The sequence below is a fragment of the Bordetella tumulicola genome (assembly GCF_054779135.1).
Genome location: NZ_BAAGYU010000014.1, coordinates 1 through 55,288 on the forward strand (window position 1 = coordinate 1; position 55,288 = coordinate 55,288).

A 55,288-nucleotide genomic window follows, 5' to 3' on the forward strand; every position below is an offset into this window, starting at 1 on the left:
CCAACCAGGGTGCCCAAAATGCAGCCCAGCAAGGCGTACAGCAGGTTTTCGGGAGTGAACGCTACGGATAGTCCGAGCGTCAGGTTGTCCATCAATTCCATGATCTTGTTTTCCCCTTATGTTTTAGTTCATGCCCAGAAACGACGGCCACAACGGGAAAATCAGCCCCAGGCCTTTGATAAACGCCAGCCAGCAGAACGCGACCAGGAAGATTGCGTTAAGCAATGCGACGCGCCAGCTGAATTCAAAGCTGGCAATACTACTGAGCACGACCAGCAGGAACAGTGAGGTGTAGAGCCCCAGCGGGCGTAGCGCCACGCCGAACAGCACGACAGAACCGATGATGATGAAGAGGATCTTGAAGTCGAACTTGTCGATCACGGTTTCTGTTGCTTTGGGCGACAGTGCGCCAAGAGCGACTACCGCACCCAAGATGGCCAGGCAGACACCGAGCCAAAAGGGAAAGTAACCTGGGCCCATGCGGGCGGAGGTGCCCATCGAATACTCAGTCGCTCCATACGCAAATCCCAGGCCGATGAGAGCAAACATCACTCCCGACCAGAAATCTTGCTTGTTCCTTAGCTGCATAAAAGGTCTCCATATATTTGTGTCGTGCCAAGCCGAGCGGGCCGTGATGGCGGAGACGCTATGTCAAAAGATGCATGGGGCTTGGACAGAACAAATAAAAAACATGGCACGTCTGTGCGGGCCACATCTAGGTTCCACAAGCATCCGGACACCAAGCGCACCGCCAGCACGCAAAGTCCAAGTCGGGTGGATCGTATCACGATGCAGTTGAGAATTCTGTTGGTGAATCCTCTAACTCTGATAGGCCGCAGATGGGGTTGTAGACAGGCGCTGCCGCGCGCTGATGGGCCTGTTTATGGCCTCTGTCGCCGGTGCGTAAGGGGTCGGAAAGGCGGTTTTGATGGATGCAATGACCTGATCCGAACAAGCCTTTAATGCACTAAAAAGTGACCATCAGGTGGACATTGGCCCTGCATTATGCGCTGAGCTCGTCCTCATCGGAGGCTTGTATACGCTCATTTATCTATCTGGCGCTCGGCGCTAAAACCCCTTTATTAGGGAAAATCCTCAGCGATTTGTACTCAATTCGTTGCGAACGAGCAACGAATCGAGACGTCGGCCAATCCCTGAAGCGAGCGCCGACTTTGACTTGGGTGACGACGGATTATTCCGTGGCGCCGGTTACCGCATTCTGCGCGCGACGTTTGATTTCCGCCTGGTGCTGCTCCAGTGTCTGGCGCAGCTCTCGCCGCTCACGCGCCGCGTCGTATCGCTGCTGTTGTTCCTCAGTCAGTACGGGTAACGGCGGGACAGCGGTAGGTTGCCCGTCATCGTCGACCGCGACCATCGTGAAATAGCAACTGTTGGTGTGGCGCACGATCTGTTTGCGGATGTCTTCGGTCACCACCTTGACGCCGATTTCCATCGACGTCCGGCCGGTGTAGTTCACCGAGGCAAGAAAAGTCACCAGTTCGCCCACATGGATGGGCTGACGAAACACCACCTGGTCGACCGATAGCGTCACGACATAGTTGCCCGCATAGCGGCTGGCACAGGCATAGGCGACCTGGTCAAGGTACTTCAAAATCGTGCCACCGTGAACGTTGCCTGCGAAGTTCGCCATGTCAGGCGTCATCAGGATGGTCATCGACAATTGGTGATTAGTTTCTTGCATGACAGGGCAACAGAGTCTAAAACGTCATGGTAATCCCTAGCGAGGCCCCCAGCTTTGCAAAACTTCACTTTTGGGTGGGCTGTGTTGGAGATACGCTCTGCGAACCTTTGTCCTGGAGATCTATTATGTCGTCGCTATCGAAGCGTTGCGTGGCGGAGTTGATCGGTACCTTCTGGCTAGTATTGGGTGGTTGCGGGGCGGCGGTACTTGCCGCCGGTTTTCCTGAGTTAGGGATAGGCTTTGCCGGGGTCGCTCTGGCTTTCGGTTTGACGGTCTTGACGATGGCTTTTGCCGTCGGCCATATTTCGGGCGGACATTTCAATCCGGCGGTGACGGTGGGACTGGCGGCAGGGGGGCGTTTTCCCGTGCGCGAAATCGTGCCCTATGTGGTGGCCCAGGTTGTCGGCGCGATCGTGGCGGCGGCCGTGCTGGCGGTAATTGCCGGGGGCAAGGAAGGTTTCGACTTGGTCGCCAGCGGCTTTGCGGCGAACGGGTATGGTGAACATTCGCCGGGTGGGTACACCTTGACGGCCGCACTGATCTGCGAAGTCGTGATGACGTTTGGCTTTTTGTTTGTGATTCTGGGGGCTACTGATAAGCGGGCGCCCGCCGGCTTTGCGCCGATACCGATTGGTCTGGCCTTGACGCTGATTCACTTGATCAGCATTCCGGTCACCAACACGTCGGTGAACCCGGCACGTTCGACGGGCCCGGCGCTGTTTGTGGGGGGTTGGGCAGTCGAACAACTGTGGCTGTTCTGGCTGGCACCGATTGTGGGCGCCCTCTTGGCCGCGGTGGTTTATCGCTTCGTGGGCCGCGAAAACGTAGTCGCATGATGGGTGCCCCAAGACCGTAGCCGCGCAGGCTGCGGTCTTGATGTCGTCGGTTCTGTGCAGCGGCATGGAAATCGCGATAAGGTTGTCAGCCGCCTGTCTCATACGCGGATTATGCTGACTATTGGAGTTGTTCGATGCACCCATCGAAAAAAGTCATGATCGTTACGGGTGGCAGCCGCGGCATCGGTGCGGCTGTTGCTCGGCTGGCGTCACGTCGTGGCTATGCGGTCTGCGTCAATTACCATCGTCGCCGCGACGCGGCCGACGATGTGGTGCGGGCCATTCAGGCTGACGGCGGCCACGCGATTGCGATGGGCGCCGACGTGTCCGATGAAGCGCAGGTTGTGCAATTGTTCGAGCGCGTCGACCGCGAGTTGGGCCGTATCGATGCGTTGGTGAATAATGCGGGCGTGCTGGAAACGCAGATGCGTGTCGAGGACATGGATGCCGCGCGCATTACCCGTATTTTGCATACCAACGTCGTGGGCCCGCTACTGTGTTGTCGCGAGGCCGTGCGCCGCATGTCGCCGCGCCATGGCGGGCAGGGCGGCGCCATCGTCAATGTTTCGTCCGTGGCGGCCCGTCTGGGATCGCCGGGCGAATACGTGGATTACGCGGCATCGAAAGGCGCGTTGGATACCCTGACGATCGGCCTGTCGAAAGAAGTCGCGGCCGACGGTATCCGCGTCAATAGTGTGCGGCCCGGCACGATTTATACCGAGATGCATGCCAGCGGCGGCGAACCGGGCCGGGTCGACCGCCTGGCCAGCGCCATTCCGTTGCAACGCGGCGGCACGGTCGACGAGGTTGCCGGCGCCGTCATGTGGTTCTTCTCCGACGAGGCCGGCTACACGACCGGCTCGTTTATTGAGGTGTCGGGCGGCAAGTGATTCGTACCGTTGCGCGGCAGCGTTGCCGATACTGTGGCGGTGGCCAGCCGGAGCGTCCTAAATACCCGTGTCCGGGTAATTAGGGCCGGCATCGTGAAAGCCGCCATTGCTATAAGGATTGACGGCCCCGGGATGCGGGGGGCCGGGTTGATGGTTGCCGTGGGCACACCCTGCCAGGGCCATTGCGATGGCGATCAACGACAGTACGCGTAGAGAGTTCGGCATGGCGGTTCTCCTGAAGAGGTTTCCTGCCATGTTAATCCTGTCGTAGGCGTTGGCGGCGGCGCCGTTGCGCCGCGGGCCAAATCTGCCTCGCCTCAGTGCATCAAGCGCGCCAGTTCAACACCGGGGTCTTCCGCGCGCATAAAGGCTTCGCCCACGAGGAAAGCATCCACCTTGTGGCTGCGCATCAGCTTGACGTCTTCGGGCGTCAGGATGCCGCTTTCGGTTACGACACGCTTGCCGGCAGGGATATGCGGCAGCAGATCCAGGGTATTTTGCAGGCTGGTCTGGAATGTGCGCAGGTTGCGGTTGTTAATGCCCAGCAGAGGCGTCCGAAGGCTGAGTGCGACGTCCAGTTCTTTGGCATCGTGCACTTCGACCAATACGTCCATGCCCAGTTCGATCGCCAGGGTTTCCAGATCGCGCAATTGATTAGGAGCGAGGGCGGCCACGATGAGCAAGATGCAATCGGCGCCCATCGCGCGCGCCGAGATAACCTGGTAGGTGTCGATAACGAAATCTTTACGCAGCACGGGTAGCGGGCAGGCGGCACGGGCGCGGCGCAGGTTGTCGTGCGAGCCCTGGAAAAAGTGCACGTCGGTCAGGACCGACAGGCAGGCCGCCCCGTGGACGGCATAGGTGGCAGCAATGGTGGCGGGGTCGAAATTTTCGCGCAGCACACCCTTCGAGGGCGAAGCCTTTTTGATCTCGGCGATCACGCCGGCCTGGCCCTGGGCGATCTTGTCTTCGATAGCCTGGGCAAAGCCACGGACGTCTTGTCGAGCCTGGGCTTCGCGCAGCAGTTCTGCTTCGCTGCGCAACTGGCGCGCCGTGGCGACTTCCTCGGCCTTGATGGCCAGGATTTTCGCAAGGATGTCGTTCATTGTTGGAATTTCCGGGTGTATGCGCAGAATTCTTCTAGCTTGGCGCGGGCGGCGCCGTTAGCAATCAGTTCAAAAGCCTGCGAGAGGGCTTGTTCGATCGTGTCGGCCTTGTTGCCGGCGTAGATCGCCAGCCCCGCGTTCAGGGCGACGATGTCGCGGGCAACGCCTTCGACATTATCGAGGGCCTGCATGACAAGCTCTCGCGATTCCTCGCGGTTGCCGACTTTGATGCCCCGATTAGACACCATTGCCAGGCCGTAGTCTTCCGGGTGGATCTCGTATTCGCGGATTTTGCCGTCTTTAAGCTCCCCGACCATCGTCGAGCCGCCCAGCGAGGCCTCGTCCATTCCGTCCATGCCGTGCACGATCATGACGTGGCGTGAGCCCAGGCGTTGCAATACACGCACCTGGATGCCGACCAGGTCCGGGTGAAACACGCCCATCAACTGGTTGGCGGCGCCCGCAGGGTTGGTGAGCGGCCCCAGGATATTGAACATGGTACGCACGGCCAATTCTTTGCGAATGGCGGCGACGTTTTTCATGGCGCTATGGTGCGCGGGGGCGAACATAAAGCCTATGCCCGTGGCTTGCAGGCATTCGGCGACTTGTTCGGGGCTGAGCACCAGGTTGGCGCCCAAGGCTTCGAGGACGTCGGCGCTGCCGGACGAGGACGAGGCGCTACGCCCACCGTGTTTGGCAATCGGAACGCCAGCGGCAGCGGCGACGAACATGGCGGTTGTCGAAATATTGAACGTATGGCTGCCGTCGCCACCCGTGCCGCACATGTCCAGCAGATCATCGGGGTTCGGGGTCACGACGGGGGTCGCGAACTCGCGCATGACCTGCGCCGCGGCGGTGATTTCGCCCACGGTTTCTTTCTTGACCCGCAGGCCCATGATGAGCGCGCTGGCGATTTGCGGCGACATTTCCCCACGCATCAGCAGGCGCATCAGATGCAGCATTTCGTCATGGAAAATTTCGCGATGCTCGATACAGCGAGTCAGCGCTTCGGTGCAAGTGATCGTCATGATGATTGTCTCTAATTATTGGATGTTCAGAAAATTGCGCAGCATGTCATGTCCGTGCTCGCTCAACACCGATTCAGGATGAAACTGTACCCCGTACAGCGGCAGCGTTTTATGGCGCACGCCCATGATGTCGCCATCGGGTGCGGTGGCGGTGACTTCCAGGCAATCGGGCAGCGTGTTGGGATCGATCGTCAGCGAGTTGTAGCGGATGGCGGTATAGGGGGATGGCAAGCCCGAGAAAATATCGGTGCCACGGTGCGATATCTGTATGGTTTTGCCGTGCATGATCTGCTGGGCTCGCACAATATCGCCGCCATAGGCTGCGCCGATGGCCTGGTGTCCCAGACACACCCCAAGAATGGGGAGCTGTCCGGCAAAGCGCTGGATCAGCGGCACGGATATGCCGGCCTCGGCGGGCGAGCAAGGACCGGGCGAGACGCAGATACGATCCGGCTTCATGGCGGCGATTTCGTCCAGCGTGATCAGGTCGTTACGAACGACGGTGACGTCTTCACCCAGCTCGCCGAAGTACTGCACCAGGTTATAGGTAAATGAATCGTAGTTGTCCAGCATTAACAACTTGCTCATTGGAGCCTCTCGATTTCAAAAAAATTATTCAGTTCACAAACCCTCGGAGCCCTGCAGGGCGGCTGGGCTAAAGGGGGGGTCGATTATCAGATCGGCTCATCCAGTCCGTGCTGTACTTGCTCGGCGGCGCGCAGGACGGCGCGGGCTTTTGCTTCGGTTTCGGCCCATTCCAGCTCGGGGTCCGAGTCGGCGACGATGCCGGCTGCCGCCTGGACATACAACATGCCGTCTTTGATGAGGCCGGTGCGGATCGCAATCGCGACGTCCATTTCGCCGCCATAGCTCAGGTAGCCCGCCGCGCCGCCATAGATGCCGCGGCGCACGGGCTCGAGCTCGTCGATGATCTCCATGGCACGCACTTTGGGGGCACCCGTCAGGGTGCCCGCGGGGAAGGTGGCGCGCAGCACGTCCATGCTGCTCATGCCAGGGTTCAAGTTGCCCGTGACGTTCGACACCAGATGCATCACATGCGAATAGCGCTCGATGGTCATGGTGTCGGTGAGCTTGACGGAGCCCACTTCGGCGACGCGTCCAACGTCATTGCGGGCCAGGTCGATCAGCATGACGTGTTCGGCGATCTCTTTGGGATCGGCCTGCAACTCTGCGGCCAATGCGGCGTCTTGCTCAGGCGTGGCGCCGCGTTTGCGGGTGCCTGCCAGCGGCCGAATGGTGATTTGCGACTTGGCGACACCGTTGTCCTGGATTTGCTCTTGGCGCACCAGGATTTCCGGCGATGAGCCGACTACCTGAAAGTCCCCCATGTTCCAGTAGTACATATAGGGCGAGGGATTCAGCGAGCGCAGTGCGCGATAGAGCGAGAGTGGAGAGTCGCGGAACGGCTTGGAAATGACCTGTCCGATCTGGACTTGCATGAGATCGCCCGCGGCGATGTATTCCTTGGCCTGGTAGACGGCGGCGAGGTAGTCTTCTTTTTTGAAATCTCGCTGCTCCTCGGTCAGCATGCTGGCGTGGCTGTACGGAATATCGACGGGGCGGCGCAAGCGGGTGCGCAAGTCGCGCAGGCGTTGTTGCGCACGGCTGTAGGCCTCGGGTTGGGTGGGGTCGGCGTACACCATCAGATAGGTGCGTCCGGCCAAGTTGTCGACGATGACCAGTTCATCGACGTGCATCAGCATAATGTCGGGCGTACCCTTGTCCATGCCGGCCGGGTACGGCTTGACCGCAGGTCCCAGGCGAGGCTCGATATGACGTACGGTGTCATAGCCAAAATAGCCGGCCAGTCCACCGCAAAAGCGCGGCATGCCCGGGCGCAAGGCGACCTTAAAGCGGGCCTGGTACTGTTCGATAAAGGTCAGCGGGTCGCCTTCGTAGGTCTCGGCGACTGTGCCGCTATGCAGGAGTTCGGTCGTGGTGCCGCTGGCACGGATCACGGTGCGGGCCGGCAGGCCGATGAACGAGTAGCGGCCAAAGCGTTCGCCGCCCACGACGGACTCCATCAGGCAGCTCATGCTGCCACGTTCGGGCCCGCTATGCGCCAGTTTCAGATAAATGGCCAGCGGGGTGTCCAGATCGGCGTAGGTCTCTGAAACCAGGGGGATTCGGTTGTATCCCTGGTTGGCCAAGGCCTTGAATTCAATTTCGGTCATGTGGAGTCTCGTAGCTGTTGGGTTCTACCGACCGGGCACATAACAAAAAGCCCGGTCCAAGTGTGGGTTCCGGGCTTTTGGCGCTGTTCTATGCAGCTTCGGCGCTGGGATGCTGACGCGTCCAGGGCCGGGAAGGAACTATCGCCACCCGGAAGGCAAACGCCACCAACGCCACGAGGCGTTGCGCATTTGGTTCGAGAGACGAGCGTTCATATCAATGATCAAGACTGCGTATTTAAAGGCTGAGTACGTAAAACTGAGCGGTTAGGGCTATCCTGGGTCGCTGCTCTTTTATTCGCCGGTCTTTATCCGCGGTTCTTGCGAGCTATCCACAAAGACGCGTCGACGATGCTGCCGATTATACCATCGACATCTAGCCCATGCACGTCCTGGCCCTCGTTGTAACCGTATGGCACGGCCAGCACTTGAATGCCCGCGGCCCGGGCGGCCAGCGCGTCGTTGACGGAATCACCGATGGCAATGGCTTGGGCGGGTGTCACACCCAGGCGTTCGCACGCGTAGAACATCTGGTCGGGATCGGGTTTGCGGCGCTCGCAGGTGTCGCCGCAGACGACTTCCTGGAAAAAACCCGCCAAACCCGTGCGCTGCAATAGCGGGATCGTGAACTCGGTCGGCTTGTTGGTGACGACGGCGAGCTTGAGGCCCTGATCGCGCATGGCTTTCAGGCCGTCGATGACGCCGTTAAAAATCGTGGCTTTGTCGCCATTGACCAGATGGTAGTGGCGAAAAAACGATTCACGCGCGTGTTCGAATGCCGCGGGTTCCGGGTCGGGCGCCTGCAGCGAGCCCGCCAGCGAGCGACGCACGAGGTTGTCGACGCCTTTTCCGACAAAAGTTGCGACGATGTCTTCGTGCAGTGCGTGCATGCCCAGTTCAATGCGCATAGCGTTAGCGGCATGCGCCAGGTCCGGGATGGAGTCCAGCAGGGTGCCGTCCAGGTCAAGCAACACGGCTTGGAAAGTGGTCATAGGTGATGATCTCAGGCGATTAGGTCGGATTCCCGGGCAAGCGAACCCCGGGAGGTGGCGGCGTGCTCAGGCAGCCAGGGTCGAGGCTTTGGCGATTTCGCCGCGCAGGGTTTGAATGACCTGGGCATAGTCGGGCTTGCCAAAAATGGCGGAACCCGCGACGAACGTATCGGCCCCGGCCGCGCGAATTTGCGCGATATTGTCGATTTTGACGCCGCCATCGACCTCAAGCAGGATGGGTTGGCCGCCGGCCTGTGTCCAACGGTCGATCCGGGCGCGGGCGTCGCGCAGTTTGTCCAGCGTTGACGTGATAAAGCTCTGCCCGCCAAAGCCCGGGTTGACCGACATCAACAGCACCACGTCCAGCAGATCCATGACATGGTCCATGGCGTCGAGTGAGCTGGCCGGGTTGAATACCAGGCCGGCCTGGCAGCCGTGGTCGCGGATCAGTGACAGCGTGCGGTGCACGTGGCGCGAGGCGTCGGGGTGAAAGGTGATGATATTGGCGCCGGCCTTGGCGAACTGAGGGATCAGTTCATCCACGGGTTCGACCATCAGGTGCACGTCGATGGGCACTTGGACGTGTGGGCGGATAGCGGCGCACACCATGGGGCCGATAGTCAGGTTGGGGACATAGTGGTTGTCCATGACATCGACGTGGATCCAGTCGGCGCCGGCGGCGACGACATTGCGCACTTCTTCGCCCAGGCGGGCAAAGTCGGCAGACAGAATACTGGGGGCGATACGGGTGGTGGCCGGGGTGGGGGCGGACATGATGATGGAGGTTTCCACGGGCATAATGTGCCATTATTGTAGTTTGCCGCGCGTGACGGGTGCCTGACAGGGTGATTCGTCGTACGGCGCGTTGTTTAACCGCCTTTGTGCTCATCGGAAAAGGCCCGTGAAACCCTACGACCTGACCGTCTCCGTTGCTCCGCAGTTTGTGCCGGAGCAATCTGATCCCGCCGAACAGCAGTATGTGTTCGCCTATACCATCCGCATCACCAATACCGGCGAGCATCCGGCGCAGGTCATCAGCCGTCACTGGATCATCACCGATGGCAACCAGCGTGTCCAGGAGGTCCGGGGCCTGGGCGTCGTCGGCCAGCAGCCATTGCTGGCGCCGGGCGAAACGTTTGAATACACCAGCGGCTGTCCTCTGCAAACGCCAGTCGGTACCATGCGGGGGACATACCACTGCGTGGGCGAAAACGGCATTCCTTTCGAGGTGCCGATTGCCGAGTTTTTGCTGGCTATGCCGCGTACCCTGCATTAAAAATGGGCGGACCGCCCCACAAAGTTGCCTATGAAGCGTTTTCTCAGATTGTTATGCGTGTCGCCCTTTTTGGCGGTACTGGTTTCGTGCAGCCTGCCAAAGGTTCCGCCCGAAGGGGGCGCGCCTGGTCAGCCGGGCGCGACGCCGTCCATCACCGGACCCTTAGTGGTTCCGCCGTTGTCTTCGCTACGAGATACCCCCGCACGAAAACTGGCGGGTGGTTTCCAGCGGGCGGGTTGGGCCGAGTTGCCTGGCTGGACTAACGACGATCTGTCGCGGTTTTGGCCGCTATTCCTGCGCAACTGCCAAGGCTTGATGAGGCAGACCTCGGGTAATCTGGCGGCGTCCGCGCGGGCGACGCCGCGCGCCTGGCAGCCGGTTTGTGCGGCGGCAGTCGATTTCGCGGGTGGCTCGGATCCGGCGGCGGTTCGTCAATTTCTGCAGACCCACCTGCAGCCATGGCGCCTGAATGGCACCGACAATCGGACCGCGTCAAATACCGTGACGGGCTATTACGAGCCGCTGGTGCGGGGCTCGCGGCGTCAGGGTGGCGCGTATCAATGGCCGCTGTATGGCGTGCCCGAGGACCTGCTGACCATTGATTTGGGCGCGGTGTACCCCGATTTGGCGGGCAAGCGCGTGCGTGGCAAGCTGGTTGGCAAGCGGGTGGTGCCCTATGACACGCGCGCTACGCTCGAGACGTCCGGCACCAAGCCGCCGGTCATCGTCTGGGTGGATGACCCCGTCGATAACTTTTTCTTGCAGGTACAGGGCTCGGGCCGCGTCCTGCTCAAGGACGGCCCGGACGCTGGTACGACGATCCGTGTCGCCTACGCGGATCACAATGGTCAACCCTATGCCTCGATTGGGCGTTGGCTGATCAACAAGGGCGAGCTGCGCGCCAACGAGGCATCGATGCAAAACGTCCGGGCCTGGGCGCAACGCAATCCGTCGCGTGTGCAGGAAATGCTGAATGCGAATCCGGCAGTGGTGTTTTTTCGCGAAGAGGCGGTAGTAGACCCGGAGCAAGGTCCCAAGGGCGCCTACGGCATTCCATTGGCGCCGCGCCGTTCGATCGCCGTGGATACCAATTTCGTGCCGTTGGGCACGCCCGTGTATTTGTCGACCACGTGGCCGTCGTCTGATCGGCCGTTGCAGGGGCTGGTCTTTGCCCAGGACACCGGCGCTGCCATCAAGGGGGCCGCGCGCGCGGACTTCTATTGGGGGTATGGTGATGAGGCGGGCGCGCAGGCCGGCCGCATGAAACAGCGCGGCCAGATGTGGGTGCTGTGGCCTAAACAGGCCGGGGAGCCCTCTGCGCGATGAAACACCCGATTGTGATTTGCGGGGCGGGCATCGTCGGTTTGTCGAGCGCGCTGGCCCTGGCGCGCAGGGGACAACGAGTGACGCTGCTGGCGCCGCCCGCCACAGTGCCGGCCGCCAGTCCCGATACTTATCATCCCCGGGTGTATGCCATTTCTCCGTCCAGTCAGCGCTTTTTGGCTGAGCTGGGCGTTTGGGACGCCATGCCTGCTGCGCGTATCACGCCGGTGCAGGCGATGGAAATATACGGCGATGCCGATGGCCGGGTTGATCTGAACGCCTGGCAGGCCGCGCAGCCGCAACTGGCCTGGATTGTCGAGTCGGGTGAGATCGAACGGGTGCTCCTGCAGGCCGTACGCATGGTTGGTATTTCCTGGTTGCCTGAGCGTTGTGTCGGCTATCGGCCGGGGGCGGTGCAGACTGCCGCCGGCGAATGGATCGAGGCCGAGCTCTTTGTGGGCGCCGATGGCGCGGCGTCGCCGCTGCGTACGGCTGCCGGCATGCCGCACACGTCGGTGCCTTATGACGACACAGGGCTAGTGGTGCATCTGGATGCCGAGCGTGCGCACCACGGTACGGCGTTTCAATGGTTTCGCGATGACGGGGTGTTGGCGTTGCTGCCGCTGCCCGATACGGCCGATGGTCCGCAGGTCTCCATGGTGTGGTCGATGCATAACGCGCAGGCCCAGGCGTTGCAGACGTTGGCGCCCGAAGAGCAAAGCGCCCAGCTGGAGCAGATGCTGGCGCACGCGGCACAAGGTCGCCTGGGTCGGCTGCGGGTGCGTAGCAAATTGCATGCGTTTGCGCTGACGCTGGATCAGGCGCGCATGACCGCCCCGGGGATTGCGTTGGCGGGTGATGCGGCGCATCGCGTGCATCCCTTGGCCGGGCAGGGCCTGAATCTGGGCTTGGGCGACGTCGAGGCGTTGTCCCGTATCGTCGCCGAGCGTGAGCCTTACCGCGAGGCGGGCGACGCACGGGTATTGCGGCGCTATCAGCGCGCCCGGGCGGAATCCGTATTGGCAATGCGCATGGCGACTGACGGCTTGCATCGTTTGTTCGGCGCGCGTACTGCGCCCCTGGCCTGGCTGCGCAACGCAGGGATGCGTTGGGTGGACGCCGCACCCTTATTAAAGCGATATTTAATCGATGGCGCTTCACGTAACTGAGCAGCCCTAGGAGTTTGCATGAATTTCCGTTTTTCCTCTTGCCTGGCAAGTGTTTTGTGCGCCATGGGCCTTGGCTTGGCGAACGGCGCGTGGGCGCAACCCACGACACCGGCGACCGCGCAACCGGCCGCGGCTCAATCCGCCGCGCCGGATCAGGCGTCTGCTTCCGATCCCGCGACCAAGGCGGTAGAGAAGCGCTTTAGCGAGCTATTCAACGACTTGCCGGTGACCGCCGTACGCCGCACGCCCTATGGCATTTACGAGGTCCAAGTGGGCAGCGATTTGGTGTACACCGATGACAAGGTCAGTTGGGTCATGGAAGGACCGCTGATCGACGCTGCGTCACGTCGCGACGTGACGCGGGATCGTCTGGAAAAACTGGGTTCGGTGTCGTTTGATGAGTTGCCGCTGGATCTGGCCGTCAAGCAGGTGCGTGGCAACGGCGCGCGCAAGATGGCGGTTTTTGAGGACCCCAATTGCGGCTATTGCAAGCAGTTGCACAAGACACTGAAAGACGAAGACAACCTGACGATCTATACTTTTTTGTTCCCTATCCTGGCACCGGACTCGACCACCAAATCACGTGATGTATGGTGTGCCAAGAATCCCGCGCAAGCCTGGAGTGACTGGATGGTCGACGGCAAGACGCCCCCTACGGCGGAATGCGATGCGCCGACCCAGCAAGTGCTGGCGTTGGGCCAAAAGCTGATGGTCCGCGGTACGCCCGCGATATTCTTCCAGGATGGCAGCCGGCTCAATGGCGCCGCGCCGCTAGAGATGATTCGAAGCCGTTTGGGACAACAATAACGGGAGACTTGCCGTGAGTACCGATACGATCAGCATTGCGTTACTCGATGACTATCATGACGTGGCCGAGCGTTACGCCGATTGGACGACGCTGGGGCCGCAGGTGCGGGTACAGACGTTTCGTGATTACCTGCCCGAGGCCGAGCGGGCTGAGGCCTTGCAGCCTTTTGATGTGATCGTGGCCATGCGAGAGCGCACGCCGTTTCCGGCGACGCTGATCGAGTCGTTACCCAAGCTGCGATTATTGGTTACCACGGGGATGCGCAATCTGGCTATCGATATGGACGCCTGCACACGACGCGGTGTCGTGGTGTGTGGTGCACCGGGTGGTGCCGACGCGAATACCGCGACGGCGGAGTTGGCCTGGGCCCATATCCTGGCCCTGTTCAAGAACCTGACCACCGAGGACGCCAACATGCGTCGTGGTCTCTGGCAGACCGGAATGCCCCGGCCGTTGGCGGGCAAGTGCCTGGGTGTCGTAGGGCTGGGCAAGCTCGGCACTGCCGTGGCGCAGGTAGGCAAGGCGTTCGGCATGACAGTGCAAGCCTGGAGTCCCAACCTGACGCCCGAGCGGGCTGAAGAGGCGGGCGTCACGTACGTGCCCAAGGATGCGTTGTTTGCCGATGCTGATGTGGTGAGTGTGCATTTGATTTTGAGCGATCGCACGCGTCACGTGGTGGACGCGGATGCGCTGGCCGCCATGAAACCGTCGGCATTTCTAGTGAACACTTCTCGGGCAGGGCTGGTGGACCAGGAGGCCTTGCTGGATGCCCTGCGCAAGGGGCGCATCGCCGGGGCGGGGCTGGATGTGTTCGACGAAGAGCCCTTGCCACCCACCGATGCGCTGCGCGTGCTGGACAATGTGGTGCTGACGCCGCATTTGGGCTATGTCAGCGCCGAGAATTTCACCGCGTTTTATGGCAATGCCGTCAATGCCGTGCAGGCTTGGCTGGCGGGCAAGCCTGTGCGCGTGCTGAACGCCTGAGTGTGCTGTCATGTGGTGAGCACCGGCGTGCCGCGAGACGCGGTCGCCGGTGTGATGCATGCGGGGATGATGCACGCATCATGTGCCTGATGACCTGTGTGCGGTGGATTCAATGATCACGGTCGCATGAACATGATTTTTTGTTCCGTCATGTCGGCGCCCTCGTCACCACAGCCCTGATCGGTCGTTGCTGCGGTATTGAGCGGGTCAACAGGATCGACAGGATCAAATGCGGTATCGCCGTTGGCATCCGCGATGCCGGTGGGCCTTAATCCCACAAAATCAAACAGTTCGCGATCCATCAGGTGCGATGGTACGACGTTTGAGAGGGCATTGAATACATTCCAGGACCGGCCGGGATGCTGGCGATCCCAGTCGCGGATCATGCGACCGACTTCCTGACGCTTGAGGTTTTCCTGCGAGCCGCACAGATTGCATGGAATGATCGGGAATTGCTTGAGCTTGGCATACGCGATCAGATCGCTTTCCGGGACATAGGCCAGCGGGCGAATGACCGTATGGCGGCCGTCGTCCGAGACGAGTTTGGGCGGCATGGCCTTGGCTTTTCCGCCATAGAACAAGTTCAGGAAAAATGTGGCCAGGATGTCATCGCGATGATGGCCCAGCGCGATTTTGGTGGCGCCCAACTCATCGGCGACGCGATACAGGATCCCCCGTCGCAGGCGGGAGCACAGCGAGCACATCGTCTTGCCCTCGGGGATGACCCGGGTCACGATCGAATAAGTGTCTTGCGTTTCGATATGAAAGGGAACGCCCAGCGAGGTCAAGTAGGTCGGCAGCACATCGGGCGGAAAGCCCGGTTGTTTTTGATCCAGATTGACGGCCACGATATCGAACGGAAAGGGGGCGCGTTTGCGCAGGCTGAGCAAGATGTCCAGCATCGCATAGGAGTCCTTGCCGCCCGACAGGCACACCATGACGCGATCGCCGGCCTCGATCATGTTGTAGTCGCTGAGGGCGCGTGTCGTTTCGCGCGCCAGGCGCTTGGTCAGTTTGTTGCCTTCGTGGCGGATTTTTTCTTCTGCGCGGGTACGTATGACCACGGAGGTGTCGGAGAGAGCTTGCATAGGAGTTTCGCCGTTGCGGCAACTAACGATTGATCTGGATTTCGACACCGACTGACGCGCAGTCCGAGAATGCCATGGGCTTGCTGATGCGCAACCGCAATGCTCGCACTTCGGCAAAGTCGCGCAGCAGGCGCTCAGCGAGTTGTTCGGCCAGGGTTTCGATCAGGTTCACATGTGCCTGGGTGCATTCTTCGACGATGGCTTCGCGCAGGCGACGGTAGTCCAGTACGCTGTGGATGTCCTGGTCGTCGACATCGCGGGTGATATCGACATCGAACTCAGCGTCGACGTGTAGAGGCTGGGTAGCCCGGCGCTCATGCTCCAGAATGCCGATGCGGGCATCCAGGGCCAGCCCGGAAAGGAAAATGCGACGTGTAGGCATGGTGTCTACCTGGGAAAGAGAACCGGAATTGTAAGGCGGGACGCGCCTCTGGCTACAATTTGCCTGTGCGTCGTTCGGGCGCGCGATGGCTATACACGGAATATATCGGACATGCAGCACTACGACGCGGTCATTGTGGGTGGCGGCCCGGCCGGCGCTTCTTGCGCTATCTGGTTGGCGCGATTGGGTTTGGTGCCATTGCTGATCGAGGGCAGTGATCGCTTGGGTGGGCTGGGCAATGACAATCCGTTTGTCGATGATTGGATCGCGGCTTTACCCGGGGTAACGGGCCAGCAGGTCGCGGCCAATATCGCTCAGAGCGTGCAGGCGGCCAAAGTGCCGGTGCATTTGGGCGCCCGCGCGCAGCAAGTTCGACGGATCGCCGACGGGTTTCACGTCGATATCCGACAGGCCGATGGTGCCGACAACACCGTATCGGGCCGGACCTTGGTGATCGCCTCGGGTGTACGTGCGCGCGGTTTGCCGGGGCATCCGGCGGGTGCGGCGTGGCCGGGCGTCTTTATCGGTCCGGGCTCATCCATCATGGCACAAGACTATGCCGGTCTGACGGTGGCCGTGCTTGGCGGAGGAGACAACGCCTACGAGAACTTTGTTTATGTGCGCAATCGCGGCGCCCGTGACGTGCACTTGTATGCCCGCAGCGTGCGTGCACAGCAGCAATGGGTGACTCGTGCCGGCAGTGAAAACGTCCACGTTGGGCCGTATCAGGTGGACCCGGTCGCGCGCACGGTAGATGGGCGCGCCTACGATCTGATCCTGGTGTTTTATGGCTGGGAGCCACAGGCGGCGTTCGCGGATAGTCTGGCGCTGCTGCGCGGCGAGCGTGGCTATATTCACACCGATCACGCGACTGCCGAAACCAGTGCGCGGGACGCCTACGCCATTGGCGAGGTTGCCAATCGTATGCATCCCTGCGTAGTGACGTCGATGGCCGACGGCGTGGTGGCCGCCAAGGCGATTCAGCGGCGTCGGGAGCGCGACGCCGCGTTGTAATGCAACGTTGGGTGTTTCGCGGGCAGGCTAGTATTTGCCCGTCAGTAGTTCACCGGCGTCCGGGACGCGAGTTTCCAGGTTCAGGACTTGCAGCATGCGGTACACGGTCGCGGCGGCGGCCGTCACGACCGGCAGCCCGAGGCGATCCTGCACCGGCTGGATCGATGCCAGGGAAGGCATCTGCACGCAGGCCGACAAGACCACCGCATCCACGCCGCGCGTGTCCAGGCGGCCGACGTGCTCGGCCGGCGCCAGAGGGTTTTGCGCGCCCACCTTGAGGTTATCGGCGATTTCCAGCGACACGCTGTCGTGTACATCGATCCCTTCGTGTTCGATGTAGTCCACCACCAGTTTCGTCAACGGCTTCATGTAGGGCGTCAGGATCGCGACCTTGCGCGCGCCGATTGCGTGCAGGCCCTCGACCAGCGCGCCTGCGCTGGAGATGACGGGGGCGGGCCCGCCATTGTCGACCGTGGCTTGATGCAGACGCTCTTGGGATACGCGGTGATAGCCCAGCCCCTGGCTCATGATGGCAACCAGGCAGGCGTAGCCGAGCACATCCACGCGAGCATCCGAGAGCTCCTGCGCGCAGCGATCCGATTCACTGTCCATCGACGCCAGCTCGGCGGCGGTGACTTGTTTCATGCGCATACGGCTGGAGTGGAACGTGTAGCGTTCGGGGGAGAAGGCCTCGCGCCGCCGCAGCATGGCGGGGATTTCCGTCTCCATGGTCGTATTGGAGCTCGGAACGATCTGGCCGATGCGTATCGTGCGGGGGGACGAAGTCATAGGGAAATTCCTCAAAAAAAAGTGGGGGCAAGGCCCAAGCCTCCTGGCAGGGCAGGTTATCGGGATGCCTATTTAGGCAACGACCAGTGGGCCCAATGTGGTGATAGGGGGCGATTCTTCCGATTGGCTGATCATTCCGTCGTGATGCCCGCATCTTCTACGGTACGTTTCCAGTAGGCCAATTCGGTATCGACACGTTCTTGCAATGCGGCAGGGCCTTCGAATCGGGCTTCGATGCCTGCGGCTTGGGCGTTTTGCACGGTCGACGGCTGCTTGAGCGCGGCCTCGACGCTGTCAGCCAGTTTGTCGAGGACGGCTTGTGGTGTACCTGCCGGAGCAAACAGCCCGACCCAGGATTCAAGCTCGTAGCCAGGCAAGCCTGCTTCTGCGGTGGTGGGTACGTCAGGCAGCATGGGGTGACGCTTGGTGCTGGTCACAGCCAGCGCGCGCAGTTTGCCAGTCTGTACGTGGCCCATGACAGACGGCGGTGTGGTAATGAACACTTGTACATTGCCGGCAAGCACGTCTTTGATGGCCGCACCCGAACCTCTGTAAGGCACGTGGGTCATGTCGGCTCCTGTTTGTTGTTTGAAGACTTCGGTGCCTAGATGAGATAGCGAGCCCACTCCTTGCGATGCGTAGTTGATGCTGCCCGGGGACTGCTTGGTCTCGGCGATGAAGTCCGTCAGGTTGGTGGCTTTGACGGAAGGATGCACCGCAATCACATTGCTGGATATCGTGACAAGGCCGACCGGCACAAAATCTTTGGGCGCCCACGGTAGGTTCTTGCTCAAGTTAGGGTTGCCCACGTGGTACGCAGAATACGAGACAAGCAACGTGTAGCCGTCGGGCTGCGACCGAGCAACGGCCTGATAGGCGATATTGCCGCTGCCGCCATCTTTGTTCTCCACGACGACAGTTTTGCCCAAGGCGCCGGCCAGGGGCTCGGCAATGATACGGGCTGATGTATCAACCAGGCCGCCGGGCGGATTGGGGACGACCAGAGTGACTGTACGACTGGGAAATTCGTCGGCGGCGTGCGCGGCGCAGGCTGTCGCCGCAATAAGTGTGGCAGCGAGCAATTTGTGCATCAGTGTCTCCTGGGAACATACCCTGCGTCTTTGCGCTTAAGGGTAAAAAGCTATTCTGCTCGCACCAAACGATACTTTCCAATATAGTTTTTATCTTGTTTGATAGCTTTGGCAAATAACTCACCGCGATTACTGATCTGATGGAACTGCGCCAACTCCGTTACTTTGCCGTTCTGGCCGAAGAGTTGAACTTCACTCGGGCGGCGGCGCGTCTGCATATATCCCAGCCTCCCTTGAGCCTGCAGATTGCGCAACTGGAGCGGGAATTGGGTGTCCGCTTGTTTGACCGCAACAACCGGCGGGTCGCCTTGACCGAGGCGGGAGAAGCCTTTTTGAATGACGTTCGGCTGACGCTCGGTCGCCTGTCCGATGCCACGCTACGCGTGCGCGATGTGGATCAGGGGGCGGCGGGCCGCATCGAGATCGGCCTGTCAGGCTCGCATTTCCTGGGACCTGTGCCCACGCTGATTGCGCGCTATACGAAACGATATCCGCAGGTGTCGGTGTTGTTGAATGAGATGAATCCGGCCGCGCAACTTGAGGCCCTGCGTGGTCACCGGCTGGACGTCAGCATTTCGCGGACGAAAGTCGATGATGACGTGCTGCAATCCATGCCCTTGTGGCCCGATCCGGTGGTCGTGGCGCTACCGCGGGATCACGCTCTGACCGACCGTAAACGCCTGGCGCTGCAGGATCTGATGGATGAGGCGTTTGTGGTGTTGCGCCAGGAAACATCCGGATTCGCCCGGGCGTTGGGTCAGGCGTGCGCGCAGGCAGGCGTGGCACTCAAGATTGTGCAGACCGTTGCCGAGGTACCTGCACAAGTGGCGCTCGTCGAGGCGGGTTTGGGCGTGGCGTTGATCCCGCGTTCGGCGTGTCGATATGTGGGCGAGCGCATTGCCGTGCGCCCCTTGTCCGTGAAGGTAGGTGATGGCATGGTGTATGCGGTCACCCATCGTCAGAATAGTCGACGGGCGTTGGATTCATTCTTGCGCGCTGCGCTGGAAATCGGCCAAGAGCAGGGTCAGTCACCCGCCGGGGATTGAGCGCGAACGGTGGCTTAACCTGCCGCCGTCAAGACACAGTCCAGCGGCGGGGGCGCCGATAGCCTGACCTGGAAAGCCCGCAATTCATCTCGCCGAAATACATGAACGGTGATGCGTTCTCCTGACCGGTACTGAGACAGCAGTTCCTCCAGGCCCGAGGGCGCATCGACGCGCAAACCGTCGATCGCGACCAGGACATCGCCTGCCGACAGGCCACCCTTGTGGCCCGCGCCGCCCTCGAACACCGACGCGAGCGCCAGTGTGTCGCCTTGCTTGCGCGTGCGTACGTCCAGCGACGGGATATTGAGCGCCGCTTTCCAGCTCAGTGCAATGCCATGCGGTTCGAGTAGCTCTGCCAGCGGTACGTCGGCGGTGCCGTAGGCATAGCGCGCAATAAAGCGGCGTGTGTCCACGCCCGTGGCTTCACGAATGAGTGCGGGTAATTCGTCTTCGGCCATGCCGTGGGGTTTGCCCTGGTAAAACGCACGGCCATAACGCTGCCATAGCAGTCGCATCACGTCGTCCAGCGAGCGCGTGCCCGCGCTGTCGCGTCGGATCAGCAGGTCAAGCCCCAGCGCCACCAGTGAGCCTTTGGTGTAGTAGCTGACCAGCGCATTGACTGAGTTTTCATCCTGCTTGTAATAGCGGGTCCAGGCATCGAAGGAACTCTCAGCAACCGATTGCTTGTGTCGTCCAGGCGATCGGGCGACGCCGGTGATGGTTTTGGCCAGCAGACGCAGATACGCGGGGCGTTCGATGACGCCCGAGCGCAGCAGCATCAGGTCGTCGTAGTACGACGTGAATCCCTCGAATACCCAGAGCAACCGGGTCAATCCGGGCTCTTGCAAGTCGTAGGGCGCAAAGGCGGCGGGTTTGATCCGCTTGACGTTCCAGGTATGAAAATACTCGTGGCTGACCAGCCCCAGGAACGTGCGATAACCCTCGCCCTGGCCTTGTTGGCCGAGCACGGGTAGATCCTTGCGCGAGGCCATCAGGGCCGTGCTGGCGCGGTGTTCCAGACCGCCATAACCATCGCCCACCACCATCGTCATGAACACGTAGCGATCGCTGCTGTCCAGAAACGGAGCGCGTTTGCCGCGGGGTTCGAAAAACGCAATCTGCGCCTCGCAAATACGGCGCGCGTCTTCCGTGATGCGCGCCAGATCCAGCTTCGGGATCACGCCGGTAAAGACGAGTTCGTGTTCGGCGCCATGAGCCGTGAAACGGGCCACCTGAGGGGTGCCCATTTCGACGGGATGGTCGATCAATGCGTCGTAATCGGGCGCGCGGTACAGGCCGAAACCGTGGCGTCGCGCCGCGCCGGCATGGCCGCGCGCTTCGGGCAGGCTGGTGTAGACCTTCCAGTTGGGGATGCCGCGCGGCGGTACCAGATCCAACAAGCAGGGCAGGTGATCCTGGCCTTGCACACGCAAGAAAACGCTGGTGCCGTTGAAAAAGCCATGGGTTTCGTCCACATGGGCGCCACGCACCGACAAGTCCCAGGCATAAACGGTGTAGTCCACCTGCAGGGGCCCCGCGCACGGCGCGGCTTGCCACGTATGGTTGTCGAGTTTGGCAACAGCTACGGATCGGCCGCCCGCGCGGGCGTGCAGGGTTTCGATCTGGCGCGAGAAATCGCGGATCAAATAGCTGCCCGGAATCCAGGCTGGCAGGGTGAGTCGCTGACCTGCCGGGTCGGGTTCCGGTATCGTCAGGGTAATCCGGTAGCGATGGCCGGCCGGGTCGTGAGGTTCCAGGCGGTAAATTACGGGTGTGTCCATTGCGTTATCTTACTTGTCTACGTTCATTTATCCAGGAGACATTCCATGAGCGAGTCGTTTGTATTGGTGGAGACCCGTGGCCGGGTCGGGTTGTTGACGTTGAACCGTCCCAAGGCGCTCAACGCGCTCAATGATCAACTGATGGATGAGTTGGGCGCGGCCCTGTTGGCCTTCGAGGCCGATGAGGGCATCGGCGCGATCGTGATCACCGGCAGCGAAAAGGCGTTTGCCGCGGGGGCGGACATCGGCGCCATGAAAGACTGGTCGTATATGGATGTCTACCGCAGCGACTACATCACGCGCAACTGGGAAACCCTCAAACGCATCCGCAAGCCCGTCATTGCCGCGGTCTCGGGCTATGCCCTGGGCGGCGGCTGCGAGTTGGCCATGATGTGCGACATCCTGATTGCGGCCGATACGGCCAAATTCGGTCAGCCGGAAATCAAACTGGGCGTCATTCCTGGCGCCGGCGGGACGCAACGCCTGCCGCGTGCCGTGGGCAAGGCCAAGGCCATGGATCTGGCGCTGACCGCCCGCATGATGGGCGCCGAGGAGGCCGAGCGCGCCGGGCTGGTGTCTCGTGTCGTACCCGCAGACAAACTGCTGGACGAGGCCATTGAGGCGGCGACGGTGATCGCGTCCATGTCGCTGCCTTCGGTGATGATGGCCAAAGAATGCGTGAACCGTGCATTCGAATCTTCATTGAACGAGGGCCTCTTGTTCGAGCGTCGCGTGTTCCATTCGCTGTTTGGCACCGAAGACCAGAAAGAGGGCATGGTTGCTTTCGTGGAAAAACGCCCGCCGGCCTTTAAGCATCGTTGATCATGCAGGACGCGGTTGCGGCCTGTAACGCTTGTGTTGCACATAGTTGCGGTGTCCGGGCCTATCCTGTTGAGGCGTGACGCCGAAGAGGTCATCCTCTGCCGAGGGTGACCGGCTCGTTTTCCAAGAACGAACAAGGAGCCCTCCCATGCCTGATCATTTCGTTTCCCTGCCCAAGTATTGGTCCAAAGCCATATTGGCCGGTGCGTTGAGCGCCGGTTTCGCCTGCGCTGCGCTGGCTCAGTCTCCGCAATCCTCATTGCGAATGGTGTCTCAATCACCGACCGCAGTCGCCGGCCCTGCCATTTCGGCAGTGGAGCTGCAAGACATTGCGGTTGATGCGTATCTCTATGCCTATCCTATGGTGTTGATGGAGGCCACGCGCCGTGCGTCGACTCAGGTGCAGACCTCGTTGGCGGGTCGCGCGCCGATGAATCAATTCGGCCATCGCACGGTCTTTCCCGAGCCGGGCGCGACGGATGTCGGCTGGCCTAGCGTGGATATGCTGTATTCCAGCCTTTGGTATGACGTGTCCCGCCAGCCGTTATTGGTCCGGGTGCCGGCTTCGGGCGGACGATACTATTCGCTGTCGTTGCTGGATATGTGGTCAGACGAATACGCCGCGCGCGGCACGCGCGTGACCGGCAATGGTGAGCAATCCTTCATGATTGTGGGTCCAAACTGGCAAGGTAACGCGCCATACGGAACGGACGTCGTGCGCAGTCCCACCGGTGTGGGATGGTTGCTGGCGCGCATCCAGACGGGCGGCGCGGCGGAGTATGGGGCGGTAAACACCTTTCAGGCCAGCATGACGGCTTCGCCCATGACGGCTCCCGCGCCCGCGCCGGCCTTAGTGACGCCGCCGCGCCGAGGCGCGGCCAAGCCCGCCACCTGGCCGCAGCAGCAAGCCCCAGGAATGGCCAATACGATGGGCGGCTCGTCGTCCATGCCCTATCGCTCGTCCATCACCTGGGACACGCAGGGCTCGCCGGGGCAGCAGGTGGCGGCCATGGATCCCGCCACGTTCTTCTCCGTGTTTGCAGAGTTGCTCCAGGTTAATCCGCCCCACGATAACGACAATGCCATTCTGTACCAGATGCGACGCATCGGTTTGGTCGGGCCGCAGCCCTTTTTCTATGATCGGCTCGATCCAGCCGTGCGGCAGGCATTGACCGATGCCCGACCCATCGCTGGGCGGCGCATTGCCGACACGGTGCATCGTTTGGGCACGCCCATGAATGGGTGGCGTTCGGTGCTGTCCGGTATTGGTACTTATGGCACCGACTACACGCGTCGCGCCGCCATCGCCTATGCGGGCCTGGGAGCCACCACGCCAAACGAAGCCATCTATCCGGTGACCGCGGTTGATGAGGATGGCCGACGTCTGGATAGCGGCAAAGACTACGTCTTGCACTTCGATAAAGCGCAATTGCCACCGGTCAACGCATCGTGGTCGCTGACCCTCTATAACGCCGACAATAACCTCGCCCCCAATGCCATGGGCCGGTATGGGCTGCGCAGCACCGATTCGCTGAAATACAACACCGATGGTTCGCTGGATATCTACATCCAGCGTGACAATCCGGGCTCCAACAAAACCGCCAACTGGCTGCCGACTCCCAACCAAGGTAATTACACTCTGAATATGCGTCTGTATTCACCGAAAGACCTGGCGCTGGACGGCGACTGGGCGCCGCCCCCAGTCGAAAGAGACTAACCCCTCGCCACCGCCGGTTTGTCGACGGCGGTGGTCGAACCCACTTGCTCTGTGATGATTTTCGATTTGCTAGGCTAGGGAAAAACCCGCTATACTCTACGGGTTTGACGCTTGCGGGATAACACGTGTGGTGAACCCACCGCGCACGTCTATACTTGCAAGAGCGGGGAAGTCTGATGCAACAAAGCCTGGGAAGTCTGGTAGACGAAAATCCGGTGCTTACTGATGCCGATCGCGCGGCATTGAATGCTCAGGCCTGCCGGGGGCTCTTGAGGGTATTGGTAGCGCAGGGGGCCATGGGGCTCGCGGCAGCGGCAATTGCGGGGATCATTGCAGGGACAGCGGCTGGTTGGTCAGCGTTGGCGGGGGCAGGGGCGTATTTCGTACCCAACGCATTATTTGCGTTGCGTCTGCTTGTCGGCGTGCTCAAATCCGGTCAGGCGAACCCTGTTGCGTTTTTCCTCGGCGAGATGGTCAAGCTGCTCATAACGGCATTGCTGTTGTGGCTGCTGGCGCATGTGGCACAGGGCTGGCTCGTGTGGCCTGCGGTGCTGCTGGGCCTGGTCTTCACGCTCAAGGGCTATCTCCTGCTGTTGATGTTCCGCAAGTTGTCGTAGTTGCTTAGAAATCATGCAAACGATCGGTTCGCAAGACCCGGTCACACAGCAAACAGGGTAGGGTTCAAATGGCAGCCGCCAGCGACATATCGCCTCAGTCCGCGTATATACAGCACCACTTGGTGCATCTGAACAATATTGGCGAGAAACAATCCGCCATTGCCCAATTCGAAGTCATCAACTATGACTCGATGTTCTGGTCCATCATGATGGGCCTGTGCACTATTCTCTTCCTGTGGATGGCTGCTCGTCGTGCGACGGCGGGTGTGCCGGGCCGGTTCCAGGCCTTTGTTGAAATGATCGTCGATATGGTCGACGAACAAGCCAAGGGCATCGTCCACAACGCCAAGAGCCGTGAATTCATCGCGCCGTTGGCACTCACCATATTTGTCTGGATTATCCTGATGAACGCGCTCGACCTGCTGCCGGTCGATCTGTTGCCGTCCATCTGGCGCTGGACGGGCCTGGGCGCCCACCACGGCGATATGATGTATTACCACCGCGTGCTTCCCACGGCCGACCTCAACGTGCCCATGGGCATGGCGGCGGGCGTGCTGCTGCTGATGTTTTACTACGGCATCAAGATCAAGCACCCAGGCGGTTTCGTCAAAGAACTCTTCACCGCGCCCTTTCACGCGCATGGTATCGGCGCGATCCTGCTGGCGCCTGCCAACCTGTTGCTCAACCTGATCGAGTACGCCGCCAAAGCGGTGTCGCTGGGCATGCGGTTGTTCGGCAACATGTTCGCCGGCGAACTGATATTCATGTTGATCGCCTTGCTGGGCGGTGCATGGACCGGTCTGAACGCCGCCAGCATCGGTTTTGGTATTGGTCACATACTGGCCGGTTCGGTGTGGGCCATCTTCCACATCCTGATCGTGTTGTTGCAGGCCTTCATCTTCATGATGCTGACGCTGGTTTACCTCGGCCAGGCACACGAAGGGCATTGACCCCGTTTTCCTGGCACGGGTGATTTGCCCGGGCCGGGGCGCAAGATCTTCTTGCATTTCAAGCAGTATCCGTTTTCTTACAATTTGACTTCAGATTTCTAACCAAGGAGTTGTCATGACCAACGTCGCTTTCGTTGCTCTCGCTTGCGGTCTTATCATCGGTTTGGGTGCTATCGGCGCTTGCATCGGCATCGCATTGATGGGCGGCAAATACCTGGAAGCTTCGGCTCGTCAGCCTGAACTGATGAACGCGCTGCAAACCAAGATGTTCCTGTTGGCTGGCCTGATCGACGCGGCGTTCCTGATCGGTGTGGGTATCGCCATGCTGTTCGCTTTCGCCAACCCGTTCGTCGGCTAAGTCCCGCGAATCATGGCAACGCCCGCTGCTACGGTATGCGGGCCTGACGCCGGCGGTAGTGGAATCCCTCCGCTGCAGGTCGGCAAAGTATCGAGTGCTCCGCGACGCCAACAGTGCGCCCGGAGCCGCAAGGTGTTAAAGGAACGACCGTGAATCTGAACGCGACGATCTTTTTCCAGATGCTCGTGTTCTTCGTTCTGGGTTGGTTCACGATGAAATTCGTGTGGCCCCCCCTGACGAAGGCGATGGACGAGCGCCGCCAAAAAATCGCCGACGGCCTAGCCGCCGCCGAGAAGGGCAAGGCCGATTTGGCCCAAGCCCAAGCGCGCGTCAGTCTGATCGAGGCTTCTGCCAAGTCCGAAAACCATGCCCGCATCATCGAGGCCGAAAAACAAGCCGCCTCCCTGATCGAGCAAGCCCGCCGCGAAGCTGAAGCTGAGCGCGCGCGCATTGTCGCCCAGGCGGCGCAAGATGCCGCGCAGGAAGTCCAGCGTGCCCGTGACGAGTTGCGCGATGATGTCGCCGCGCTGGCAGTCAAGGGTGCTGAACAGATCCTCAAGCGCGAGGTTGACGCCCGCGCCCACGCCGAGCTGCTGACCCAGCTCAAGGCGCAGCTTTAATCCGGGAACGCCATGGCTGAACTTTCCACTGTCGCCAGGCCCTACGCGGAAGCGCTTTTTAGCGCCGCACGCGATGACAAGGCCGGCTTGCCGGTCTGGGCCGACCTGATCGGCGAGCTGGCCCAGGTGGCCGACAACACCGACGTGCGCGAAGCAATGTCCGATCCTCGATTGGGCGATGCACAGCGTGTCGAGTTGTTTACTGGCTTGATCAAAACGCCGTTGCCTCAGGCGGTTCGCAATTTTGTCGAACTGCTGGTGGCTAACGACCGACTGCTGTTGCTGCCCATCATTGCCAAGCAATTCGTGACGCTGAAAAATCGCCACGAAGGCACGGCACAGGCGGAAATTACCAGTGCGTTCGAACTCAGCGATGCCCAGATCAAAGAACTGGTCGATGCGCTCGAAATCAAGTTTGGTCTCAAGCTAAGTCCCACCGTCATCGTCGACAAGTCGCTTATCGGCGGCGTGCGCGTGGCGGTCGGTGACCAAGTGCTCGATACTTCCGTACAAGCCCAATTGGCCCGCTTGCGGGATACGCTGGCCGCCTGACGCGCGCACGGCCAGATAAACAGGATTCCAGGAGTCAATATGCAACTCAATCCCTCCGAGATCAGCGAACTGCTCAAGAGCCGCATCGAGGGCCTGGGCGCTTCGGCTGACATTCGTACCCAGGGCACCGTGGTGTCCGTGACCGACGGTATTACCCGTGTTCACGGTCTGTCCGACGTGATGCAGGGCGAAATGCTCGAGTTTCCCAACAACGTCTTCGGCGTGGCGCTCAACCTCGAGCGCGACTCTGTCGGCGCCGTGATTCTGGGCGACTACACCGGTGTGTCCGAAGGTGACCAGGTCAAGACGACCGGCCGCATTCTCGAAGTCCCCGTCGGTCCCGAACTGAAAGGCCGTGTGGTCAACACCTTGGGTGTACCCATCGACGGCAAGGGCCCGATCGACGCCAAAGAAACCGACATCATCGAAAAAGTGGCGCCCGGCGTGATCGCCCGCCGCTCGGTGTCGCAACCGCTGCAAACCGGTATCAAGGCTATCGATTCCATGGTGCCTATCGGTCGCGGCCAGCGCGAACTGATCATCGGTGACCGTCAAACCGGCAAGACCGCGGTTGCGGTCGACACCATCATCAGCCAAAAGGGCAAGGGCGTTACCTGCGTATACGTCGCCATTGGCCAAAAGGCATCGACCATCAACAACGTGGTGCGCAAGCTCGAAGAGCACGGCGCCATGGAATACACGATCGTTGTGGTGGCGACGGCTTCTGACTCGGCCGCTATGCAGTACCTGGCCGCGTACGCCGGTTGCACCATGGGCGAATACTTCCGCGATCGTGGCGAAGACGCGCTGATCGTTTATGACGATCTGACCAAGCAAGCCTGGGCCTATCGCCAAGTCTCGCTGTTGCTGCGTCGCCCTCCCGGCCGTGAAGCCTACCCGGGTGATGTGTTCTACCTGCACTCGCGCCTGCTCGAACGCGCCGCGCGTGTGAACGAAGACTACGTCGAAAAATTCACCAACGGCGCCGTCAAGGGCAAGACCGGCTCGCTCACCGCGCTGCCGATCATCGAAACCCAGGCAGGCGACGTATCGGCTTTCGTGCCGACCAACGTGATCTCGATTACCGACGGCCAGATCTTCCTGGAAACCGACCTGTTCAACGCTGGTGTGCGTCCCGCTATCAACGCAGGTATCTCGGTGTCGCGTGTGGGTGGTGCTGCTCAGACCAAGGTCATCAAGAAGCTCTCCGGCGGTATTCGTACCGACTTGGCTCAGTACCGTGAATTGGCCGCCTTCGCGCAGTTCGCTTCCGACCTCGACGACGCAACCCGTCGCCAGCTCGAACGCGGCAAGCGCGTGGTCGAACTGCTCAAGCAGCCGCAATACCAGCCGCTGCAAGTGTGGGAATTGGCCGTCACGCTGTACACGGTCAACAATGGCTACCTGGACGAGGTGGACGTGGCTCAGGTTCTGGCCTTCGAAAAATCGCTCAAGGATCAACTCAAGTCCAAGCATGCCAGCCTGATCCAGCGCATCGAAGACACCAAAGAACTGTCCAAGGACGACGAAGCCGAATTGGCCGCCGCCATCCAGGATTTCAAGAAGCACGGTGCTTTTTAAGGCAATGTCTGGCGTAGTGGCGGGGTTCATCCCCGCCCTACGGTAGGGCGGGGACGAGCCCCGGCCGCATCCCGCCAAGCCGTTACAACAGGAAAGCGCAATGCCCGGAATCAAGGAAATCCGAACCAAGATCAAGAGCGTGCAAAACACGCGCAAGATCACCAAGGCCATGGAAATGGTCGCTGCATCCAAAATGCGCAAGGCGCAGGAACGGATGCGCGCGGGCCGTCCGTACGCTACCAAGGTGCGTGAAATTGCTGCGCACTTGATGCAGGCCAATCCCGAATATAGCCACCCGTACCTGGTCGAACGCGAAGTCAAAGCGGTCGGTGTGGTGCTGGTGACGACCGACAAAGGGCTGTGCGGTGGTTTGAACACCAACATCAGCCGTGTCACGCTGGCCAAGCTCAAAGAATTCGAGCAGAACGGTATCTCCGTGCAAACCACTGCCTTTGGCAACAAGGGTCTGGGTTTGTTGACGCGTATCGGCGCCAAGCTGGTCTCCAACGAAGTGCAGTTGGGTGACAAGCCCGATCTCGACCGTCTGTTGGGCGCGATCAAGGTGCAGTTGGATGCCTATCTGAATGGTCAGATCGATGCTCTATACGTGGCATCCACCCGTTTCGTGAACACCATGAGGCAAGAGCCGGTGTTCCTGCGTTTGTTGCCGTTGGCCAGTGGCCTGGATGATCCCTTCCAGTCGGGCGCTGAAACCTTGGGAGCTCTTTCCGAGGTCAAATCGAACTACAGCTGGGACTACATCTACGAACCCGATGCCAAGGGCGTGATTGACGATCTGCTGCAGCGTTACGTCGAAGGTCTGTTGTACCAGGCCGTAGCTGAAAACATGGCTTCGGAGCAGTCGGCCCGGATGGTGGCCATGAAGTCCGCTTCGGACAACGCGAAAAAGGTTATTGGCGAATTGCAACTGGTCTACAACAAGACCCGTCAGGCGGCGATCACCAAGGAAATTTCGGAAATCGTAGGGGGCGCGGCTGCCGTTTAAGCAGCTTGTATCCCGTCAAAAAGCTATCAAGCAAGGAATCGACATGAGCAACGGAACCATCGTTCAGTGCATCGGCGCCGTGGTGGATATTCAGTTCCCCCGCGATAAGATGCCCAAGATTTACGAAGCGCTTACTCTGGACGACGATACGTCGAAGTTCGCCGAAAAGGGTTTGACGCTGGAAGTGCAGCAACAGTTGGGCGACGGCGTGGTGCGTACCATCGCCATGGGCTCCAGCGATGGCCTGCGCCGCGGGATGAAAGTCGTAGGTACCGGCGGGCCCATCTCGGTGCCTGTGGGTCACGGCACACTGGGTCGCATCATGGACGTGCTGGGTCGTCCCATCGACGAAGCCGGTCCCATCCAATCCGAAGAAAAACGCGCGATTCACCAGGCGGCTCCTCGTTTCGACGAGCTGTCGCCTTCGGTCGAACTGCTCGAAACCGGCATCAAGGTGATTGACTTGGTCTGCCCGTTCGCCAAGGGCGGTAAGGTCGGTCTGTTCGGCGGCGCCGGTGTGGGCAAGACCGTCAACATGATGGAACTCATCAACAACATCGCCAAGCAGCACAGCGGTTTGTCGGTGTTTGCCGGTGTGGGCGAGCGTACCCGCGAAGGCAACGACTTCTACCACGAAATGGAAGAGTCGAACGTTCTGGACAAGGTCGCCATGGTGTTCGGTCAGATGAACGAGCCCCCGGGCAACCGTCTGCGCGTGGCACTGACCGGTCTGACCATGGCCGAGAAATTTCGCGACGAAGGCCGCGACATTCTGTTCTTCGTCGACAACATCTACCGTTACACCCTGGCCGGTACCGAAGTGTCGGCACTGCTGGGTCGTATGCCGTCGGCCGTGGGTTACCAACCGACGCTGGCCGAAGAAATGGGCGTGCTGCAAGAGCGCATCACCTCGACCAAGACCGGTTCGATCACCTCGATCCAGGCCGTGTACGTGCCTGCGGATGACTTGACCGATCCGTCGCCTGCCACGACCTTCCAGCATTTGGACTCCACCGTGGTGTTGTCGCGCGACATCGCTGCACTGGGGATCTACCCCGCCGTGGACCCGCTGGATTCGTCCAGCCGTCAGCTCGATCCGCAAGTCGTGGGTGAAGAGCACTACAGCGTGGCCCGTGGCGTGCAACAAACGCTGCAGCGCTACAAAGAATTGCGCGACATTATCGCGATTCTGGGTATGGACGAACTGTCGCCCGATGACAAGCAGGCCGTGGCGCGCGCGCGTAAGATTCAGCGCTTCTTGTCACAGCCTTTCCACGTGGCCGAAGTGTTTACCGGTTCGCCTGGCAAGTACGTGCCGCTGGCCGAAACCATCCGTGGTTTCAAGATGATCGTCGAAGGTGGCTGCGATGCGCTGCCCGAGCAGGCTTTCTACATGGTCGGCACCATCGACGAAGCCTTCGAGAAGGCCAAGAAACTGCAATAAGGATCTGATATGGCTACCCTGCAAGTGGATGTCGTCAGTGCAGAAGAAGCGATCTTCGCCGGTGAGGCGAAGTTCGTGGCCTTGCCTGGCGAAGCGGGTGAACTGGGCATTCTGCCCGGCCACACCCCGCTGATTTCGCGCATACGCCCTGGTACGGTCAAAATCGTCCGTCCCGATGGTGCCGAGGAAAACATCTTCGTCGCTGGGGGCATTTTGGAAGTGCAGCCGGGCATGGTGACGGTGTTGGCCGATACGGCCATCCGCGCTGCCGACCTGGACGAAGCCCGCGCCCTGGCTGCGCGCGAAAAGGCCGAAGAGGCCCTGCGCAACGCCAAGGACAAGGCCGATATCGCCGTCGTCGAAGCCGAGCTCGCCATGTTGGCAGCCCAGGCGGTGGCGGCGCGTCGACTACGCCAGACCCGCGGTACGCATTAAGCACGCCTTCAGTATCGAGGTGCACGCTCAAGCACAAAGGCAGCTACGGCTGCCTTTGTGCTTTGTGCCTTTTGTAAAAGCATTCCCGCCGAGCAAGTAACGGCCCTTGAGATTCGTCTGATTCAGAGACAACATTTCACATCAAAATCCCTCACCCCTTTGGATAGCGGTCTACGGATGTCATGTCTATCATTAACCTTTGGATAGACACGGGTGGGCGTTGCACGTGGATGCTTGTACATCGCGCAGTACCATAACCTACTCAACCAACAAGACGCAGAGAGCGAGACAGCCGATGCCTGACGCCATATTGCCGCCGACCGCGTTGCAGCAAACTCCCGAGGTGCGCCGGCGTTTGTTGGCTTCGCTCAGCAAAATCGCAGGGCCATCGCATTTGATCACCGACGAGCGTGCGATGCGTCGTTATTGCACAGGCTTTCGTTTTGGCAGGGGCAGGGCGCTGGCCGTCGTGCGTCCTGGCTCGTTGGTCGAGCAATGGAAGGCCCTGGCCGAATGTGTCGCGGCCGGCGTGGCGGTGATCGCACAGGCATCCAACACCGGCCTGACTGGCGGATCTACCCCTCATGGCGACGACTATGACCGCGACATCGTCATCATCAGCACCAACCGGATCAAAGCGGTGCACGTGATCGACGACGGTCGACAAGTCGTTTGCTTGCCGGGTTCGACACTGGATCAGCTCGAACGTCTGCTCAAGCCGCTCGGGCGCGAGCCGCACTCGGTCATCGGGTCGTCGTGTATCGGGGCGTCGGTGATTGGGGGTGTTTGCAATAACTCGGGCGGCTCTCTCGTCAATCGCGGACCGGCATATACCGAAATGGCGCTTTATGGCGCGGTCGATGCGGCGGGAAAGCTGCACTTGGTGAATCATCTCGGTATCGAGTTAGGCGACGATCCCGAGGCCATACTGGCCAAGCTTGAGCGCCGAGATTTCGCGGATCAGGATATTGTCCGTGATGCTGGGGCCGCCTCGGATCATGGCTATGCCCGACACGTGCGTGATATCGATGCATCCACGCCCGCTCGATACAATGCGGATCCCTTGCGGTTGCGCGAGGCATCCGGCTCTGCCGGCAAGGTCATGGTCTTTGCCGTCAGGCTCGACACCTTTCCCGCCGCATCCGGCGCCAAGGTGTTCTATATCGGTACCAACGATACGAGCGTGCTGACGGACATTCGTCGTCACGCGCTCGGCAGTTTCGAGCATCTGCCTATCGCCGGGGAATACCTGCATCGCGATGCCTTTGATGTCGCTGCGCGCTATGGCAAGGATCTGTTCTGGATCATCGAACATTTCGGCACGGATCGTCTGCCCGCATTTTTCAATCTGAAAAATCGCTGCGACGCATTTTTTGAGCGTGCGGGATTTTTACCGGCGAACGTGAGCGATCGCTTGATGCAGGTCGCAAGCCGACTGTTGCCCAATCACCTGCCGGCGCGTCTGATGTCGTATCGCAATGAGTACGAGCATCACTTGATGTTGAAAATCCCGGCCGAGGGCGTAGCGCAAGCCCGCGCGTATTTGGCCGAGTATTTTGCACAAGGCCGTGGCGGCTACTTCGAGTGCACCGAAGAAGAAGGCAAGAAAGCATTCCTGCACCGCTTTGCCGCGGCCAGCGCGGCGGTTCGCTATCGTGCGGTACACGGCGCCACCGTCGAGGACATCGTGGCACTCGACATTGCGTTGCGACGCGATGATCGCGATTGGTTCGAGCAACTGCCAGCCAAGTTCGATGATGCCATCGAGATGAAGCTGTACTACGGCCATTTTCTGTGCCACGTTTTTCATCAGGACTACATCATCCGCAAAGGCCACGATTGCATGGCAATCGAGCATGAAATGCTGGAACTGCTGGACACTCGGGGCGCCGAATACCCAGCCGAGCACAACGTCGGTCATTTGTATCAGGCCAAGCCGCAGCTACAGGATTTTTATAAGAAGCTGGATCCGTGCAACTGCTTTAACCCGGGGATTGGCTTTATGTCCAAGTTTGCCGGGTATCGGGAGCAGGGCGAATAATCCGCACAGTGCGGCAATGCGCGATTGTGATTGTGCCCGGAGAGGCGATCGATGGGTGAGCTACCAGCGTCCGCCGGCGCCACCGCCGCCACTGGAGCCGCCGCCAAAACTCCCACTAGAGGAGCTGCTTCCGCCCCCGCTGCTGCTGCTTCCCCCACTCGAGCCTCCTCCACTGGAGTGGCTCCTTCTCAACATGGCGAGCGTAATCATGCCAAGCGATGTTTTATAGTCGCAGAACGCGCAGCTTTGAATGCGTTCCCCCTTTCCAGTTGCCAAGTACGTGGGGCGCTTCACGACTTTGATTTCCGGTTTTCTCAGGGTTTGTCCACGACATTCCGGGCAGACACTGAATGCCTTGGCTCTTCTGCCCACGAAGCTACTTAGGTGTATGGCGCCTGTTTCTGTGTTGCGCCATATCTCATAGGACTTGGACCCGAGCTTTTCCTCCTGACGCTGTAGCGTGGTCAGACGGGCCTTTAATTCTTTCAATTTGAGCGCATCCCGATTCAGGCGTGACCAGTGACCGGTGGTATCGGGCGGGATCCCTCGCAAGCGGGCGAGTCGGATTTTTTTCACAAATCCGATGTACGCGAAGTACGATAACGGCGACAGGAGCAAGGGCAAGAAGCATAGGATGACGAGTGATACTCGCATATCCAGTGCCGTCTTTTTGTCTTGGGTACTGCGATCAAGGAGCGCGGCGCTTTCGTAATAGTGAAAGAACAGTATCAGAGAGCCAAGCGCCGCGACAAAATACGGCAGGTTTCTGAACTGGTAGGCCTGCTCGAGGATGTCAAAAATAAGAAAGATGAATAGGCTAACAAAGAGCAGAAATAAAAAGCCGAAGTAGGCATACCAGAAGGGGCGTCCCCGGTATTGGCTTCCTTTGATGTTAAATCTCTTCAGCACGCGTTTACGCGCGAGGGTGATCCATATGAATGCGATGGCAAACAGGATCACCACAAAGCCGATTTGCTCGATCGTCTCGGCATGCCGGTTCCAGAAGGTTGGCTCGTAGGCCTGTAGCCCCGATAGTTCCAGTTTGTGCTCAGGGGACAGGAATACGCTCTCGACGACTTTGGCCGTCGCTAATACGGCCATATCCGTGTTGCCGACCCGCATATAGGGGACGAGATAGGTCTCGCCGATACGTTTCAACAAGGCGTCGGGAAATATCCCCTCTACGCCATAGCCGGTAATAAATCGGTATTCGTGCCGGTCCATCGCCAGAAACAGCAGCAGGCCATTGTTGGCGCCCTGTTTACCGATACCCCAATGATTAAAGAGATCCAGCGCAAACGTGAAATCGCTATCACCTTGGTAGGTATCGACCACGACGATGGCGAACTCACTACCGTTGTTCTGCTCAATCGCTGCGCTGATCGCATCCAGCTGCGCCACGGTATCGCTGCGTAAGATGCCGTTCGGGTTGCTGACGTAATGGGCCTCTCCCCCATCCTTTGGGTTCGGAACCGATTCGACCGTATATTGCGCCCAGGCGTTGATACTCAGCACCATGCCGATGAGCGCGGACACCAGAAGAAGGAGGTTTCTAGGCATGAGGCGGCGGGGCGCGGTCTGTCATGACAGGGTGATCATATCGCGACGACTGATGAGAAATTGTGTAAGTTAAAACTGACGATTTATGCAAAAAATGGCTGATTTGCAAGTTATAACTGACAAATTTTCCTGATTAATCTGGTAGCTGACTCGCCGCGGCAGCAGCCGTGGGCGTTGGCGCCGCGCTGCGGGTGACCAGTACCTGATCCACTCGGTAGGTGTCCACGTCCATCACCTCGAACTGGTAGCCTCCCAGGGTGACGATGTCGGTGCGGCGTGGCACCCGGCGTAGCGCATCCATCAGAAAACCCGCGAGCGTTTCGTATTCTTCGCCGTCCAGGTGTTCTTCGATTCCCAGCACGCGGCCCACGTCCTGGATGGGCGTGGCGCCGTCGATCAGCCAAGAGTTATCATCGCGTTGAATGATGAAGTCTTCATCGCCCGGTGATACCAACTCGCCCATCACCGTGCTCATGACGTCGTTGAGCGTGACGAGTCCGACCATCAGGCTGTATTCGTTGACGATCATGGCGAAGTCTTCGCCTACCTGCCGGAACTGTTCCAGCACTTCGGCCAGGGTGAGGCGGTCGGGTACCACCAGGGCTTTGTGAATGAGCTTGGTGTCGGTCAACGCGATCGATTGGCCATTGAGCAGCCGCTGGTATAGGTCGCGGGTGTTGACATAGCCCACGACATGATCGATATCGCCCTGGCAGACGGGATAGGTGGAAAAGGGTTCTTCGGCGATACGCGCGCGGATGATGTCTTCGGGATCATCCTGCAGGAACCAGGCGATGCGGTCGCGCTGCGTCATCGCACTGGACACCGTGCGTGTATTCAGTTCGAAGATGTTCTCGATGATGCGCTGCTCGCCGCGCGCCAGCACACCCGAGCGTGTGCCGGCCTCGGCCAGGGCAAGAATATCGTCCGAGGTAATGCGCTCGTCGCGCCGTGTCGGCAGCCGCAGCAGACGCATGAGTTGATCGGCGCTGCGCGAATACACCCAGACCAGCGGCGAAAAAATTCGCACCAGCACGCGCATGGGTCCGATCACGCGCAAGGCGAACTTTTCGGGCTCAGCCATGCCTGCCTGTTTGGGAATGAGATCCGTCAGGATGATGAACAGCGAGGTCACCAGCACGAACGAACCGACAAAGCCCAGCGACGCGGACAAATCAGGGGACAGCCACTTGCCCAGGAAACGCGTAAAGGTGGGGCTGAAGATGCCTTCGCCCACGATCCCGCCCAGGATGGCCAGCGCGTTGACGCCAATCTGGATGGCGGTGAAGTAATGGCCGGGCTGCTGCTGTACGCGCAAGACTTCCTCTGCCCGCGCATCGCCGTCCTCGGCGAGCTGCCGCAGGCGCAGGCGGCGCGACGCGGCGATGGAAATCTCGGCAATAGAGAAGAACGCCGCCGCGATCAGCAGCGCCAGTAGCAACAATAAATTTTGGCCAAGTGTCATCAATGAGGACGCCGGTGGTTTGAACCAGCAGAGTGGAGCATTTATTGATTCTACTCTGTGGCTTTGCTTGGGAACTGGGAAGCCTCTTTCGTGGCAACGATGCCATATACTGCAGACGCTGCCGGCATACCACTCATATACGCAAGAAGCGTCGTTCACTACGCCTAAAGGAGGACACTTAACGTTATGCAGACTCGTCTTGCCTCCAGGCATATGCTACGTAACGCCTAGCTTGTAATGATGATGTTTTGGCTCAGCGCCAGCACCCGTGCTGCGGCTACGGGCGACGTATAATTACAAGATGACTGGAAAAGGTAGCCATCCCGAGTTTGTGACCGCGCTTGCTCGCGGACTGGATGTCATTCAGGCGTTTTCCAGCGCAATGCCCGAAATGACGCTCAGCGAAATCGCTGGGCGCACCGGGCTCAGCCCGGCCACCGTTCGGCGCTCGCTGCTTACCCTGGCCGAGCTGGGTTATGTACGTCAGCATGGCCGCCGTTTCGTCCTGACGGCCAAAGTATTGCAGCTGGGTTCTGCCTTCGTCGAGTCAATGAATCTGAATGAGGTCGCGCAAATTTATTTGCAAGAACTCGTCGACACCTTCCACGATGCTTCGTCGCTGACGACGCTGGATGGCAACGATGTGGTCTACATCGTACACATTCCGAGCAACCGCCCGGCGCGGCTGCGGCAGTATGTAGGTGCACGTATGCCGGCGCACGCCGCATCCACGGGCTATGTGCTGCTGGCTCACCAGAGCGAACATCAGCGCGCCGCTTATCTATCGCAAGCACCATTTCCCGCCTTCACGCCAAGCACGCCGATAACGGCCGAAGCACTGCAAGCGCGTTTCGACGAGGTCTTGAAAAGCGGCTATGGCATTGCTCAGGATGCAATAGCGTTCGGTTCGATCGCTATTGCCGTACCTGTGCGAGACCATCATGGGCGCGTGGTGGCGGCTATAAATTGCTCTGCCGATTCCACGCGTACTGACAGGGAAACCCTGATACGCACCCGGCTGCCGGCGCTGCTGCGGGCCTCCGATCAGATCAGCCACCAGCTTGCACGCTACCCCGCCCTGACGCTGTCAGTACAAGCCTGACGGCGTGAAGGCGAGATGGCAGAAGGCATCTTAGTCTATAGAAATATTGGCCATTTCGGCGATCTTCTTGGTGCGTTCAATCTCGACTGACATTCTTTGCTTGAACTGGTCGGGCGTCAGCTTCAAGGGAATTGTGCCCTGCGCGATCAGGTCTTTCCTGAAATCTGGTTTGTCCAGCACTTCGGACAGAGACCTATTGAGCTTGTCGACCACCGCGTCAGGGGTCCCTGCGGGAGCCAGAAAACCATACCAAGCACCGATATTCAGCTCGGGGTAGCCGGCTTCGGTGAACGTGGGCACATCGGGTAGCAGAGGCGAACGCTCTTCTCCCGACAGAGCCAACACTTTGACCTTGCCAGCCTTGAGGTGGCCCTGTATCGTGGCCATGGCCGGAAAGGTGAACAAGACTTGGCCGCCGATCACGTCGATCACGGCGGGCGATGAACCTCGATACGGCGCGTGCGTCACTTTGGAATCGGTCACCTGGTTATACATTTCGCCCATCAGGTGCGCCTGACTGCCTACGCCGAATGAGCCGTAAGCTGGCTTGTCAGTGTCAGCCTTGATATAGGCGGCCAGTTCCTTTATGGAATTGGCTGGTGTGGCGGACGATACTACCAGGCCTAGTGTCAAGTCGCATACCGTACCGACGGGCCTGAATTCCTTGTCGATGTCGTAGCTCAACGACTTGAACAGCGCGGGGTTCAAGACGAACGTGGTGTCGTTCGTAAAGAGCAGCGTATAGCCGTCCGCGTCCGCGTGAGCCACCTGGGTCGCGGCAATACTCGTGTTGCCACCTGTCTTGTTTTCTATGACCACCGGTTGGCCCAGATTTTCAGACAACTGCTTGCCTATCATGCGGGCGAGGATGTCTGTTGCGCCGCCAGGCGCGTAGGGCACCACCACGCGGATGGGTTTGTCGGGGTAAGTGGTGGTGGCCATCGCCGCGCCGCATAGTGCAGCGGTGAACGTGCCCACAATCAATGCTTTGTTCAAGCTACGTAGTCGAGTCATGATGAGTCTCCGTGGTTGGCACGGCGGGTTTCACCCTGCCGCGCCTCTTTTGTTGGACGGCAAACTGACTATTTATGTGGCCGTAGCGCGTGCCAGCAATTCGCGATTGGCTTTAATTTTGTATTTCTCCACCCGATGTGTGGCAGTCTTGGGTAGGCCATCCGAGAACACGACGTACTTCGGAATTTTGATAGCGGCTAACTGGCTGCCCACCCAGCGCGCGATGTCCTTCGCATCTAATTGAGCGTCTCGACGGACTACTACGACCGCCAGAATATCTTCCTCACCCAGTTCTGACGGCACACCTATGGTTGCGGCTTCCAGGACATCCGGGTGGCTCGCAATGACGCGGTCCAACTCGGACCCCGATATGTTTTCGCCGCGGCAGCGGATGATGTCTTTCTGGCGCGCCACAAACCAATAGAACCCGTCGGCATCGCGCCAGGCAATGTCCCCAGTAATGAACCAGCCCTCGTGAAACGCCGCCTGGGTGCGCTGCGGGTCGTCGTAATAGCCTTGCATGACGGTCGGCGTACTGACCAGTAGTTGTCCTTGTTGCCCGTCTGGCAAGTCGACGAACGATTCATCCACGATGCGCAATTGCGGCTGCGGCAGCCCCGGGGCTAAATGCGGCGACACCTGGCCCATGCTGCCCAATTTGCGCGGTCCCTTGAAGGCGTTGGACAGCACACCGGGAATTTCCGTCATGCCATAGCATTCGATCAGCGTGGGTACATTGAAATCATCGCGAAAAACCTCTACCAGCGTCTTGTCCAGCGGTGCGACAAAGGCCTTGGTCATGGCATGCCCCGCTACATATTCGGTACGGTCGCGCTTGGTCAAGATGGTAGCGGCCGCGCCGATCAGATTGACGGTGGTGCATCGCGTTTCTGAAATTGTCTTCCAGAAGCCGCTGGCCGAAAATCGACGCGCTAGGACAAGTGTGGCCCCTGCGGCCAGCGTGCCACCCAGTGAATAGAAGAGCGCGTTGATATGGAACAAGGGCAGTATGCAGCAGATACGATCCTCGGGTTGAAGATACAGGCGCACCACGAAGCTTTCAGCGGTAATGACATAGCCGCGCTGGGCATGCATGGCCCCTTTAGGCGAACCTGTGGTGCCGGATGAGTAGATGAGCACACAGGTCGAATCGGGCGTTCCGGTTGACGGCGGCGAATTGTGTGGCGCGTCCGCGATTTCGTCGTCCAGTACGTTCACACCCTCGAGCCCTGCTTCGTTCAGAACGATCCAGGGCGCTGGTTCCAGGGTGGCGCAAGCCTGAATCGTCCGGTCGTAGGCTTGCGGCGAGCAAACCACGCCTTGCACCTTGGCATTGTTCAGCGCATAAGCCGCCTCGGGGATGCCAAACTCCGGATTGATCGGCACCATGATGCCTTTTATGCGAGCCAGGGCCAGGAAGAGTATTACGGTGGATGGATGATTGGTCGAGAACACGCCCACGCGGTCTCCGCCCCGCATGCCTTTTTTCCGCAGCCATGATGCAGTGCGCTCGACATCGCGCGCCAACTCGCTATAGGTCCACGCGCGGTTTTCGAATATTAGGCAGACCTTGTCCGGTAATACCTGAGCGCGGCTGGCCAGCAAGCCTGTCACCGTATAGTCGTGCTCCGGATAACGGTGTACGACCTCATCCGGCTCCAACAAGGCGGCATCTATTTTGCCTGTGTTCGCCATCAGGTGCCCCGTCGCTTTCCAGCAAGCTGCCCATCATAGGCAATTCCTTGCTCGGCACGCGTTGCTATCTTGAAGCCCAACGGATTGCGCTGCTCTTCGAGAAGATGTGCGACCAGCGAACCGGTGCGTGCCACCAGGGGCACGCCGCGCAAGGATTCCAGGGGGAAATCGGCATCCAGCAATACGGCGGGAATTGCTGCGGACACGTTCAGAGGCAGGAAACGGCCATAGGCTGTTTCGATATGCCGCTCCACAGCCTGCAGCGCCTCTACATGCTTGCCCGCGACACCCAATTCGTTGGCTACCTTCAACAGACGGGTAGCGCGCGGATCCTCGGCTTTGTGTACGGGGTGGCCGAAACCTGGAACCGGAAGCCTGGCCTCCCGCAGGTCACGCAAGACAGCGATGGCCGCAGTATCGATATCGGTAGCATCGGTCTCTTGCCGCTTGAGAATATCCGCCAACAAAATGCCAGCGGTTTCGGAGGCGCCCAGAATTACCGTACCGCAGCCCAGCAATCCTGCCGATACTGCGCCCTGCAAGGCATCGGGGGCGGCGGCGTAGGTCATGCGCGCTGCTTGTATGGAAGGCACAAAGCCGTGTTCGGCAATTGCCACCAGACAGGCGTCCGTTATGGCGACCAGTTCCCGGGTCGGCTCCTGTCCCGTCAAGAGGAACAGAAAATAATGTGTGAAGGAGATTTTCCCGATTAACTCGTCGCACAGGTCGCGGCCGCGAATCGTAATACGGTCGGGTTCGACCTTGGCGATAGAGCTTGTTCCGAACGTCAACGTGTTGTCCGCCACCTGCTTCTCCTATTGAAGAACGTGTTCAATCACCACAGGCATGTCAAGGAACTGATAGCTATCTGTCTTAAATTTGCGCATACCGAAATAATATTCGGTATGCGCAACAAGTATCACCTTGCTTTCCTCATTCTGTCAAGCAGCAGTCTTTTTCACACTTCACGATTTTTTGTCGACCGCGTACCAAAGATCTTGTTGGTAGCGGGCACAAAGAAAATGCTCAGCTACAAGAGCTGGGCGGTTGAATCGCGATGGTCTTCGTTAAGGCTTCAAGGCGTATGCCGGGCCAATATTTCGTCACGCGGCCCCGCATCCACCACGCGCCCCGCTTCCATCACGACGATCGTGTCAAAGCGGCTAAGCAAGCTGGGCCGGTGCACCGAGGCCACGATGCAAGCCTGCGGAAATGCGGCATACATGCGATCGAACACCCGGCCTTCTGCCTGTGGGTCCAGCGCGCTGGTGGGCTCATCCAGTAGCAACAAGGAGCTCCCCTGCGCAGCTAACGCGCCGCGCGACAGGGCCAGGCGTTGCCGTTGTCCGCCCGACAGATTGCTGCCGCGTTCGTTGACCGGGCTGGCCAGGCCGTCAGGCATGCCTTGCAGCACTTCGTCGAACACGCCGGTATGTACGGCGGATTGCAGTGCCGCGGCACTGGCGGGTTCGCCAAAGGTCAGGTTCTCTTCTACGCTGGCTTCAAATACTTCGGCTTCTTGCGGGATCAGCGTGGCCAGTGTGCGCAGTTCCGCCCAGTCCACTGACTTGCCGTCGCGCAGTAGCTCACCTTGCTGTGGTAGATAGAGGCCGGCCAGCGTGCGCAGCAGTGTGCTCTTGCCACCACCGCTGGGCCCGATCAGCGCGATGCGTGCCCCCCGGCGCAAGACCAGGTCGACGTCATGCAAGCCGCCGCGCCCCTCAGAGGAATAGCTCCAGGTGAGGCTGCGCAGCGCCAAGGTTTGCCACGGCGCGTCGGGTACCACGGAGGGTACGGTGGCCTGTGGGTCGCCCGGGGCCTGCCAGATAGGCCCGGCGCTACTGAAGTCGGTGTGGATACGCGAGAAGCTCTGGAAGTTCGACGCGATGGCGCTGACTACCGAGGCGACCTGCTGGGCATATTGATAAATCATGAAGATGGTGCCTAGCAGCACCGCCTGTCCGGGCTCGCGGTGTTGCAGCACGTAGTGGACCACGAGTATCCAGGTCAGGCCCATGCCCATCAGGTCCACCACGCACCACTTGACTTCGTTGATCCAGAGGGCTCGGCGCAGCGGTATCATCATTGTTGCCAGGCGACGGCCAAGAATTTTGCGCGAGGCAGCTTGCAGCCGCAGGCCAATCACCGTGCCGGCATTGCTGACAAAGTCGAGCAGCGCCGCGACATAACGGCGTTCCTCGTCGTTTTCGGAGCGGGCCAGTCGCATCAGTACGAGGTCGAAACGCAAGGTGATGAGCGCGATGACCAGGTAGCCGCCTACGGCAATGCTGCCGCTGGCTCGGGATAGCAAAAACAACGCTACCAGCGGGCCAATGAAGTTCAGTGCACTGTGCAAGTAGCCATACATGTTCCGTGCGAAGGTTGCCAAGGCGCGGCTGGACTGCAGCACGCGGTGTTGCAAGTCGCCGGAATGGCGGCCGTCGCGCCAAGTCAGCGGTGCGGCAGCGATGCGGGCATAGAGATCGTCGGCCAGTTGTTCGCGCGCGCGCACGCCCACTTGGCCTTCCAGCACGCGTCCGGGACCGTGAAACACCCAATGCATCGCGTAGCAGCCGACCAAGAACATGATCCACAGGCCGGCCGTTGGCATATCGTTTTGCTGCAAGGCATTGATGGCGTGACCGGCCAGCCAGGGCAAAGTCAGCTTGATGAGCTGAGCGCCGGAAAGTAGGGTGATTGCGCCAATCAGGTGTCGCCGCTTGCCTTCGGCATAGCGCCAGAGCGCGAGAAATAGCTCGAGCGCTGCACGGCTCATGCTGATGGAGGGAGATGGGGAGGAGGAATCCGGCTTCATTGTGCAGAGGTGAAAAACACGTCGCCTTACTTGGGCTTGTCCTCCAGGCCCAGTCCGAGATTAGAACGGCAGGCAAGGGGGCGGCAAAGTATCGAAGATAGCATTGAAGGACGTGAGCGTTACCCAGCCAGTTTGTCCTCTGCATGCTTTGTACTTTAAAAAAACGAATCCTGAGCTGTATTGTTCGAAGGGTAGAGGCTGTGACTGCGCGCTTGCGCATCATCCGTTATTACACGCGGGTAGCGCATTTGGATTCAGTGGTTTCGGCGTTTATATATGTCATGCGGGTTTTGCAGCACCCTTGGGCACGCACTGTCAATCAGGTCATATCCTGATCCCAACTACCCGGGCGCCGGGTATATGTAGTCGTCCCAACAGAAACAATCCGGGAGACAGTGATGAAGAAACTACCATTTTTGATCGCAGGAGTGATGGCCATGACGGCACAGGCGTATGCGCAGGACAAGCCCACGGTCCCATTGATCGCCACGGGCGGCACGATCGCGATGAAGATCGATCCGGTCAAGAAGGCGCCGGTGCCCGCGATTTCCGGCGATGACTTGATGGCTACCGTGCCCGACGTTGCCAAGTACGCCAAAGTCGAAGTCAATAATCTTTCCAATGTCCCGTCCGACTACATGGACCCGGTGCGTTGGACAGCCTTGACCAAGGCGGTCGAAGAGACGCTGAAACGGCCTGAGGTGGCGGGTGTGGTGGTGTCGCACGGCACGGACACGCTCGAGGAAACCGCGTTTTGGCTGGATACGACCATCAAGTCGGACAAGCCCGTGATCTTGATCGGAGCCCAGCGCAATGCGTCGTCATCGGACTTCGACGGCCCACGTAACTTGCTCAACGCGGTGCGCATTGCGGTCGATGAACAAGCCAAGGGCAAGGGCGTCATGTTGGCCATGAATAACCAGATCAACGCCGCACGTTATGTCACGAAGACGCATACGGCCAATGTGGAAACCTTTCAGTCGGGCAGCTATGGCTTGATCGGCGAAGTCTACGCGGACAAGGTCGTCATCGACCGTGCGCCGCTACGCCACCAGCACATTCCGATTGTCGCCTCGGAAATGCCTCGGGTGGACATCGTCGCCATGTACGGGGGGGCCGATGACCGCATGCTGCGCAGCGCGGTCGACCAAGGCAGCAAGGGTATCGTGGTGCAGGCCCTGGGCATGGGCAACGTCAACATGCCCATGTTCGAAGGCATCAAGTACGCGCTGTCCAAAGGAGTACCGGTCGTTATCTCGACCCGGGTACATAACGGGCGGGTCATGGCGAATTATGGTTTCGAGGGCGGCGGCAAGACGCTGGCCGATGCAGGCGCCGTCATGGCGGGCGACCTGACCCCGCAGAAATCGCGCATTCTATTGATGTTGCTGCTGCAGCAAGGCAAGGCAGGCAAGGAAGATATCCAAGCAGCGTTCGATTTGTAAAGGGATCGGCTAGCGGCATCGCAATAGATTTCGATAGCGCAGGAACCTACACTATGGCAAACAACCTCCTGCGTTAAGGAACCATCATGTCGACGTTGAACGATATTTGGCTAACGGTGGTGAGCGAATTCTCCGATATCGCAGATATTAAAGAAGCGACGGTGATAGTGCTTCGGCTTGGCCTGGCCGTAATTTTGGGTGCAGCGATCGGTTACGAGCGCGAGATGAAAGGAAAGGACGCCGGTTTGCGAACCCATATGCTGGTGTCACTGGGCGCGGCCATTTTCGTTCTGGTTCCTGCCGCTAGTGGGATGCAGATTTCCGATATGAGCCGGGTCATGCAGGGCGTGATTGCAGGGGTGGGCTTTCTCGGCGCAGGCGCCATCCTCAAGCAGGAAAATGATCGCGTCGTCAAAGGTTTGACAACGGCAGCCAGCATCTGGATTGTCGCAGCAATTGGTGTTGCCGCGGGCTATGGCCGGGAAGCGACCGCCGTTGCCAGTACTCTGATTGCCTTATTTGTCTTGGCGGTCGTCAATCGGTTTGAGAAAAACATACCCAAGGACGGCACCCCTTCGCCTCGCTCTGAGGATCATCGGTCGTCTTCTGCCCCTTAATTCAGTTGATCGAGACACGCGTTATCCCCGTTTGTGAGGTAGAGCCCGTCCATTCCGTTGTTTGCGGGGTAGCGGCACAAAAGAAAATGCCCAGCTACAAGAGCTGGGCATCGAATTCGTGGTGGCCTGGGGCGGAATCGAACCACCGACACGCGGATTTTCAATCCGCTGCTCTACCGACTGAGCTACCAGGCCAACGAAGTCCGCAACTATACACAAATTTTTGGAACCTTGCAGGAAATCTCCGGTAATCCCTCAAAACATGGCACTATCAAGGGATAACCCTTAGCTGTATAATTTCATTGATCTAATGTTACAAATGCGCCGTGCTATGTCTGCCGGTGCCTTGCCTCTCCCATGTCCGTAGCTGTTCTTGCGTTCGGTCTGAATCACACGTCTGCGCCCGTTTCGGTGCGCGAACGGGTGTCTATGCCCGTCGATTTGGTTCGACCCGCATTAGAGGGCCTGCGGTCCGCCTTTGGCGGCTCTGTGCGCGAGGCGGCGATTTTGTCGACCTGTAATCGCACCGAGGTCTATTGTGCCGCCGATGCGCATGTGGCGGAGCAACTGCCGGTCTGGTTGGCGGATCACAATCGCCTGGAGGCCGGGGCGTTGAGCCCGCACCTGTATCGGCACCACCAGGACGATGCGGTACGCCACGCGTTTCGCGTCGCGAGCGGACTCGACTCCATGGTGTTGGGCGAGCCGCAGATCCTGGGGCAAATGAAAGACGCGGTACGCGCCGCGGGCGAGGCTGGCTCGTTGGGCACGCTGCTGCATCAGTTGTTCCAGCGCACGTTCTCTGTCGCCAAAGAGGTCCGTTCACAGACGGCCATCGGCGCGAATTCGGTATCGATGGCGGCCGCTGCCGTGCGCTTGGCCGAACGCGTGTTTGGCAATCTGGATCAGGCCCACACGTTGTTTATTGGTGCGGGCGAAATGATTGAGCTCTGTGCGACGCACTTTGCGGCGCGGCGTCCGCGCAGCATGATGGTCGCCAATCGTACGGCCGAGCGCGCGGAAACGCTGGCCGGACGATTTGCCGCGAGCACCATGAAGCTCGCGGATCTGCCCGAGCGCCTGGCGGATTTCGACGTCATTGTGTCCTGTACGGCCAGTTCCCTGCCCATCGTGGGTCTGGGGCTCGTCGAGCGGGCGACGCGTCAACGTCGCCACCGTCCGATGGTGATGATCGATTTGGCGGTGCCGCGCGATATCGAGCCCGAGGTCGGCCGGCTGGATGATGTCTATTTATATTCCGTTGATGACCTGGGCAGACTGGTGCAAAGCGGCACCGATGCACGCCGCGCGGCTGTGGTGCAGGCCGAGGCCATCATCGAAACGCGTGTCCAGGGCTTTATGCACTGGATGCAATCCCGCGAAGTCGTGCCGGTGATCCGCGATATGCATCAGGCCGCCGAAGACGTGCGCGCCGCAGAGCTCGAGCGCGCCCGCCGCATGCTGGCGCGCGGCGAGTCACCCGAAGCCGTGCTGGAACAATTGGCGCACGGCCTCACTCAAAAGTACTTACACGGCCCCCTCGCCGCGTTGAACCGCACCGAGGGCGACGAGCGCAAGCAGCTGCTTGCCTGGATGCCGCGTTTGTTTCCGGGTCGCGATACGCGTCGTTAGCGCTGCTATTGCAATGCCCGCCTGTCGGCGGGCGTTCGCTTTTTTTCGGGCGCCCGCATTTCGCTAATCCGCAATTGTCTCTTTGGACCTTCCTTCATATGAAATCTTCCATGCGCAGTCGGCTGGAGCAACTGTCTCACCGCCTCGTCGAGGTGGATGCATTGCTCGCTCAGCCCGAAACGGCTGCCGACATGGAGCGCTTTCGCAAGCTGTCGCGCGAGCGCGCCGAACTGGAACCGGTTGCGCAGGCATTCGGGCAGTTTGTGCGTACCGAAGAGGATCTTGCCACCGCGCAGGAAATGCTGAGTGATCCCGATCTCAAGGCGATGGCCGAAGACGAGTTCAAACTCGCGAAAGAGCGTCTGGAAACGCTGGAGACGGAATTACAGCTTTTGCTGCTGCCGCGTGATCCCAACGATGGTCGCAGCCTGTTCCTGGAAATCCGCGCAGGGACTGGCGGAGACGAAAGCGCGCTGTTTTCTGGCGATTTGTTGCGCATGTATTCGCGCTATGCGGAGCAGCGCGGCTGGCGTGTTGAGCTGATGTCCGAGAGCGCTTCGGAGCTGGGCGGCTACAAGGAAGTCATTGCCCGTATCGATGGTGACGGGGCCTATGGGCGCCTGAAATTCGAGTCGGGCGCGCATCGCGTGCAACGCGTCCCGGCGACCGAAGCGCAGGGTCGTATTCATACGTCGGCATGTACGGTGGCGGTGATGCCCGAGGCGGACGAAATGAGCGACATCGTGATCAACGCGTCGGATCTGCGTATTGATACGTTCCGTGCCAGTGGCGCGGGTGGCCAGCACATCAACAAGACAGATTCCGCGGTGCGTATTACGCACTTGCCGACGGGGCTGGTGGTGGAGTGCCAGGACGACCGTTCACAGCACCGCAACAAGGACAAGGCCATGCAGGTATTGGCCGCCCGTCTGAAAGACCGCGAAGTCCGCGAGCGCCAAAGCAAAGAGGCCGCCGAACGCAAAAGCCTGGTGGGCTCGGGCGATCGTTCGGAACGCATTCGTACCTATAATTTTCCGCAAGGCCGGGTGACAGATCATCGTATTAACCTGACCTTGTACAAGCTGCAGCAGATCATGGAAGGCGATATGGAAGAGCTAACCGGGGCCTTGGTTGCGGAACACCAGGCCGAGTTGTTGGCGGCGCTGGGAGACGGGGTTTAACGTGAGTCATCCGATCCTGCAAACCCTTTTGCGGGACACGCGCCTGCCGCGTCTGGAGGTGCGTATGCTGCTAGAGCATGTGCTGGACAAGCCGCGCGCCTGGTTGCTGGCGCATGATATGGATCCAATCGAGCCCTGGCAGGCGCAGCAATTTCAGGTGTTGGTGACGCGCCGATTGGCGGGTGAACCCATGGCGTATTTGGTGGGGCATCGCGAATTCATGGGGCGTGATTTTGCGGTGACGCCCGAGGTGTTGATTCCCCGGCCCGATACCGAGCTGTTGGTAGAGACCGCGTTGGCGTGGCTTGCTAGGCATCCCGAGGCGGCGGTACTGGACTTGGGCACGGGCAGCGGCGTGATCGCGGTGTCGATCGCGCTGGCGATGCCAAATGCCACGGTGACCGCGACGGACGCCAGCGCGACCGCGCTGCAGATGGCGGTGCGTAATGCGTCGAGATTGGGTGCACGCGTGGATTTTGCGCAGGGTAGCTGGTATGGCGCGCTGCCGTCCCTGGCTCGCTATGACCTGATCGTGTCCAATCCACCGTATATTGCCCGTGATGACGAACATCTGGGTCAGGGTGATCTGCGCTTTGAGCCGCGCGGGGCCTTGACCGACGGCGCGGATGGTCTGCGAGACTTGTCCGTGGTTGTCGCGGGGGCGGTCGACAGACTGCGGCCCGGCGGTGCCCTATGGGTGGAACATGGTTGGGATCAGGCGGCCGCGGTGCGGGCGTTGTTCAACGATGCCGGGTTTAATCAAGTTTCGAGTTTGCGTGATTTGTCGGGAATCGAGCGGATTTCTGGCGGGTCCCTATAATGGATTCATTCGTTAATTACTGCTTTTCCTGTTTGTGAGATCACCATGAGCGACGTACAAGAATTTCTCCGCGATACCGTGACCCAGCACCCTGTGGTGTTGTTCATGAAAGGTACGGCCCAGTTTCCCCAATGTGGATTTTCGGGGCGTGCCATTCAGATTTTGAAGGGCTGTGGTGTCAAGAAACTGATCACCGTCAATGTGCTCGAGGACGACGAAGTCCGCCAGGGCATCAAGGAATTTTCCAACTGGCCGACTATTCCGCAGCTCTACGTCAGCGGCGAGTTCATCGGCGGTTCGGACATCATGAATGAGATGAACGAAAGCGGCGAGCTCAAGTCTTTGCTGGATGGATCGGGCGCTACGGCCTAAGGCTGTCGCCCTGTCCGTAGATTCTGCATGATGGGGTGTGCATTGCGTGGCAGGCACACCCGATAGGCCCGATAGGCCGCGCTGAGCTAGGCCGCCAGTTGTTCTGGTGGCTTGGGGTACGTTTGTTGGTAGTGCACCGTAAACGTCTTAAAGGCCGCCAGCGCTTTTTCGGGGTCGTGGCCCGGTTTGACCAGAAAACTGTCAAAGCCCACCCGCGCCTGATAGTGGATGGTGTCGATCATGACATCGCCGAGGGCGCGCAGTTCACCTTGCCAGTGGTGACGAGTGCGTAGCAATTGCGCCAGTGAATAGCCGCGCCCATCGGTATAGATAGGGAAATCGATCGCGATGAATGCCAGGCCCGTGGCGTCGACACGGCCATCCGTACCGACCAAGTCTTGCAACTTGGCGTCGGACGCCAAGAGGACGGCGACGGGATGCTGACGTTGGCGCAGCGCGTCTTGTGCCACCCTCCAGAGGGTCAGCGGCACGATCCAGCCCGGTTCATCCGCGGGTAATACCGGCGGTGCGCCAGCCACAGATGACGTTTCGTCGTCTTTGGCGCCGGCGGCCTCGGGCTCAAAGACGTGCCAATCGTTCACTTGCAGTTGGCCGTGACGGATGAGGCGGGCAGTGTGGTCGTCCACCGCTGAGGTTACGCTGGTTTCAGGCATGTGCCACCTCGCGAGTGGGGGCCGGTGCGGATTTGGCGACGGCGGGGTCGGAATAAACGTCTTCTTTAAAGGGCGCGATACCCACGCGGTCGACGACATCGATGAAGCGTTCGACGTCGCTGTCGCGCAGGCGCAGGTACGTCTGGATGAGCCGATCGACGACATCGGCGACTTGGGCTCGTGCAAAGGATGGCCCGATGATGCGGCCAATGGCGGCGCCACCGCCACGTGTCGATTGCAGGTCCAGCAGAGGCTTGGCGGCGCCATTTTGGCGCCCCCCCAACGTTACCTGATACCACTCTTCGCCGTTCTTATCGACGCCCAGAATGCCGATGTGGCCCACGTGATGGTGTCCACAGGCATTGATGCAGCCGGAGATATTCAGATCCAGTTCACCGATCTCGAACAAGTAGTCCAGATCGTCGAAACGGCGCTGAATGGCCTCGGCGACGGGGATGGAGACGGCATTGGCCAGGGAACAGAAATCGCCGCCCGGGCAGGCGATGATGTTGGTCAGCAGGCCGATGTTCGGCGTGACCATGTTCAGCGCGCGGAGTTCTTCCCAGAGCGCGAATAGCTGGCTGCGACGCACGTCGGCCAGCACGAGGTTTTGCTCGTGCGAGACGCGGACTTCGCCAAAGCCATAACGCTCAGATAAATCGGCGACGGCGTCCATCTGGTCGGCCGTAATATCGCCGGGGGGCACACCCGTGGGCTTGAGCGACAGGGTGACCGCGGTGTAACCCGGGACCTTATGGGCCCGTACGTTTTTCTGCAGCCAACGGGCAAACGCCGGATGCGCGGCGGCATGCATTTCGGTGGGATCGGGCTCGCCCGCCACGGCGTCGTCGTATTCAGGCCAGGTAAAGCGGTTGGCGATGGTATCAACATGGGATTGCGTGAGTGTGTCGGGGCCGTCTTTGATGAGCTGCCATTGTTCGTCGACTTGCTGTGCGTAGACCTCGGGCGTCAGGTCCTTGACCAGGATTTTGATGCGCGCCTTGAATTTATTGTCGCGCCGACCATGCATGTTGTAGACGCGCAGGACGGCTTGCAGATAGGTCAGCAGATGCTGCCATGGGACAAAGGGGTTGATCAGGTGGCCGACCATGGGGGTACGGCCCAGGCCGCCGCCGACCCACACGCGAAAGCCCAACTCGCCATCTTGCTCGACAGCCTGCAGGCCGACATCGTGCACGCCAACGGCGGCGCGGTCTTCTTCGGCGCCGCTGACGGCGATTTTGAATTTACGCGGCAGGAAGGCGAATTCCGGGTGCAAGGTGGACCATTGGCGAATGATTTCGCACCAGACGAGCGGGTTGACCAATTCGTCGGGAGCAACGCCTGCAAAGTGATCAGAGGTCGTGTTGCGTATGCAGTTGCCGCTGGTCTGGATGGAGTGCATTTGCACCTTGGCCAACTCCGCCAGAATGGTCGGCACGTCTTCGAGCCTGGGCCAGTTGAATTGCATGTTCTGGCGCGTGCTGAAGTGACCGTAGCCACGATCCCAGGTGCGGGCAATATGGGCCAGGGTGCGCAGTTGTCGCGCCGCCAGCAGGCCGTATGGGATGGCAATGCGCAGCATGGGCGCATGACGCTGGATATACAGACCGTTTTGCAGGCGCAGGGTGCGGAAGTCGTCTTCGGTCAGTTGACCGTCCAGAAAGCGCTGCGTCTGATCGGTGAACTGCGCAACGCGTTGTTCTACAAGTTGTTGATCGACAGGGTCGTACACGTACATAGCAAGTTGCCTATTGGGGGCGCTCGAAGGCGCCTGAAGGAACCACTGGCGACAAGGCGGGCAAAAGATGCCACAGACGCAAAAAAACGCCGCCGTTTGGCGTCGCCAGGTTCTATGTACATAACCGTAACAGCCGATATATTGGGTTGTCTAAGTCATTCTGGTAATAAGGATAGAAGCACGAAGAGGCCGTGTTCGCGGGGTGGTGGCGTGACAAAGACTTTGCATGTCACCCCCGGCAAATGCCCGCGCCCACTCGCGCCGAAATGGCACGGCACGTGATGATGGAGTGGATCCACGCCGCACTGCTTTAGCCCGCGTTGCGGGTGTATCAGGCACCCGCAACGCGGGTGGGGTATCAGGCGGTCTCTTCGAGGCGCTCGAGCGACGTCCGTGCCGCCTCGGGGGGCGTGCCATTTTCCCATGGCAGGTCCACGACGTAGTCCTGTTGCAGGCAGTCGTCGGGTAGGCATTCGATGGGGCTGAAGTCCCGATGCGCGATCCATTCCACACGTTTGAAGCGCCGGATGTGGTTCGACACCGCGCACAGGCTCAGGTACACGCTGACGCGGTTCCAGGGGCTGAGGTTGGATGATGATGCATGCACCAGGCAGGAGTGGAACAACAGCATGGAGCCCACTGGCCCCTTGGGCGCGACGATGCCGCCATCGCGGCCTCCCGCTTTTTCCACCATCGTACGGATGTTGTCGTTGTTGATTGTCCAGAGCGGATAGCTCGTGGTCGTTGTGTCGTGTCCCGCTTCGAGCACGCCCAGACGGTGGCTGCCAGGAATGAACATCAGCGGCCCGTTGTGCTCGTTGACCTCGTCCAGGAAGATGGCCACGTTCATGGCCCGTGGCGTGGGCATCAGGTCGTCGTTGAGCCAAGTGCCGTAGTCCTGGTGCCATTGCCACACGTCGCCGTCAAACGCGTTCTTGCCGTTGATCTTGAACTGGTGCATGTATACGGATTCGCCGAACAATTGCTCGACGGGGAGCACCATGCGGGGATGCCGGGCCAGACGCGCGAACGGCGCGCTGTACAAATGGGCCGCGAAGTTGGTGCGCACCGCGCCGCCTTGCTTTTCGCGCACGTTTTCGGGCCGGTCTTGTGCGTACAAGTGTGGCACTTCGTCAGTCAGCGTGGCGATTTCCTGCGGGGAAAACAGGGCGGGGAAGAACAGATACCCGTCCCGGTCGAATTGTTCGCGTTGCGCTTTGGTAAGTTGCATCGTCGTCTCCGGGAGTGGGGCCGGCCGCAGTTGGCGCTGTTGCTTCCGGCGCCGCGCGCCGACATCCGTCAGGCCGCTGCCGGCGGGCAGTGTTCTGAATGACAGGAAGTTCGGTGAGTCTTTGTATTCAGAATACAGAAATTCACCACCGTGTCACGCTGCAGCGCCGCATTGCCGGGTGCGAGCCTGTCGATCGCCGTGATCGATCAGTCGGCAGCGGCAGGTTCTTGCGGTTTGCAGGGGGCGAAAGTCCCGGTCTCGGGGTCGAGCAGGAACAACAGGCCAGTGGCGACACCGAAATAGGTGCCGTGGAGTTCGAGGTCACCCTTGTGGACCCGACGACGGATGGACGGGAAGGTCATCAGGTTTTTCAGGCTGTGTTCCACCACGGCCCATTCCAGTTGCTTGATATCGACGGCGTGGTCGCCCGTGCGGGGCAGGGCATCCGCCACCGGGGTGATCTGCGACATCCATTTTCCGATGAAGTCGATCTTGGTGAGCGGTTTCGCGTCGTTGAACACGGCCGCAACGCCACCGCACGAGGCATGCCCCAGCACGACGATATGTTTGACGTTTAGCGCATTGACGGCGAATTCGATGGCGGCGCTGGTGCCGTGGTACGACGAGGACTCGGCTTCGCCCTCGTACGGCGGGACCAGATTGGCGACGTTACGGATGACGAACATCTCTCCGGGACCCGCGTCGAAGATGACCTCGGGCGATACCCGGGAGTCGCAACAGCCAATCAACAGGATTTGGGGGTGTTGGCCAAGCTCTGCCAAGTGTTCATAGCGTTTGCGTTCGTTATGAAAGCGGCCATCCAGAAAAGCCTGGTAGCCGTCAGAAAGTCGTTTGGGGAACATGGGGGACATCCTTATTGTGGTGCGAGCGCAAGTCGCTATTTTTTCACAGTCCCCTGACAAGTGGCCGACAAAATGTCGAGCCCACTATTGAACCCGGATGTCCTTGGCGCTAAAGCGCACAAAATCCTGCGTGGTGGTGGTTTGTGCCTGCCACGTGTCGCCAGGAGCCAGGGGAGACGCGCGCTGATCTGTGACTTGACCAATTTTATTGCCCTGTGCGTCATATAGCGCGTAGGTGACGGACAACCCGTTGACGGGTTGGTCACGGTGGTTGGAGACGGCGCTGGTAATGACCCACACGCCATCAGCCTGACGGGTAGCAGCCAGATTGTTGATCGAGACACCGTGGGGCAGGCTGCTTTGCGCCAGCGCAGGCGTGGCGATCATGGGTAGCGCCAATAGCAGGGCGGCGAGGATTCTTTTCATTTCGAAGGCTCCAATATCGGGCCGCGCTGAGGGCGGAAAAACTAGATATAGCATTTTCATCAGCGGCTTAAGTAAATCCAGTACATGGAATTCTTTCCGGAGATTTCAATGTGCATGCGCATACAAATAAATTGACAACTATTTCTTTCCTATTTAATATGCATGCACATGCAAATAAATTAAGGGACTTAATCATGCATTGGCTATATCTGGGAGTTGCCGTGATTTTCGAGATCGTGGTCGCCATTTCGGCAGGCAAAGCGATGGGATTTACCCAAATCGGGTGGACGGTTGCGACGCTGGTCAGCGGCGGTATCGCGACTTTTTTCCTCAGCCTTGCATTGCTTACTTTCGATGTGGGCGTGGGCTACGCGATCTGGACGTCCGTCGCGGGTGTGGGAATTGTTGTTCTGGGCGCGCTGTTCTTCGGGCAGCGGCTGAACGTCAAGAAATTGATCGGGATCACGCTCGTGATCGGGGGCGTCGTGGGCCTGCGGCTTAGCGGTGCGGCGTGACGGTGCAGGCAGGTTCGCACTTTATTCAACTTCTATTGAATCTCTAAAAGGAAACAGACATGACGACGACAGACGGAATGAACCGGCACAACGGACGGGCGTGGACGATGTTGCTGCTGGCTAGTGCATTCGAGATTGGCTATGCATTGAGCGTCGCGGGCAGCAAGGCGTTCACGGTGCTGGGTTGGTCAGTTTCGGCCGTGGTGTTTTTCTTGCTGACGTTATATGCCCTTAGCGTTGCGCTGCGAACGATCGATGTGGGTATTGGCTACGCCGTTTGGGCAGGCATTGGTTCGGTCGGTGCAGCGGCGTTGGGTAGTGTCCTGCTCGATCAGCCGCTCACAATGACCCAGACATTCTGGCTGGGGGTCATCATCGCGGGAGTTGTCTGGCTGAAGCTCGCCGATAGCGCGAAGGGTCAACTCAACGAGGGTCACGTGCTTGGTTGAGCCGCGACGGGCTTGGATGTGGCGTTTCTCC

The 55,288-nt window shown here is 59.8% G+C and carries 55 protein-coding genes and 1 tRNA gene; 30 read left to right on the plus strand and 26 right to left on the minus strand.

The genetic code is table 11. The features are described 5' to 3' along the window. Positions 1-123 precede the first annotated feature (123 nt). Both ACYVDM_RS25115 and ACYVDM_RS25120 read right to left on the minus strand, forming a co-directional pair. Positions 124-588, minus strand: coding sequence for a tripartite tricarboxylate transporter TctB family protein (locus tag ACYVDM_RS25115; protein ID WP_415793062.1), 465 nt, complete (start codon positions 586-588; stop codon positions 124-126). Between the two features lie 604 nt (positions 589-1,192). After that, positions 1,193-1,702, minus strand: a complete 510-nt coding sequence (locus ACYVDM_RS25120; protein ID WP_415793061.1) for an acyl-CoA thioesterase — start codon at positions 1,700-1,702, stop codon at positions 1,193-1,195. A gap of 125 nt (positions 1,703-1,827) precedes the next feature. On the opposite strand from ACYVDM_RS25120, the gene aqpZ reads away from it, so the two are divergent. Beyond that, positions 1,828-2,538 carry an aquaporin Z gene (gene aqpZ / locus ACYVDM_RS25125; RefSeq protein WP_415793060.1) on the plus strand — a complete coding sequence of 237 codons (711 nt, stop codon included), beginning with the start codon at positions 1,828-1,830 and terminating at the stop codon, positions 2,536-2,538. Between the two features lie 134 nt (positions 2,539-2,672). Then, the gene (locus ACYVDM_RS25130; protein ID WP_415793059.1) at positions 2,673-3,428 is read left to right on the plus strand and encodes an SDR family oxidoreductase; all 756 of its coding nucleotides are present in this window, start codon (positions 2,673-2,675) and stop codon (positions 3,426-3,428) included. Positions 3,429-3,485: 57 nt separating this feature from the next. Here the strand turns inward: ACYVDM_RS25130 and ACYVDM_RS25135 are convergent, their stop codons facing one another. The 7 genes from ACYVDM_RS25135 to rpe form a co-directional block, all read right to left on the minus strand. Continuing rightward, positions 3,486-3,653, minus strand: coding sequence for a hypothetical protein (locus ACYVDM_RS25135; protein ID WP_415793058.1), 168 nt, complete (start codon positions 3,651-3,653; stop codon positions 3,486-3,488). Between the two features lie 92 nt (positions 3,654-3,745). Further along, positions 3,746-4,534 (minus strand): indole-3-glycerol phosphate synthase TrpC, encoded by a 789-nt coding sequence (gene trpC / locus ACYVDM_RS25140; protein ID WP_415793057.1) that lies wholly within the window; start codon positions 4,532-4,534, stop codon positions 3,746-3,748. Further along, entirely contained in the window at positions 4,531-5,562 is a 1,032-nt protein-coding gene (gene trpD, locus ACYVDM_RS25145) for an anthranilate phosphoribosyltransferase (protein ID WP_415793056.1), read from the minus strand. Before trpD ends, trpC begins: the two co-directional genes overlap by 4 nt. 15 nt (positions 5,563-5,577) lie before the next feature. Continuing rightward, positions 5,578-6,150 (minus strand): aminodeoxychorismate/anthranilate synthase component II, encoded by a 573-nt coding sequence (locus ACYVDM_RS25150; RefSeq protein ID WP_415793055.1) that lies wholly within the window; start codon positions 6,148-6,150, stop codon positions 5,578-5,580. A gap of 86 nt (positions 6,151-6,236) precedes the next feature. Next, positions 6,237-7,757, minus strand: a complete 1,521-nt coding sequence (gene trpE, locus ACYVDM_RS25155; protein WP_415793054.1) for an anthranilate synthase component I — start codon at positions 7,755-7,757, stop codon at positions 6,237-6,239. A 305-nt stretch (positions 7,758-8,062) separates the two neighbouring features. Next, positions 8,063-8,746: a phosphoglycolate phosphatase gene (locus ACYVDM_RS25160; RefSeq protein ID WP_415793053.1), complete on the minus strand. Its 684-nt coding sequence runs from the start codon at positions 8,744-8,746 to the stop codon at positions 8,063-8,065. A gap of 66 nt (positions 8,747-8,812) precedes the next feature. Next, on the minus strand, positions 8,813-9,544 hold the full coding sequence (gene rpe / locus ACYVDM_RS25165; RefSeq protein ID WP_415793052.1) for a ribulose-phosphate 3-epimerase: 732 nt from the start codon (positions 9,542-9,544) through the stop codon (positions 8,813-8,815). A gap of 103 nt (positions 9,545-9,647) precedes the next feature. Here rpe and apaG point away from each other — a divergent pair, with 103 nt between their 5' ends. The 5 genes from apaG to ACYVDM_RS25190 are packed head-to-tail and all read left to right on the plus strand — an operon-like array spanning position 9,648 to position 14,306. Then, positions 9,648-10,022, plus strand: coding sequence for a Co2+/Mg2+ efflux protein ApaG (apaG, locus tag ACYVDM_RS25170; protein ID WP_415793051.1), 375 nt, complete (start codon positions 9,648-9,650; stop codon positions 10,020-10,022). A gap of 30 nt (positions 10,023-10,052) precedes the next feature. Next, entirely contained in the window at positions 10,053-11,348 is a 1,296-nt protein-coding gene (mltA, locus tag ACYVDM_RS25175; RefSeq protein WP_460475491.1) for a murein transglycosylase A, read from the plus strand. Beyond that, a complete protein-coding gene (locus ACYVDM_RS25180) occupies positions 11,345-12,514 on the plus strand; it encodes a UbiH/UbiF family hydroxylase (protein WP_415793049.1) in 1,170 nt (389 codons plus the stop codon). Before mltA ends, ACYVDM_RS25180 begins: the two co-directional genes overlap by 4 nt. 18 nt (positions 12,515-12,532) lie before the next feature. Continuing rightward, complete coding sequence (locus tag ACYVDM_RS25185) at positions 12,533-13,321, plus strand: DsbC family protein (RefSeq protein WP_415793048.1); 789 nt, start codon at positions 12,533-12,535, stop codon at positions 13,319-13,321. A gap of 28 nt (positions 13,322-13,349) precedes the next feature. Then, entirely contained in the window at positions 13,350-14,306 is a 957-nt protein-coding gene (locus ACYVDM_RS25190; protein WP_415793138.1) for a D-2-hydroxyacid dehydrogenase family protein, read from the plus strand. Positions 14,307-14,422: 116 nt separating this feature from the next. Here the strand turns inward: ACYVDM_RS25190 and ttcA are convergent, their stop codons facing one another. Both ttcA and folB read right to left on the minus strand, forming a co-directional pair. Beyond that, positions 14,423-15,394: a tRNA 2-thiocytidine(32) synthetase TtcA gene (gene ttcA / locus ACYVDM_RS25195; protein ID WP_415793047.1), complete on the minus strand. Its 972-nt coding sequence runs from the start codon at positions 15,392-15,394 to the stop codon at positions 14,423-14,425. A 22-nt stretch (positions 15,395-15,416) separates the two neighbouring features. Continuing rightward, positions 15,417-15,776, minus strand: coding sequence for a dihydroneopterin aldolase (gene folB / locus ACYVDM_RS25200; protein WP_415793046.1), 360 nt, complete (start codon positions 15,774-15,776; stop codon positions 15,417-15,419). A gap of 111 nt (positions 15,777-15,887) precedes the next feature. Here folB and ACYVDM_RS25205 point away from each other — a divergent pair, with 111 nt between their 5' ends. Beyond that, a complete protein-coding gene (locus tag ACYVDM_RS25205) occupies positions 15,888-16,790 on the plus strand; it encodes an NAD(P)/FAD-dependent oxidoreductase (RefSeq protein WP_415793045.1) in 903 nt (300 codons plus the stop codon). A 27-nt stretch (positions 16,791-16,817) separates the two neighbouring features. Here the strand turns inward: ACYVDM_RS25205 and ACYVDM_RS25210 are convergent, their stop codons facing one another. Both ACYVDM_RS25210 and ACYVDM_RS25215 read right to left on the minus strand, forming a co-directional pair. Then, the gene (locus ACYVDM_RS25210; RefSeq protein WP_415793044.1) at positions 16,818-17,579 is read right to left on the minus strand and encodes a maleate cis-trans isomerase family protein; all 762 of its coding nucleotides are present in this window, start codon (positions 17,577-17,579) and stop codon (positions 16,818-16,820) included. A 131-nt stretch (positions 17,580-17,710) separates the two neighbouring features. Then, entirely contained in the window at positions 17,711-18,670 is a 960-nt protein-coding gene (locus ACYVDM_RS25215; protein ID WP_415793043.1) for a Bug family tripartite tricarboxylate transporter substrate binding protein, read from the minus strand. Between the two features lie 140 nt (positions 18,671-18,810). Between ACYVDM_RS25215 and ACYVDM_RS25220 the strand changes: the two genes are divergently transcribed. After that, positions 18,811-19,716, plus strand: a complete 906-nt coding sequence (locus tag ACYVDM_RS25220) for a LysR substrate-binding domain-containing protein (RefSeq protein WP_415793042.1) — start codon at positions 18,811-18,813, stop codon at positions 19,714-19,716. Positions 19,717-19,730: 14 nt separating this feature from the next. On the opposite strand, the gene ACYVDM_RS25225 is transcribed toward ACYVDM_RS25220, so the two are convergent. Continuing rightward, positions 19,731-21,497, minus strand: a complete 1,767-nt coding sequence (locus ACYVDM_RS25225) for a M61 family metallopeptidase (RefSeq protein ID WP_415793041.1) — start codon at positions 21,495-21,497, stop codon at positions 19,731-19,733. A 45-nt stretch (positions 21,498-21,542) separates the two neighbouring features. Between ACYVDM_RS25225 and ACYVDM_RS25230 the strand changes: the two genes are divergently transcribed. From ACYVDM_RS25230 to dld, 12 genes are all read left to right on the plus strand, one after another. Further along, complete coding sequence (locus ACYVDM_RS25230) at positions 21,543-22,319, plus strand: enoyl-CoA hydratase (RefSeq protein WP_415793040.1); 777 nt, start codon at positions 21,543-21,545, stop codon at positions 22,317-22,319. A 148-nt stretch (positions 22,320-22,467) separates the two neighbouring features. Beyond that, positions 22,468-24,036 carry a DUF1254 domain-containing protein gene (locus ACYVDM_RS25235; protein WP_415793039.1) on the plus strand — a complete coding sequence of 523 codons (1,569 nt, stop codon included), beginning with the start codon at positions 22,468-22,470 and terminating at the stop codon, positions 24,034-24,036. Between the two features lie 176 nt (positions 24,037-24,212). Then, positions 24,213-24,653: an ATP synthase subunit I gene (locus ACYVDM_RS25240; protein WP_415793038.1), complete on the plus strand. Its 441-nt coding sequence runs from the start codon at positions 24,213-24,215 to the stop codon at positions 24,651-24,653. A gap of 68 nt (positions 24,654-24,721) precedes the next feature. Beyond that, positions 24,722-25,603 carry a F0F1 ATP synthase subunit A gene (atpB, locus tag ACYVDM_RS25245; protein ID WP_415793037.1) on the plus strand — a complete coding sequence of 294 codons (882 nt, stop codon included), beginning with the start codon at positions 24,722-24,724 and terminating at the stop codon, positions 25,601-25,603. A 115-nt stretch (positions 25,604-25,718) separates the two neighbouring features. Next, the gene (gene atpE, locus ACYVDM_RS25250; RefSeq protein ID WP_003815363.1) at positions 25,719-25,961 is read left to right on the plus strand and encodes a F0F1 ATP synthase subunit C; all 243 of its coding nucleotides are present in this window, start codon (positions 25,719-25,721) and stop codon (positions 25,959-25,961) included. A 149-nt stretch (positions 25,962-26,110) separates the two neighbouring features. Next, entirely contained in the window at positions 26,111-26,581 is a 471-nt protein-coding gene (locus ACYVDM_RS25255) for a F0F1 ATP synthase subunit B (RefSeq protein WP_415793036.1), read from the plus strand. 12 nt (positions 26,582-26,593) lie between these two features. Next, complete coding sequence (locus tag ACYVDM_RS25260) at positions 26,594-27,133, plus strand: F0F1 ATP synthase subunit delta (RefSeq protein ID WP_415793035.1); 540 nt, start codon at positions 26,594-26,596, stop codon at positions 27,131-27,133. A gap of 39 nt (positions 27,134-27,172) precedes the next feature. Continuing rightward, entirely contained in the window at positions 27,173-28,714 is a 1,542-nt protein-coding gene (atpA, locus tag ACYVDM_RS25265; protein WP_415793034.1) for a F0F1 ATP synthase subunit alpha, read from the plus strand. A 100-nt stretch (positions 28,715-28,814) separates the two neighbouring features. Next, on the plus strand, positions 28,815-29,720 hold the full coding sequence (gene atpG / locus ACYVDM_RS25270) for a F0F1 ATP synthase subunit gamma (protein ID WP_415793033.1): 906 nt from the start codon (positions 28,815-28,817) through the stop codon (positions 29,718-29,720). Between the two features lie 43 nt (positions 29,721-29,763). After that, positions 29,764-31,164, plus strand: coding sequence for a F0F1 ATP synthase subunit beta (gene atpD / locus ACYVDM_RS25275; RefSeq protein WP_415793032.1), 1,401 nt, complete (start codon positions 29,764-29,766; stop codon positions 31,162-31,164). A gap of 9 nt (positions 31,165-31,173) precedes the next feature. After that, on the plus strand, positions 31,174-31,599 hold the full coding sequence (locus ACYVDM_RS25280) for a F0F1 ATP synthase subunit epsilon (RefSeq protein WP_415793031.1): 426 nt from the start codon (positions 31,174-31,176) through the stop codon (positions 31,597-31,599). A 295-nt stretch (positions 31,600-31,894) separates the two neighbouring features. Next, positions 31,895-33,640, plus strand: a complete 1,746-nt coding sequence (dld, locus tag ACYVDM_RS25285; protein WP_415793030.1) for a D-lactate dehydrogenase — start codon at positions 31,895-31,897, stop codon at positions 33,638-33,640. A gap of 60 nt (positions 33,641-33,700) precedes the next feature. Here the strand turns inward: dld and ACYVDM_RS25290 are convergent, their stop codons facing one another. Next, positions 33,701-35,176: a TPM domain-containing protein gene (locus ACYVDM_RS25290; protein ID WP_415793029.1), complete on the minus strand. Its 1,476-nt coding sequence runs from the start codon at positions 35,174-35,176 to the stop codon at positions 33,701-33,703. 157 nt (positions 35,177-35,333) lie between these two features. Continuing rightward, a complete protein-coding gene (paeA, locus tag ACYVDM_RS25295) occupies positions 35,334-36,665 on the minus strand; it encodes a polyamine export protein PaeA (RefSeq protein ID WP_415793028.1) in 1,332 nt (443 codons plus the stop codon). Between the two features lie 301 nt (positions 36,666-36,966). Between paeA and ACYVDM_RS25300 the strand changes: the two genes are divergently transcribed. Next, complete coding sequence (locus ACYVDM_RS25300) at positions 36,967-37,767, plus strand: IclR family transcriptional regulator (RefSeq protein ID WP_415793027.1); 801 nt, start codon at positions 36,967-36,969, stop codon at positions 37,765-37,767. A gap of 30 nt (positions 37,768-37,797) precedes the next feature. On the opposite strand, the gene ACYVDM_RS25305 is transcribed toward ACYVDM_RS25300, so the two are convergent. The 4 genes from ACYVDM_RS25305 to ACYVDM_RS25320 all read right to left on the minus strand — a co-directional run bounded on the left by ACYVDM_RS25305 (position 37,798) and on the right by ACYVDM_RS25320 (position 43,252). Further along, positions 37,798-38,781, minus strand: a complete 984-nt coding sequence (locus ACYVDM_RS25305) for a Bug family tripartite tricarboxylate transporter substrate binding protein (RefSeq protein ID WP_415793026.1) — start codon at positions 38,779-38,781, stop codon at positions 37,798-37,800. 72 nt (positions 38,782-38,853) lie between these two features. Next, positions 38,854-40,476, minus strand: coding sequence for a class I adenylate-forming enzyme family protein (locus tag ACYVDM_RS25310; protein WP_415793025.1), 1,623 nt, complete (start codon positions 40,474-40,476; stop codon positions 38,854-38,856). After that, positions 40,476-41,282: a citryl-CoA lyase gene (locus ACYVDM_RS25315; RefSeq protein WP_415793024.1), complete on the minus strand. Its 807-nt coding sequence runs from the start codon at positions 41,280-41,282 to the stop codon at positions 40,476-40,478. The genes ACYVDM_RS25310 and ACYVDM_RS25315 overlap by 1 nt, the downstream gene beginning before the upstream one ends. Positions 41,283-41,551: 269 nt before the next feature. After that, complete coding sequence (locus tag ACYVDM_RS25320) at positions 41,552-43,252, minus strand: ABC transporter ATP-binding protein (RefSeq protein WP_415793023.1); 1,701 nt, start codon at positions 43,250-43,252, stop codon at positions 41,552-41,554. Between the two features lie 437 nt (positions 43,253-43,689). Here ACYVDM_RS25320 and ACYVDM_RS25325 point away from each other — a divergent pair, with 437 nt between their 5' ends. Both ACYVDM_RS25325 and ACYVDM_RS25330 read left to right on the plus strand, forming a co-directional pair. Beyond that, positions 43,690-44,736 (plus strand): asparaginase, encoded by a 1,047-nt coding sequence (locus ACYVDM_RS25325; RefSeq protein ID WP_415793022.1) that lies wholly within the window; start codon positions 43,690-43,692, stop codon positions 44,734-44,736. A gap of 86 nt (positions 44,737-44,822) precedes the next feature. Beyond that, complete coding sequence (locus ACYVDM_RS25330; RefSeq protein ID WP_415793021.1) at positions 44,823-45,353, plus strand: MgtC/SapB family protein; 531 nt, start codon at positions 44,823-44,825, stop codon at positions 45,351-45,353. 119 nt (positions 45,354-45,472) lie between these two features. Here the strand turns inward: ACYVDM_RS25330 and ACYVDM_RS25335 are convergent. Further along, positions 45,473-45,548 (minus strand) — tRNA-Phe (locus ACYVDM_RS25335). A gap of 162 nt (positions 45,549-45,710) precedes the next feature. Here ACYVDM_RS25335 and hemA point away from each other — a divergent pair. From hemA to grxD, 4 genes are all read left to right on the plus strand, one after another. Further along, positions 45,711-46,985 carry a glutamyl-tRNA reductase gene (hemA, locus tag ACYVDM_RS25340; protein ID WP_415793020.1) on the plus strand — a complete coding sequence of 425 codons (1,275 nt, stop codon included), beginning with the start codon at positions 45,711-45,713 and terminating at the stop codon, positions 46,983-46,985. Between the two features lie 98 nt (positions 46,986-47,083). Continuing rightward, positions 47,084-48,166, plus strand: a complete 1,083-nt coding sequence (gene prfA / locus ACYVDM_RS25345; RefSeq protein ID WP_415793019.1) for a peptide chain release factor 1 — start codon at positions 47,084-47,086, stop codon at positions 48,164-48,166. A 1-nt stretch (position 48,167) separates the two neighbouring features. Then, the gene (gene prmC, locus ACYVDM_RS25350; protein ID WP_415793018.1) at positions 48,168-48,986 is read left to right on the plus strand and encodes a peptide chain release factor N(5)-glutamine methyltransferase; all 819 of its coding nucleotides are present in this window, start codon (positions 48,168-48,170) and stop codon (positions 48,984-48,986) included. 45 nt (positions 48,987-49,031) lie between these two features. Beyond that, positions 49,032-49,358 (plus strand): Grx4 family monothiol glutaredoxin, encoded by a 327-nt coding sequence (grxD, locus tag ACYVDM_RS25355; protein WP_415793017.1) that lies wholly within the window; start codon positions 49,032-49,034, stop codon positions 49,356-49,358. 86 nt (positions 49,359-49,444) lie between these two features. Here grxD and ACYVDM_RS25360 read toward each other — a convergent pair whose 3' ends face one another. The 5 genes from ACYVDM_RS25360 to ACYVDM_RS25380 form a co-directional block, all read right to left on the minus strand. After that, positions 49,445-50,032, minus strand: a complete 588-nt coding sequence (locus ACYVDM_RS25360; protein WP_415793016.1) for a DUF934 domain-containing protein — start codon at positions 50,030-50,032, stop codon at positions 49,445-49,447. After that, positions 50,025-51,773: a nitrite/sulfite reductase gene (locus tag ACYVDM_RS25365; protein ID WP_415793015.1), complete on the minus strand. Its 1,749-nt coding sequence runs from the start codon at positions 51,771-51,773 to the stop codon at positions 50,025-50,027. Before ACYVDM_RS25365 ends, ACYVDM_RS25360 begins: the two co-directional genes overlap by 8 nt. A gap of 358 nt (positions 51,774-52,131) precedes the next feature. After that, positions 52,132-53,004, minus strand: coding sequence for a phytanoyl-CoA dioxygenase family protein (locus tag ACYVDM_RS25370; RefSeq protein WP_415793014.1), 873 nt, complete (start codon positions 53,002-53,004; stop codon positions 52,132-52,134). A gap of 206 nt (positions 53,005-53,210) precedes the next feature. Further along, entirely contained in the window at positions 53,211-53,867 is a 657-nt protein-coding gene (locus ACYVDM_RS25375) for a carbonic anhydrase (RefSeq protein WP_415793013.1), read from the minus strand. 84 nt (positions 53,868-53,951) lie between these two features. Then, positions 53,952-54,293, minus strand: coding sequence for an FxLYD domain-containing protein (locus ACYVDM_RS25380; RefSeq protein WP_415793012.1), 342 nt, complete (start codon positions 54,291-54,293; stop codon positions 53,952-53,954). Between the two features lie 194 nt (positions 54,294-54,487). Here ACYVDM_RS25380 and ACYVDM_RS25385 point away from each other — a divergent pair, with 194 nt between their 5' ends. Continuing rightward, complete coding sequence (locus ACYVDM_RS25385) at positions 54,488-54,808, plus strand: DMT family transporter (RefSeq protein ID WP_415793011.1); 321 nt, start codon at positions 54,488-54,490, stop codon at positions 54,806-54,808. A gap of 59 nt (positions 54,809-54,867) precedes the next feature. Next, the gene (locus ACYVDM_RS25390; RefSeq protein ID WP_415793010.1) at positions 54,868-55,257 is read left to right on the plus strand and encodes a DMT family transporter; all 390 of its coding nucleotides are present in this window, start codon (positions 54,868-54,870) and stop codon (positions 55,255-55,257) included. Positions 55,258-55,288: the final 31 nt, after the last annotated feature.

What these genes read in the sequence shown, in the direction of transcription:
- ACYVDM_RS25210 (WP_415793044.1), bottom strand. Translation starts at nt 17,579, where the DNA reads ATGACTTCGTCCCCCCGCACGATACGCATCGGCCAGATCGTTCCGAGC.
- ACYVDM_RS25280 (WP_415793031.1), top strand. Translation starts at nt 31,174, where the DNA reads ATGGCTACCCTGCAAGTGGATGTCGTCAGTGCAGAAGAAGCGATCTTC.
- ACYVDM_RS25180 (WP_415793049.1), top strand. Translation starts at nt 11,345, where the DNA reads ATGAAACACCCGATTGTGATTTGCGGGGCGGGCATCGTCGGTTTGTCG.
- atpB (WP_415793037.1), top strand. Translation starts at nt 24,722, where the DNA reads ATGGCAGCCGCCAGCGACATATCGCCTCAGTCCGCGTATATACAGCAC.
- ACYVDM_RS25325 (WP_415793022.1), top strand. Translation starts at nt 43,690, where the DNA reads ATGAAGAAACTACCATTTTTGATCGCAGGAGTGATGGCCATGACGGCA.
- ACYVDM_RS25240 (WP_415793038.1), top strand. Translation starts at nt 24,213, where the DNA reads ATGCAACAAAGCCTGGGAAGTCTGGTAGACGAAAATCCGGTGCTTACT.
- ACYVDM_RS25130 (WP_415793059.1), top strand. Translation starts at nt 2,673, where the DNA reads ATGCACCCATCGAAAAAAGTCATGATCGTTACGGGTGGCAGCCGCGGC.
- hemA (WP_415793020.1), top strand. Translation starts at nt 45,711, where the DNA reads ATGTCCGTAGCTGTTCTTGCGTTCGGTCTGAATCACACGTCTGCGCCC.
- ACYVDM_RS25115 (WP_415793062.1), bottom strand. Translation starts at nt 588, where the DNA reads ATGCAGCTAAGGAACAAGCAAGATTTCTGGTCGGGAGTGATGTTTGCT.
- rpe (WP_415793052.1), bottom strand. Translation starts at nt 9,544, where the DNA reads ATGCCCGTGGAAACCTCCATCATCATGTCCGCCCCCACCCCGGCCACC.
- ACYVDM_RS25360 (WP_415793016.1), bottom strand. Translation starts at nt 50,032, where the DNA reads ATGCCTGAAACCAGCGTAACCTCAGCGGTGGACGACCACACTGCCCGC.
- ACYVDM_RS25390 (WP_415793010.1), top strand. Translation starts at nt 54,868, where the DNA reads ATGACGACGACAGACGGAATGAACCGGCACAACGGACGGGCGTGGACG.
- ACYVDM_RS25120 (WP_415793061.1), bottom strand. Translation starts at nt 1,702, where the DNA reads ATGCAAGAAACTAATCACCAATTGTCGATGACCATCCTGATGACGCCT.
- prfA (WP_415793019.1), top strand. Translation starts at nt 47,084, where the DNA reads ATGAAATCTTCCATGCGCAGTCGGCTGGAGCAACTGTCTCACCGCCTC.
- trpE (WP_415793054.1), bottom strand. Translation starts at nt 7,757, where the DNA reads ATGACCGAAATTGAATTCAAGGCCTTGGCCAACCAGGGATACAACCGA.
- ACYVDM_RS25150 (WP_415793055.1), bottom strand. Translation starts at nt 6,150, where the DNA reads ATGAGCAAGTTGTTAATGCTGGACAACTACGATTCATTTACCTATAAC.
- ACYVDM_RS25225 (WP_415793041.1), bottom strand. Translation starts at nt 21,497, where the DNA reads ATGGACACACCCGTAATTTACCGCCTGGAACCTCACGACCCGGCCGGC.
- atpD (WP_415793032.1), top strand. Translation starts at nt 29,764, where the DNA reads ATGAGCAACGGAACCATCGTTCAGTGCATCGGCGCCGTGGTGGATATT.
- ACYVDM_RS25380 (WP_415793012.1), bottom strand. Translation starts at nt 54,293, where the DNA reads ATGAAAAGAATCCTCGCCGCCCTGCTATTGGCGCTACCCATGATCGCC.
- trpC (WP_415793057.1), bottom strand. Translation starts at nt 4,534, where the DNA reads ATGAACGACATCCTTGCGAAAATCCTGGCCATCAAGGCCGAGGAAGTC.
- ACYVDM_RS25385 (WP_415793011.1), top strand. Translation starts at nt 54,488, where the DNA reads ATGCATTGGCTATATCTGGGAGTTGCCGTGATTTTCGAGATCGTGGTC.
- ACYVDM_RS25215 (WP_415793043.1), bottom strand. Translation starts at nt 18,670, where the DNA reads ATGCACAAATTGCTCGCTGCCACACTTATTGCGGCGACAGCCTGCGCC.
- ACYVDM_RS25160 (WP_415793053.1), bottom strand. Translation starts at nt 8,746, where the DNA reads ATGACCACTTTCCAAGCCGTGTTGCTTGACCTGGACGGCACCCTGCTG.
- trpD (WP_415793056.1), bottom strand. Translation starts at nt 5,562, where the DNA reads ATGACGATCACTTGCACCGAAGCGCTGACTCGCTGTATCGAGCATCGC.
- atpG (WP_415793033.1), top strand. Translation starts at nt 28,815, where the DNA reads ATGCCCGGAATCAAGGAAATCCGAACCAAGATCAAGAGCGTGCAAAAC.
- ACYVDM_RS25300 (WP_415793027.1), top strand. Translation starts at nt 36,967, where the DNA reads ATGACTGGAAAAGGTAGCCATCCCGAGTTTGTGACCGCGCTTGCTCGC.
- ACYVDM_RS25370 (WP_415793014.1), bottom strand. Translation starts at nt 53,004, where the DNA reads ATGCAACTTACCAAAGCGCAACGCGAACAATTCGACCGGGACGGGTAT.
- ttcA (WP_415793047.1), bottom strand. Translation starts at nt 15,394, where the DNA reads ATGCAAGCTCTCTCCGACACCTCCGTGGTCATACGTACCCGCGCAGAA.
- ACYVDM_RS25205 (WP_415793045.1), top strand. Translation starts at nt 15,888, where the DNA reads ATGCAGCACTACGACGCGGTCATTGTGGGTGGCGGCCCGGCCGGCGCT.
- atpA (WP_415793034.1), top strand. Translation starts at nt 27,173, where the DNA reads ATGCAACTCAATCCCTCCGAGATCAGCGAACTGCTCAAGAGCCGCATC.
- dld (WP_415793030.1), top strand. Translation starts at nt 31,895, where the DNA reads ATGCCTGACGCCATATTGCCGCCGACCGCGTTGCAGCAAACTCCCGAG.
- paeA (WP_415793028.1), bottom strand. Translation starts at nt 36,665, where the DNA reads ATGACACTTGGCCAAAATTTATTGTTGCTACTGGCGCTGCTGATCGCG.
- ACYVDM_RS25320 (WP_415793023.1), bottom strand. Translation starts at nt 43,252, where the DNA reads ATGAGCCGTGCAGCGCTCGAGCTATTTCTCGCGCTCTGGCGCTATGCC.
- mltA (WP_460475491.1), top strand. Translation starts at nt 10,053, where the DNA reads ATGAAGCGTTTTCTCAGATTGTTATGCGTGTCGCCCTTTTTGGCGGTA.
- ACYVDM_RS25305 (WP_415793026.1), bottom strand. Translation starts at nt 38,781, where the DNA reads ATGACTCGACTACGTAGCTTGAACAAAGCATTGATTGTGGGCACGTTC.
- ACYVDM_RS25235 (WP_415793039.1), top strand. Translation starts at nt 22,468, where the DNA reads ATGCCTGATCATTTCGTTTCCCTGCCCAAGTATTGGTCCAAAGCCATA.
- ACYVDM_RS25260 (WP_415793035.1), top strand. Translation starts at nt 26,594, where the DNA reads ATGGCTGAACTTTCCACTGTCGCCAGGCCCTACGCGGAAGCGCTTTTT.
- ACYVDM_RS25220 (WP_415793042.1), top strand. Translation starts at nt 18,811, where the DNA reads ATGGAACTGCGCCAACTCCGTTACTTTGCCGTTCTGGCCGAAGAGTTG.
- aqpZ (WP_415793060.1), top strand. Translation starts at nt 1,828, where the DNA reads ATGTCGTCGCTATCGAAGCGTTGCGTGGCGGAGTTGATCGGTACCTTC.
- ACYVDM_RS25185 (WP_415793048.1), top strand. Translation starts at nt 12,533, where the DNA reads ATGAATTTCCGTTTTTCCTCTTGCCTGGCAAGTGTTTTGTGCGCCATG.
- ACYVDM_RS25310 (WP_415793025.1), bottom strand. Translation starts at nt 40,476, where the DNA reads ATGGCGAACACAGGCAAAATAGATGCCGCCTTGTTGGAGCCGGATGAG.
- ACYVDM_RS25375 (WP_415793013.1), bottom strand. Translation starts at nt 53,867, where the DNA reads ATGTTCCCCAAACGACTTTCTGACGGCTACCAGGCTTTTCTGGATGGC.
- ACYVDM_RS25330 (WP_415793021.1), top strand. Translation starts at nt 44,823, where the DNA reads ATGTCGACGTTGAACGATATTTGGCTAACGGTGGTGAGCGAATTCTCC.
- grxD (WP_415793017.1), top strand. Translation starts at nt 49,032, where the DNA reads ATGAGCGACGTACAAGAATTTCTCCGCGATACCGTGACCCAGCACCCT.
- atpE (WP_003815363.1), top strand. Translation starts at nt 25,719, where the DNA reads ATGACCAACGTCGCTTTCGTTGCTCTCGCTTGCGGTCTTATCATCGGT.
- ACYVDM_RS25230 (WP_415793040.1), top strand. Translation starts at nt 21,543, where the DNA reads ATGAGCGAGTCGTTTGTATTGGTGGAGACCCGTGGCCGGGTCGGGTTG.
- ACYVDM_RS25135 (WP_415793058.1), bottom strand. Translation starts at nt 3,653, where the DNA reads ATGCCGAACTCTCTACGCGTACTGTCGTTGATCGCCATCGCAATGGCC.
- folB (WP_415793046.1), bottom strand. Translation starts at nt 15,776, where the DNA reads ATGCCTACACGTCGCATTTTCCTTTCCGGGCTGGCCCTGGATGCCCGC.
- ACYVDM_RS25365 (WP_415793015.1), bottom strand. Translation starts at nt 51,773, where the DNA reads ATGTACGTGTACGACCCTGTCGATCAACAACTTGTAGAACAACGCGTT.